This is a genomic window from uncultured Nocardioides sp. (assembly GCF_947488025.1).
Lineage (GTDB): Bacteria > Actinomycetota > Actinomycetes > Propionibacteriales > Nocardioidaceae > Nocardioides.
The window spans coordinates 55,290-97,901 of record NZ_CANKYS010000014.1 but is presented as its reverse complement, the minus strand read 5'-3'; the positions used below and the strand labels follow the sequence as shown (position 1 = coordinate 97,901).

The 42,612-nt window shown below is 72.1% G+C and carries 46 protein-coding genes (1 of these 46 cut by a window edge); 27 read left to right on the top strand and 19 right to left on the bottom strand.

Features of this window, described 5'->3' with window-relative positions; genetic code table 11:
- Window positions 1-202 precede the first annotated feature (202 nt).
- Both Q1B24_RS19230 and Q1B24_RS19225 read left to right on the top strand, forming a co-directional pair.
- The gene (locus tag Q1B24_RS19230; protein ID WP_299931689.1) at window positions 203-985 is read left to right on the top strand and encodes a nucleotidyltransferase domain-containing protein; all 783 of its coding nucleotides are present in this window, start codon (window positions 203-205) and stop codon (window positions 983-985) included.
- A gap of 59 nt (window positions 986-1,044) precedes the next feature.
- Window positions 1,045-1,974 carry a phosphotransferase gene (locus Q1B24_RS19225; RefSeq protein WP_299931687.1) on the top strand — a complete coding sequence of 310 codons (930 nt, stop codon included), beginning with the start codon at window positions 1,045-1,047 and terminating at the stop codon, window positions 1,972-1,974.
- 16 nt (window positions 1,975-1,990) lie between these two features.
- Here Q1B24_RS19225 and Q1B24_RS19220 read toward each other — a convergent pair whose 3' ends face one another.
- On the bottom strand, window positions 1,991-2,929 hold the full coding sequence (locus Q1B24_RS19220) for a neutral zinc metallopeptidase (protein ID WP_299931685.1): 939 nt from the start codon (window positions 2,927-2,929) through the stop codon (window positions 1,991-1,993).
- Window positions 2,930-3,038: 109 nt separating this feature from the next.
- On the opposite strand from Q1B24_RS19220, the gene Q1B24_RS19215 reads away from it, so the two are divergent.
- From Q1B24_RS19215 to Q1B24_RS19195, 5 genes are all read left to right on the top strand, one after another.
- Window positions 3,039-4,637, top strand: a complete 1,599-nt coding sequence (locus tag Q1B24_RS19215) for an ABC-F family ATP-binding cassette domain-containing protein (RefSeq protein ID WP_299931683.1) — start codon at window positions 3,039-3,041, stop codon at window positions 4,635-4,637.
- Between the two features lie 45 nt (window positions 4,638-4,682).
- The gene (locus Q1B24_RS19210) at window positions 4,683-5,468 is read left to right on the top strand and encodes an enoyl-CoA hydratase/isomerase family protein (RefSeq protein WP_299931681.1); all 786 of its coding nucleotides are present in this window, start codon (window positions 4,683-4,685) and stop codon (window positions 5,466-5,468) included.
- A 17-nt stretch (window positions 5,469-5,485) separates the two neighbouring features.
- A complete protein-coding gene (locus Q1B24_RS19205) occupies window positions 5,486-6,031 on the top strand; it encodes a hypothetical protein (RefSeq protein ID WP_299931679.1) in 546 nt (181 codons plus the stop codon).
- Window positions 6,032-6,104: 73 nt separating this feature from the next.
- Window positions 6,105-7,991 (top strand): ABC transporter ATP-binding protein, encoded by a 1,887-nt coding sequence (locus tag Q1B24_RS19200; RefSeq protein ID WP_299931677.1) that lies wholly within the window; start codon window positions 6,105-6,107, stop codon window positions 7,989-7,991.
- A gap of 9 nt (window positions 7,992-8,000) precedes the next feature.
- Window positions 8,001-8,771, top strand: a complete 771-nt coding sequence (locus Q1B24_RS19195) for an SDR family oxidoreductase (protein ID WP_299931675.1) — start codon at window positions 8,001-8,003, stop codon at window positions 8,769-8,771.
- Here the strand turns inward: Q1B24_RS19195 and Q1B24_RS19190 are convergent.
- Entirely contained in the window at window positions 8,715-9,599 is an 885-nt protein-coding gene (locus tag Q1B24_RS19190) for an SURF1 family protein (protein ID WP_299931673.1), read from the bottom strand. The two genes, Q1B24_RS19195 and Q1B24_RS19190, sit on opposite strands and share 57 nt — an antisense overlap.
- A gap of 69 nt (window positions 9,600-9,668) precedes the next feature.
- Between Q1B24_RS19190 and moaA the strand changes: the two genes are divergently transcribed.
- Window positions 9,669-10,658 (top strand): GTP 3',8-cyclase MoaA, encoded by a 990-nt coding sequence (moaA, locus tag Q1B24_RS19185; protein WP_299931671.1) that lies wholly within the window; start codon window positions 9,669-9,671, stop codon window positions 10,656-10,658.
- Between the two features lie 104 nt (window positions 10,659-10,762).
- On the opposite strand, the gene Q1B24_RS19180 is transcribed toward moaA, so the two are convergent.
- Both Q1B24_RS19180 and Q1B24_RS19175 read right to left on the bottom strand, forming a co-directional pair.
- Window positions 10,763-10,966: an acetone carboxylase gene (locus tag Q1B24_RS19180; RefSeq protein WP_299931670.1), complete on the bottom strand. Its 204-nt coding sequence runs from the start codon at window positions 10,964-10,966 to the stop codon at window positions 10,763-10,765.
- Window positions 10,967-11,161: 195 nt separating this feature from the next.
- Window positions 11,162-11,452, bottom strand: a complete 291-nt coding sequence (locus tag Q1B24_RS19175) for a DUF3099 domain-containing protein (protein ID WP_299931668.1) — start codon at window positions 11,450-11,452, stop codon at window positions 11,162-11,164.
- Window positions 11,453-11,528: 76 nt separating this feature from the next.
- Between Q1B24_RS19175 and Q1B24_RS19170 the strand changes: the two genes are divergently transcribed.
- The 4 genes from Q1B24_RS19170 to Q1B24_RS19155 are packed head-to-tail and all read left to right on the top strand — an operon-like array spanning window position 11,529 to window position 15,084.
- On the top strand, window positions 11,529-11,741 hold the full coding sequence (locus tag Q1B24_RS19170; protein ID WP_129473603.1) for a dodecin: 213 nt from the start codon (window positions 11,529-11,531) through the stop codon (window positions 11,739-11,741).
- Between the two features lie 52 nt (window positions 11,742-11,793).
- On the top strand, window positions 11,794-12,522 hold the full coding sequence (gene fabG / locus Q1B24_RS19165; RefSeq protein ID WP_299931691.1) for a 3-oxoacyl-[acyl-carrier-protein] reductase: 729 nt from the start codon (window positions 11,794-11,796) through the stop codon (window positions 12,520-12,522).
- Window positions 12,523-12,566: 44 nt separating this feature from the next.
- Entirely contained in the window at window positions 12,567-13,337 is a 771-nt protein-coding gene (fabI, locus tag Q1B24_RS19160; RefSeq protein ID WP_299931661.1) for an enoyl-ACP reductase FabI, read from the top strand.
- Window positions 13,338-13,368: 31 nt separating this feature from the next.
- Window positions 13,369-15,084, top strand: a complete 1,716-nt coding sequence (locus Q1B24_RS19155; protein WP_299931658.1) for a Mur ligase family protein — start codon at window positions 13,369-13,371, stop codon at window positions 15,082-15,084.
- Between the two features lie 191 nt (window positions 15,085-15,275).
- Here Q1B24_RS19155 and Q1B24_RS19150 read toward each other — a convergent pair whose 3' ends face one another.
- The 3 genes from Q1B24_RS19150 to Q1B24_RS19140 are packed head-to-tail and all read right to left on the bottom strand — an operon-like array spanning window position 15,276 to window position 19,389.
- Complete coding sequence (locus tag Q1B24_RS19150) at window positions 15,276-15,641, bottom strand: cupin domain-containing protein (protein WP_299931656.1); 366 nt, start codon at window positions 15,639-15,641, stop codon at window positions 15,276-15,278.
- Window positions 15,638-18,412, bottom strand: a complete 2,775-nt coding sequence (gene cphA / locus Q1B24_RS19145; protein ID WP_299931654.1) for a cyanophycin synthetase — start codon at window positions 18,410-18,412, stop codon at window positions 15,638-15,640. Before cphA ends, Q1B24_RS19150 begins: the two co-directional genes overlap by 4 nt.
- Complete coding sequence (locus Q1B24_RS19140) at window positions 18,412-19,389, bottom strand: cyanophycinase (protein ID WP_299931652.1); 978 nt, start codon at window positions 19,387-19,389, stop codon at window positions 18,412-18,414. Before Q1B24_RS19140 ends, cphA begins: the two co-directional genes overlap by 1 nt.
- A gap of 87 nt (window positions 19,390-19,476) precedes the next feature.
- Here Q1B24_RS19140 and Q1B24_RS19135 point away from each other — a divergent pair, with 87 nt between their 5' ends.
- Both Q1B24_RS19135 and Q1B24_RS19130 read left to right on the top strand, forming a co-directional pair.
- Window positions 19,477-19,968 carry a histidine phosphatase family protein gene (locus tag Q1B24_RS19135; protein ID WP_299931650.1) on the top strand — a complete coding sequence of 164 codons (492 nt, stop codon included), beginning with the start codon at window positions 19,477-19,479 and terminating at the stop codon, window positions 19,966-19,968.
- Window positions 19,965-20,735 carry a putative protein N(5)-glutamine methyltransferase gene (locus tag Q1B24_RS19130; protein WP_299931648.1) on the top strand — a complete coding sequence of 257 codons (771 nt, stop codon included), beginning with the start codon at window positions 19,965-19,967 and terminating at the stop codon, window positions 20,733-20,735. The genes Q1B24_RS19135 and Q1B24_RS19130 overlap by 4 nt, the downstream gene beginning before the upstream one ends.
- Here Q1B24_RS19130 and serB read toward each other — a convergent pair.
- Window positions 20,725-21,942 (bottom strand): phosphoserine phosphatase SerB, encoded by a 1,218-nt coding sequence (gene serB, locus Q1B24_RS19125; RefSeq protein ID WP_299931646.1) that lies wholly within the window; start codon window positions 21,940-21,942, stop codon window positions 20,725-20,727. The two genes, Q1B24_RS19130 and serB, sit on opposite strands and share 11 nt — an antisense overlap.
- Before the next feature lie 163 nt (window positions 21,943-22,105).
- Here serB and Q1B24_RS19120 point away from each other — a divergent pair, with 163 nt between their 5' ends.
- Window positions 22,106-22,534, top strand: a complete 429-nt coding sequence (locus tag Q1B24_RS19120) for a DUF805 domain-containing protein (protein ID WP_299931644.1) — start codon at window positions 22,106-22,108, stop codon at window positions 22,532-22,534.
- Window positions 22,535-22,537: 3 nt separating this feature from the next.
- Here the strand turns inward: Q1B24_RS19120 and Q1B24_RS19115 are convergent, their stop codons facing one another.
- Window positions 22,538-23,248: a hypothetical protein gene (locus Q1B24_RS19115; protein ID WP_299931642.1), complete on the bottom strand. Its 711-nt coding sequence runs from the start codon at window positions 23,246-23,248 to the stop codon at window positions 22,538-22,540.
- Between the two features lie 76 nt (window positions 23,249-23,324).
- On the opposite strand from Q1B24_RS19115, the gene Q1B24_RS19110 reads away from it, so the two are divergent.
- The 4 genes from Q1B24_RS19110 to Q1B24_RS19095 all read left to right on the top strand — a co-directional run bounded on the left by Q1B24_RS19110 (window position 23,325) and on the right by Q1B24_RS19095 (window position 26,564).
- Window positions 23,325-24,131 carry an ABC transporter ATP-binding protein gene (locus Q1B24_RS19110; protein ID WP_299931640.1) on the top strand — a complete coding sequence of 269 codons (807 nt, stop codon included), beginning with the start codon at window positions 23,325-23,327 and terminating at the stop codon, window positions 24,129-24,131.
- Window positions 24,132-24,160: 29 nt separating this feature from the next.
- Window positions 24,161-24,622, top strand: a complete 462-nt coding sequence (locus Q1B24_RS19105; RefSeq protein ID WP_299931638.1) for an NfeD family protein — start codon at window positions 24,161-24,163, stop codon at window positions 24,620-24,622.
- A 71-nt stretch (window positions 24,623-24,693) separates the two neighbouring features.
- Window positions 24,694-25,806 (top strand): SPFH domain-containing protein, encoded by a 1,113-nt coding sequence (locus Q1B24_RS19100; protein WP_299931636.1) that lies wholly within the window; start codon window positions 24,694-24,696, stop codon window positions 25,804-25,806.
- Window positions 25,803-26,564, top strand: coding sequence for a sulfite exporter TauE/SafE family protein (locus Q1B24_RS19095; RefSeq protein ID WP_299931633.1), 762 nt, complete (start codon window positions 25,803-25,805; stop codon window positions 26,562-26,564). Before Q1B24_RS19100 ends, Q1B24_RS19095 begins: the two co-directional genes overlap by 4 nt.
- A gap of 15 nt (window positions 26,565-26,579) precedes the next feature.
- Here Q1B24_RS19095 and Q1B24_RS19090 read toward each other — a convergent pair whose 3' ends face one another.
- On the bottom strand, window positions 26,580-27,221 hold the full coding sequence (locus Q1B24_RS19090; RefSeq protein WP_299931629.1) for a methyltransferase domain-containing protein: 642 nt from the start codon (window positions 27,219-27,221) through the stop codon (window positions 26,580-26,582).
- Between the two features lie 130 nt (window positions 27,222-27,351).
- Here Q1B24_RS19090 and Q1B24_RS19085 point away from each other — a divergent pair, with 130 nt between their 5' ends.
- Genes Q1B24_RS19085 through Q1B24_RS19070 form a run of 4 tightly spaced genes read left to right on the top strand, consistent with a single transcriptional unit; the run spans window position 27,352 to window position 30,982 of the window.
- Window positions 27,352-28,710 (top strand): MBL fold metallo-hydrolase, encoded by a 1,359-nt coding sequence (locus Q1B24_RS19085; RefSeq protein WP_299931627.1) that lies wholly within the window; start codon window positions 27,352-27,354, stop codon window positions 28,708-28,710.
- Window positions 28,707-30,020, top strand: coding sequence for an MFS transporter (locus Q1B24_RS19080; RefSeq protein WP_299931625.1), 1,314 nt, complete (start codon window positions 28,707-28,709; stop codon window positions 30,018-30,020). The genes Q1B24_RS19085 and Q1B24_RS19080 overlap by 4 nt, the downstream gene beginning before the upstream one ends.
- Complete coding sequence (locus tag Q1B24_RS19075) at window positions 30,013-30,678, top strand: metalloregulator ArsR/SmtB family transcription factor (RefSeq protein WP_299931623.1); 666 nt, start codon at window positions 30,013-30,015, stop codon at window positions 30,676-30,678. The genes Q1B24_RS19080 and Q1B24_RS19075 overlap by 8 nt, the downstream gene beginning before the upstream one ends.
- A gap of 25 nt (window positions 30,679-30,703) precedes the next feature.
- Window positions 30,704-30,982, top strand: coding sequence for a DsrE family protein (locus tag Q1B24_RS19070; RefSeq protein ID WP_299931621.1), 279 nt, complete (start codon window positions 30,704-30,706; stop codon window positions 30,980-30,982).
- 7 nt (window positions 30,983-30,989) lie between these two features.
- Here Q1B24_RS19070 and Q1B24_RS19065 read toward each other — a convergent pair whose 3' ends face one another.
- Complete coding sequence (locus Q1B24_RS19065; RefSeq protein WP_299931619.1) at window positions 30,990-31,970, bottom strand: alpha/beta hydrolase; 981 nt, start codon at window positions 31,968-31,970, stop codon at window positions 30,990-30,992.
- A gap of 79 nt (window positions 31,971-32,049) precedes the next feature.
- On the opposite strand from Q1B24_RS19065, the gene Q1B24_RS19060 reads away from it, so the two are divergent.
- The gene (locus Q1B24_RS19060) at window positions 32,050-33,201 is read left to right on the top strand and encodes a PP2C family protein-serine/threonine phosphatase (protein ID WP_299931617.1); all 1,152 of its coding nucleotides are present in this window, start codon (window positions 32,050-32,052) and stop codon (window positions 33,199-33,201) included.
- Here Q1B24_RS19060 and Q1B24_RS19055 read toward each other — a convergent pair.
- The 5 genes from Q1B24_RS19055 to Q1B24_RS19035 all read right to left on the bottom strand — a co-directional run bounded on the left by Q1B24_RS19055 (window position 33,198) and on the right by Q1B24_RS19035 (window position 37,247).
- A complete protein-coding gene (locus Q1B24_RS19055; RefSeq protein WP_299931615.1) occupies window positions 33,198-34,184 on the bottom strand; it encodes an ATP-binding cassette domain-containing protein in 987 nt (328 codons plus the stop codon). The genes Q1B24_RS19060 and Q1B24_RS19055 overlap by 4 nt on opposite strands.
- 2 nt (window positions 34,185-34,186) lie before the next feature.
- The gene (locus Q1B24_RS19050) at window positions 34,187-34,999 is read right to left on the bottom strand and encodes an ABC-2 family transporter protein (protein ID WP_299931613.1); all 813 of its coding nucleotides are present in this window, start codon (window positions 34,997-34,999) and stop codon (window positions 34,187-34,189) included.
- Window positions 34,992-35,804, bottom strand: a complete 813-nt coding sequence (locus Q1B24_RS19045) for an ABC-2 family transporter protein (protein ID WP_299931612.1) — start codon at window positions 35,802-35,804, stop codon at window positions 34,992-34,994. Before Q1B24_RS19045 ends, Q1B24_RS19050 begins: the two co-directional genes overlap by 8 nt.
- A 70-nt stretch (window positions 35,805-35,874) precedes the next feature.
- Window positions 35,875-36,390 carry a CAP domain-containing protein gene (locus tag Q1B24_RS19040; protein ID WP_299931611.1) on the bottom strand — a complete coding sequence of 172 codons (516 nt, stop codon included), beginning with the start codon at window positions 36,388-36,390 and terminating at the stop codon, window positions 35,875-35,877.
- A 335-nt stretch (window positions 36,391-36,725) separates the two neighbouring features.
- Entirely contained in the window at window positions 36,726-37,247 is a 522-nt protein-coding gene (locus Q1B24_RS19035) for a YbhB/YbcL family Raf kinase inhibitor-like protein (RefSeq protein WP_299931610.1), read from the bottom strand.
- A 49-nt stretch (window positions 37,248-37,296) separates the two neighbouring features.
- Here Q1B24_RS19035 and cobA point away from each other — a divergent pair, with 49 nt between their 5' ends.
- Both cobA and Q1B24_RS19025 read left to right on the top strand, forming a co-directional pair.
- A complete protein-coding gene (gene cobA / locus Q1B24_RS19030; RefSeq protein WP_299931609.1) occupies window positions 37,297-38,532 on the top strand; it encodes a uroporphyrinogen-III C-methyltransferase in 1,236 nt (411 codons plus the stop codon).
- Window positions 38,525-39,328 carry an RNA methyltransferase gene (locus tag Q1B24_RS19025; protein WP_299931607.1) on the top strand — a complete coding sequence of 268 codons (804 nt, stop codon included), beginning with the start codon at window positions 38,525-38,527 and terminating at the stop codon, window positions 39,326-39,328. The genes cobA and Q1B24_RS19025 overlap by 8 nt, the downstream gene beginning before the upstream one ends.
- An 8-nt stretch (window positions 39,329-39,336) precedes the next feature.
- Here Q1B24_RS19025 and Q1B24_RS19020 read toward each other — a convergent pair whose 3' ends face one another.
- From Q1B24_RS19020 to def, 3 genes are read right to left on the bottom strand one after another with little or no spacing between them, the layout of a single operon-like run.
- A complete protein-coding gene (locus Q1B24_RS19020; RefSeq protein ID WP_299931604.1) occupies window positions 39,337-39,942 on the bottom strand; it encodes a DedA family protein in 606 nt (201 codons plus the stop codon).
- A gap of 16 nt (window positions 39,943-39,958) precedes the next feature.
- Window positions 39,959-40,753, bottom strand: a complete 795-nt coding sequence (locus tag Q1B24_RS19015) for a TrmH family RNA methyltransferase (RefSeq protein WP_299931602.1) — start codon at window positions 40,751-40,753, stop codon at window positions 39,959-39,961.
- Window positions 40,750-41,382 carry a peptide deformylase gene (gene def, locus Q1B24_RS19010; RefSeq protein WP_299931600.1) on the bottom strand — a complete coding sequence of 211 codons (633 nt, stop codon included), beginning with the start codon at window positions 41,380-41,382 and terminating at the stop codon, window positions 40,750-40,752. The genes Q1B24_RS19015 and def overlap by 4 nt, the downstream gene beginning before the upstream one ends.
- Window positions 41,383-41,468: 86 nt before the next feature.
- Here def and Q1B24_RS19005 point away from each other — a divergent pair, with 86 nt between their 5' ends.
- Window positions 41,469-42,612 carry the 5' portion of an acyl-CoA dehydrogenase family protein gene (locus Q1B24_RS19005; protein ID WP_299931598.1) on the top strand. Its footprint extends 230 nt past the window's final position, so only the first 1,144 of its 1,374 coding nucleotides appear in the window; it begins with the start codon at window positions 41,469-41,471; its stop codon lies beyond the right edge, outside the window.

The window sequence follows — 42,612 nt, the reverse complement described above, 5'->3', positions numbered from 1 at the left end:
ACCTCTTCAACCAGCTCCTCACCGGCCTCACGGAAGGCGAAGCATCATGAGCGACCGCCCCGACCCTGTGCATAATGCAGATGACAGGACGAGAGGCGAAGACCCGAGGATGGGAGGATCCACGTCATGGCCGTCACTGTGTGGGGACACCGGTCGATCCAGAGCGATCTGCACGTCGCGGGACCTACGGGAGTCGTACGTCGTGGGTGACCTCTACGAAGGCGTGTCACCGGACGGAACCATCCGGACAGGCGTACGTCGCGACCTCGTGCCCGACATGTTCGAGCAGATCATCGCCGACGCAGTGAGGCTGCTCGACGACAGCGGAGCATCGCTCTACGTCTACGGATCGGTTGCCACGGGCAAGGCGCGTCCGGAGTCGTCTGATGTCGATCTGCTCTCCATCGACCTGCAAGGCGCGGCATCGATCGGTGGACGACTTTCCGTCGCCTACGCCGACAGGTGTCGAGGCGTCGAGATCGCCGACACGGCTGCAACAGACTACGAAGCTGACACAGACGCGGCGTACGGAAACCGGGTCTTTCTCCGCCACTACTGCGTCCACCTCGCCGGGCCAGATCCCTCCACCGCGCTCCCGCCGTTCCCTGCGGACGCGCGTGCGGCCCGCGGCTTCAACGGCGACCTCGACCGGCACCTGGCGCGATGGCGACACGAGCTCACAGCGGGGACCACGGCGACGCCAGAACTCGCTGTCCGCACCGCACGCAAGACCCTCCTCGCCACTGCCGGGCTGGTCAGCGTCCATGACCACACCTGGACGACCGACCGAGCGCGGGCCTGCCAGCGGTGGGGCGAGATCGACCCCCGCCTTGCCGTTCCCCTCGCACTGCTGCAGTCGTGGTCGGACGGGAAGCAAACGCCCGCGCGTGGAGAACTGGAGCGGGCCCTGGGTCCCGACGGAGTCGTCACGGCGGTGGTCGCGCGCTTCGCCGACATCGTCGGGCTCTGGACCGAAGAGCGCTGAGCGCCCCCGCGACGACGAGGTCGTCAACGCTCGACGCCGGGTGCGCTAGGTTCGCGCGCATGGACGGGTCCACCGCGGCGGGCTGGCAGCCGGAGCCGGGCTGGCAACGGCTGCCGGGGTCCGGTCCCGCGACCGTGGGCCTCTGGTCCGCCACCCACCAGGGACGCGACGTGGTCGTCAAGCGGCTGCAGGCGCCCGATCCGCATGATGCGCCCGGGCTGCGGGCGCCGCGCGACGTGAACTACTGGCGGCGGGCCGCCGACGTCGCCCTGAGCGGGGTGGTGGCGGACGCGCCGGGTCTGCGGGAGGCGCCCGTCGTCCGCGTGGACGAGGACGACGAGGGCATCACCCTGGTCCACGAGCGGGTGGAGGCCCACGACCAGCCCGGCCTGTGGCTGGCGGCCTGCCTCGGCCGCTTCGCCGCCGCCGACCTGGGCGAGCACCCGTGGTTGGCGCGCGACCAGCTGCGGAGCAGGCTGCGCCTCGTCGAGCGCCGAGGCGGCTGGCGCACCCTGGCCCGCACACCGGTCGCCGACATCGCCGACCACCTCTGGTCACGCCGCGAGCCGTGGCTCGACCGCTGCGACGCACTCCCGCAGGTCGCACAGCACGGTGACCCGTCGGCGGCCAACATTCCCGGCCGGCACGGTGACGGGGGCGTGGCGATCGACTGGGCGCACCTCGGTCGGGGGCCGGTCGGCGCCGACCTCGGCTACCTGTCGCTGGCGACCCGCGAGGACGTCGAACCCCTCGTGGAGGCGTACGTCGCCGCGCTGCCCGCAGGCCTCGCGGATCCCGCCGACGTGGTGACCGGCGCCCGCGTCATGGCCGTCTACACCGCCCTGACCCGCCTGGACTGGGCGCTGGCCCGGGTCGCTGACGGCGAGGGCGCGCTCGCCGGGAAGTTCCGTCACCCCAGCGTCGCGCCGTACATCCGCGCGATGCAGCGCCAGGTCAGACAGATCGAGGCGCTGCTCGGCGACGGCTGACCCTGTTTGGGACGGCTCAGAGCGACGAGGCGGAGAAGGTGTCGCAGGCCTCGAGGGTGCCTTCCTCGTAGCCGCGGGTGAACCACGCCATCCGCTGCTCCGACGAGCCGTGGGTCCAGCCCTCGGGGTCGACGCCCTGCCCGGACTTCTGCTGGATCCGGTCGTCCCCCACGGCCTTGGCCGAGTCGAGGGCCTCGGCGATGTCGCCCTGGTCGAGGTCGGCCAGGATGCCGTCGCCGTCGCTGGCGTCGCGGGTCCACATGCCGGCGTAGCAGTCGGCCTGCAGCTCGAGGCGTACGGCGTCGGAGTCCGCGCCCTTCTGCGTGCGGACCTGGCCCATGGTGCCCATCAGGTTCTGGATGTGGTGGCCGTACTCGTGGCCGAGGACGTAGGGCTCGACGAAGTCGCCGCCCTGGCCGCCGAGCTGGCCCTGGAGGACGTCGGCGAAGAAGGTGGTGTCGAGGTAGATCTGCTGGTCGGGCGGGCAGTAGAAGGGCCCCACCTGGGACGACGCCTGGCCGCACCCGGTCGACACGGCGCCGGCGAAGGTGTTGATGGTCGCCGGGGTGAACTCGGTGCCGGCCTGCTCCGGCAGCGTCGCCGCCCAGTACTGCTCGAGCGAGAGCGCCACGGCCACTCGGGCGCAGTCGGCGTCCTCGTTGGCGTCGGCACCGGTCTTGCAGTTGGCGTAGCGCTCGTCGCCGGTGTCGACGCCCTCGGGCTGGCTCTGGCCCTGCGAGCTCGTGCCGCCGCCACCGCTGCCGCCCGGCAGGCCGCCGCCCATGCACTGGGTGAGGACCACGAACAGGATGATGATGATGAGGCCGCCGATGCCGCCGCCTGCCCGCGTGCCGCCCGGCAGCGGGATCCGCATGCCGCCGCCGCCACCGCCGCCTCCGCGGCCTGCGTCGTTGACCCGGCCCCCGCTGATGTCGGCCTTCGGGTTGAAGCGCATGGGTGTTGCCTTTCCGCAGGTCGTGACGGTCGGAGCGACCTCGTGCGCAGGTTAGCGCGTGCGTCGCCGATGGGGCTCTCGCCTCCACCCCTTCGTAGGATGTCGTCCGATGATCACCGCCCAGAAGCTCGAGGTCAGAGCCGGCGCGCGGCTCCTCATGGAGGACGTCACCTTCCGCATCGCCGCGGGCGACAAGGTGGGCCTCGTGGGGCGCAACGGAGCCGGCAAGACGACCCTCACCCGCATCCTCGCCGGCGAGGGCCAGCCCGCCTCCGGACAGGTCCTGCGCAGCGGCGAGGTGGGCTACCTCCCGCAGGACCCCCGGGTCGGTGACCCCGAGGTCATCGCCCGCGACCGGATCCTGTCCGCCCGCGGCCTCGACGACGTCGTACGACGCCTGCGCGAGGCCGAGGTCGACATGGCGAGCGAGGACCCGAAGGTCCACGAGCGCGGCATGAAGCGGTGGACCCGCGCCGACGCCGAGCTGCACGCCGGGGGCGGGTACGCCGCCGAGTCCGAGGCGGCCCAGATGGCGGCCGCCCTCGGGATCGAGGAGCGGCTCCTCGCCCAGCCGATCGGCACGCTGTCCGGTGGCCAGCGGCGCCGCGTCGAGCTGGCGCGCATCCTGTTCTCGGGCGCCGAGATCATGCTGCTCGACGAGCCGACCAACCACCTCGACGCCGACTCGATCGTCTGGCTGCGCGACTTCCTCAAGGCCCACCGCGGCGGCTTCGTGGTCATCAGCCACGACAACGCGCTGCTCGAGGCGACGGTCAACAAGGTGTTCCACCTCGACGCCAACCGCGCGGTCATCGACGTCTACAACATGGGCTGGCACAACTACCTGACCCAGCGCGAGGACGACGAGAAGCGCCGCAAACGCGAGCGCCAGAACGCCGAGAACAAGGCCAAGGTGCTCACCGACCAGGCCAACAAGATGCGCGCCAAGGCCACCAAGGCACAGGCCGCGCAGTCGATGCTCAAGCGCGCCGAGAAGATGATGGCCGGCATCGAGACCGAGCGGCAGGCCGACAAGGTGGCGCGCATCGCGTTCCCCGAGCCCGCCCCGTGCGGCAAGACGCCGCTCATGGGCACCGAGCTGTCCAAGTCGTACGGCTCGCTCGAGGTCTTCACCGCCGTCGACCTCGCGATCGACCGGGGGAGTCGCGTGGTCATCCTCGGGCTCAACGGTGCCGGCAAGACCACGATGCTGCGGATCCTCGCCGGCGTCGACCAGCCCGACACCGGCAAGGTCGTGCCGGGCTACGGGCTCAAGATGGGCTACTACGCCCAGGAGCACGAGACGCTCGACGTCAACCGCACCGTGCTGGAGAACATGCACTCAGCGGCGCCCGAGCTCACCGACACCCAGGCCCGCTCCGTGCTCGGCTCGTTCCTCTTCTCCGGCGACGACGCCCACAAGCCCGCCGGCGTGCTGTCCGGCGGGGAGAAGACCCGGCTCGCGCTCGCAATCCTGGTCGTCTCCAGCGCCAACGTGCTGCTGCTCGACGAGCCCACCAACAACCTCGACCCGGCCTCCCGCGAGGAGGTGCTCCACGCGATCCGGAGCTACACCGGGGCGATCATCCTCGTCACGCACGACGAGGGTGCGGTGCGTGCCCTCGACCCCGACCGCGTGCTGCTGCTGCCCGACGGCGACGAGGACCTGTGGACCGACGACTACGCCGACCTCGTCTCGCTCGCCTGAGGGCGTTGCCTCCCGTGGTTACCCGCGAGTAGTAACCTGCTCGGCATGACTCCCGAAGAGCTCGCCGCGGTCGGCCTCCGCCTCGACGTCGAGGGGGCGATCGCCACGATCACCCTCGACCGTCCCGAGGTGCGCAACGCCCAGACGCCGGCCATGTGGCTGGCGCTCGCCGAGCTGGGTGCCGCCCTGCCCGACGACGTACGCGTGGTGGTGGTGACGGGGGAGGGCGACACCTTCTCCGCGGGCCTCGACCGCGCGATGCTCGACCCGGCCAACGCCGGGGAGGGCACGGTGCTGGGCCTGCTGGCGCTGAGCGACGAGGAGGCCTCGGCCCGGATCGAGGAGTTCCAGCGCGGCTTCACCTGGCTGCGCGACCCGCGCTTCGTCTCGATCGCCAAGGTGCGGGGGCACGCGATCGGCGCCGGCTTCCAGCTCGCGCTGTCGTGCGACCTGCGTGTCGTGGCCGACGACGTGAAGTTCTCGATGAAGGAGTCCGCGCTCGGCCTCGTGCCCGACCTCACCGGCACCAAGCCGCTGGTCGAGCACGTCGGCTACGCACGGGCGCTGGAGATCTGCGCGACGGCGCGCGTCGTGCCCGGTGAGGAGGCCGTCCGCATCGGCCTAGCCACCGCCTGTGTGCCCGCAGTCGAGCTCGACGCAGCGGTCGCCGACCTCGCGGCGGCCCTGTGCGCGCCGATGGCGGGCGTCGTACCGGAGACCAAGACCCTGCTCCAGGGTGCTGCCGACCGTGATCTCGACGAGCAGCGGCGTCTCGAGCGGGAGGCGCAGGTACGCCGGTTCCGCGCGTTGGCGGCCGCCTTCGCCGGCTGACCCCCACACTGGACCGCGTGATGGCGCTGGTGCGGGTCCTCGGTGTGGCGGCGCTCTGGTCGGTCGGGGTCGCGAGTGCGCTCGTCCCGGTGCCGTTCGGCGGCACCTACGTCGCGCTGGCACTCTCCGTCGCGCTCTGGCTCGCGCTGGCCGCCGGCTCCCGCGCCCTGCTGCGACCGCTCGGCGACCGCGCGGGGACCGTCGTCGGTGTGCTCACCCTCGTGCTGGCGCTGCCGCTGCTCAACTGGGTGTCCGTGGCTCCCCAGCTGTGGTTCCAGGCGCACCGTCCGGCGTACGACGCAGCGCTGGAGGTGTCACCGGGCGCCGGGGACGGCTACTACGGCACCGACCTCCCGCCCGAGTGGCGCTGGCTCTCCGTGGACGGTCGCATCGTCGAGAAGGACGGGATGCTGTTCTTCCCGCAGTGGTACGGCATCCCCGACGACGGTGGCGGCTACTTCCACTCGCGGACCGGTTCGCCCGCCGGCACCGACATGGCGGGGATGCTCTGCCGGGCCCCGGTCAACCTCGGTGACGGTTGGTGGATGTGCGGGATGGGCTGAACGCCGGCACCCGGGAGGAGGAACAATCACCCGCTGGTGACGGTTGTGGCCGGTGAGCAACGAAGGAGTGGGCATGTCGATGGGACCGGGCGCAGGTGGCCCGCCGTGGCGGCACCTGCGCAGTGACCGGAGCGTCGTCGACAACAAGATCGAGCGACGCACGCTGCGCCGGGTGCTCGGCTTCGCGCGCCCGCACCGACGGCTGATCACCGCCTTCCTGGGGGTCACGGTGGTCGACGCGGCGCTCGTCGTGGTGCCGCCGCTCCTGCTCAAGGCGATCATCGACGACGGCGTGCAGAACGGTGACACCTCGCTCGTCATCTGGCTCGCCGTCCTGGTGGCGCTGGTGGCCGTGCTCAGTGCCGGCTTCGGCCTGATCACCGGCTGGCTGTCGAGCCGGATCGGTGAGGGGCTGATCTACGATCTCCGCACCCGCGTCTTCGCCCACGTGCAGCGGCAGTCGCTCGCCTTCTTCACCCGCACCCAGACCGGCGCGCTCGTCAGCCGCCTCAACAACGACGTGATCGGCGCGCAGCGGGCGTTCACCTCGACGCTCCAGGGCACGGTCTCCAACATCATCGCGGCCGTCGTGGTGGGCGTGACGATGCTGTTCCTTAGCTGGCCGGTGACCGTGCTGTGCCTGGCGCTCTTCCCGATCCTGCTGATCGCCTCGCGCCTCGTGGGCAACCGCCTCGCCGACCTCTCGCGGCAGCAGATGGACGGCAACGCCGACCTCGGCAACGCCATGACCGAGCGCTTCAACGTCGGCGGCGCCATGCTGCTCAAGCTCTTCGGTCGCCGGGAGGCCGAGGACGTCGCCTACGCCGAGAAGGCCGCGGTCGTGCGCGACCTCGGCGTGCGGATCTCGTTGCTCACCCGCATCTTCTTCGCCGCGATGACGCTCGTGCCGTCGTTGGCGACCGCGCTCGTCTACGGCATCGGCGGCTGGCTGGCCATCCGCGGCGACCTCTCGGTCGGCACCATCGTCGCGCTCGGCGTGCTGCTGACCCGCCTGCTCGGCCCGCTGCAGGGCCTGTCCAACGTGCGCATCGACGTGATGACCGCGCTGGTCAGCTTCGACCGGGTCTTCGAGGTCCTCGACCTGCCGTCGCTGATCCAGGAGAAGCCCGACGCCCTCGCCCTCGCACCTTCGGCGTCGCGCCTGGAGTTCGACCACGTCGCGTTCACCTACCCGCGCGCCGACGAGATCTCGCTCGCCTCGCTCGAGACCGTCGCCCGCACCGAGTCGCGCGACACCGGGCAGGTGCTCCACGAGGTCACGTTCACCGCCGAGCCCGGCCAGATGGTGGCCCTCGTCGGTCCCTCCGGCGCCGGCAAGACGACGGTCACGCACCTCGTCGCCCGGCTCTACGACGTCGAGTCCGGTGCGGTGCGCGTCGGCGGCCACGACGTCCGCGACGTCACGCTCCAGTCGCTGGAGGACGTGGTCGGCTACGTCACCCAGGACGCCCACATGTTCCACGACACGATCCGCGCCAACCTGCTCTACGCCCGCCCCGCCGCGTCCGAGGCCGACGTCTGGGCCGCGCTCGAGGCCGCGCAGATCGCGTCGCTCGTCCGGTCCCTGCCCGACGGCCTCGACACGGTCGTCGGCGACCGCGGCTACCGGCTCAGCGGGGGAGAGCGCCAGCGCCTCGCGATCGCGCGCCTGCTCCTCAAGGCACCGGCCATCGTGGTCCTCGACGAGGCCACGGCCCACCTCGACAGCGAGTCCGAGGCTGCCGTCCAGCAGGCCCTCGACGCCGCGCTCGAGGGACGCACGTCGCTGGTCATCGCGCACCGGCTCTCCACGGTCCGCAACGCCGACCTGATCCTCGTCCTCGACGACGGTCGCGTCGTGCAGCAGGGCACCCACGGCGAGCTCCTCGCCTCCGGCGGCCTCTACGCCACCCTCCACGCCACGCAGTTCCGGGCGGAGAAGGTGGACGTCCCCGGCTAGGGTCGCGGCATGGACCTGCAGCTGGCCGATCGCGTCTTCATCGTCAGCGGCGGGGCCCGCGGGCTGGGCCGGGCAAGCGCCGACGTGCTGGTTGCCGAGGGCGCACGCGTCGTGCTGTCCGGCCGCTCGCAGGACTCGCTCGACGAGGCGAGCGCCGCGCTCGACGAGCTGGCCGGGCGCCGTGCCGCGGTGGGCGTGGTGGCCGACAACGCCGACCGCGAGACCCCGCGGCGGCTCCTCGCGGCTGCCGGCGAGACGTTCGGCCGCGTCGACGGGGCCCTGATCAGCGTCGGAGGACCGCCGAAGGGGCCGGTCACCGGCATCTCCGACGACCAGTGGACCGCGGCGTTCGAGTCGGTGTTCCTGGGCGCCGTACGCCTGGCGCGCGAGATCGGCGCCGCCCTGCCCGCCGGCGGGTCGCTGGGCCTGGTGCTGTCCTCGAGCGTCCGGGCGCCGCTGCCCGAGATGGCGATCTCCAACGGCCTGCGCCCCGGCCTGGCGATGGTGGCCAAGACGTTGGCCGACGAGCTGGGGCCGCGCGGCGTACGGGTCAACGGCCTCCTGCCCGGCCGCATCGCCACCGAGCGCGTCGCGGAGCTGGACGCCTCGACCGGCGACCCCGAGGGGGCCCGCCGGGCGGCCGAGGCGTCGATCCCGCTCGGTCGCTACGGCGCCCCGGAGGAATTCGGTGCGGTCGCGGCGTTCGTGCTGTCGCCCGCGGCGTCATTCCTGACGGGCGTGATGCTCCCGGTCGACGGCGGCCTGCTCCGCGCCCTCTGAGGGGTCCGGCGGATCCTCGTCCGAGTCGAGCCGCTCGCGCCAGGTACGCCGTCGAGCGCGCGCGGGCTCCGGGGTCGGGGGAGACTCGTTGCCCCACGGGCCGCGGCCGCCGCGCCACTCGTCGTAGATGAGGTAGAAGAAGCCGAAGATCGCCAGGGCGCCGAAGAACCACCACTGCAACCCGTAGAAGAAGTGCGGTCCGTCGTCGAGCTCCGGGAGCTCGACCGGCTCGAGTGGCGTCGCGGGCTCGGGCGACTCCGAGCGGAGGTCGACCCAGCCGCCGAGCACCTCGCGGCCCAGCGCCTCGCCGATGCGCTCGCTGTCGATGGCGCGGGTGGACTGGTCGGCGACCGCGGTGCTGTCGCCCTCCGCGTCACGGCGTACCCAACCGGTGACGTCGACCTCGCCCTCGGGCGGCGCGGGCACGTCGGCGGTCGACGCACCTCGGTTGTCGGTGGCGAACCAGCCGCGGTCGACCAGCAGGCTCGTGCCGTCGTCGAGCTCGAGGGGGACGACAGCGTCGACGCCGGCCTCGCCCTCGCGGGTGCGGTAGCGCACGATGACCGTGTCCTCGACGGCGTAGGTCCCGGTGGCCTCGACGATGCGCCACTCGTCGACCGCGTCGACCGGCCGGCCGGGTGCCAGGACGTCGGTGACCGGGTCTGCACCGGCCTTCTCGTTGCGCTGGATGATGTCGTTGCGCTCCTGGCGGTCGGTGAGGCGGTTGAACTGCCACTCGCCGAGCCGCCACGCGACCCATGCCAGGAAGACGACCACGAGGGCGAAGGCGATCCAGCGGCGCGAGACGAGGAACCGCAGCTTGTGCACCCCGTGAGGTTATCCGCCCCTCCTGAGCGCCCGGCGGGTGGTGCGGCCCCCGTCGTTAGACTTGTGACCGTGACGACACCCCTGGCAGATCGCTTCGGCCGCGTGGCCACGGACCTGCGGGTCTCGTTGACCGACCGGTGCAACCTGCGGTGCAACTACTGCATGCCCGCAGAGGGCCTCGACTGGCTGCCCACCGAGCAGACCCTGAGCGACGACGAGGTCGTCCGGCTGATCACGATCGGCGTGGAGCGCCTCGGCATCCGGGAGGTGCGCTTCACGGGAGGCGAGCCGCTGCTGCGCCGCGGGCTCGTCGACATCGTCGGGCGCACGCACGCGCTCGGCGTCGAGACCTCCCTGACCACCAACGCCCTCGGGCTCACGCGCACCGCGCAGGCCCTCGCCGACGCCGGCCTCGACCGGATCAACGCGAGCATCGACACGGTGCGGCCGGAGACCTTCGCGACCATCACGCGTCGTGACCGCCTCACGGACGTCGTCGCCGGCCTCGAGGCAGCCAAGGCCGCGGGGCTCGGGCCGATCAAGCTCAACGCCGTGCTGCTGCGCGGCACCAACGACGACCAGGCCGCCGAGCTCCTCGGCTGGAGCATCGCCCACGGCTACGAGCTCCGGTTCATCGAGCAGATGCCGCTCGACGCCCAGCACGACTGGAGCCGCGCCGCCATGGTCACCGCCGACGAGATCCACGAGGCGCTCGCCGCGGAGTTCACCCTGACGCCCCACGGGGCACCGCGCGGCAGCGCGCCGGCCGAGCTGTTCGACGTCGACGGCGGGCCGGCGACCGTCGGGATCATCGCGTCCGTCACCCGCCCGTTCTGCGGCGACTGCGACCGCGTACGCCTCACCGCCGACGGACAGGTGCGCAACTGCCTGTTCGCGCGCGAGGAGTCCGACCTCCGCACGTCGCTGCGCTCCGGCGCCGACGACGAGGAGATCGCCGAGCGCTGGGTCATCGCGATGCGCGGCAAGCGCGCCGGCCACGGCATCGACGACGAGACCTTCCTTCAGCCCGACCGTCCCATGTCCGCGATCGGTGGATAGCGGAGACGCGCCAGCGGATCCGCTGATGGTGGTCGAGCAAGCCGCGCGACCGAGGAACGAGGTCGCGACCGGCGTGTCGAGACCCGGTCAGCCGACAGGCGACCTCAGCCAGCGGGCGTGTGCGGGACGACGTCCTTCAGGAACCCGCGGGCACCGAGGAAGTCCGAGAGCGAGGCCCGGTGCTCGTCGCAGGCGAGCCAGGACTTGCGCCGCTCGGGCGTGTGGATCTTCGGGTTGTTCCACTGCAGGTTCCATACGGCGTCGGCCTGGCAGCCCTTGGCCGAGCAGATGTCACGGTCGAGGTCCATCGTCGTCCTTCCTGCGGGCCGAGAGGCCGCGCGAGCGAGGCCCGGACATGAGAAGTGCCGGACAGCCACGGGGGGAAGCTGTCCGGCACCTCGGGTGCTGGCGCAGACGGGGGATGCTGCGCTCGCACCGAGAATCATTCCATGGGACTGGGTGAAAACCAAACTTTCGACACACCCGATTCGGGCCGTGTTTCCTCAGTCTTCACCGTCGTGTGCCGTCAGTTCGTAGGCGCTGGGGTTGCTGGGAAGGCTGAATCCGTCGTCGCGCTGGTCGCCGGCGTTGGCCATCACGACTGCGAAGAGCGGCACGAACACTGCGGCGGCCGCAAAGACCCAGCTCCACCAGCTCGGCCAGGCGACGACCGCGGCGATGAAGCACACGAGCCTGATCGACATCGAGATGGCGTAGCGACGCTGACGCGATCGCATGTCGTCGGCGGCGCTGTTGCGCGCCGTGGTGATGCGTACGGCATCGGACTTGGCCATGCCCGGAGTCTACGTCGCTAGGCTCGCAGATCCACGGGCCCCTGTTGGCCCGCACCGCAGTCGAGCAGGAGGAATCATGACCAACCGCACCTACCGCGTCACCGAGATCGTCGGCACCTCGCCCGATGGCATCGACCAGGCCATCCGCAACGGCATCGAGCGTGCCGGCCAGACGCTCCGCCACATCGACTGGTTCGAGGTCACCCAGGTCCGCGGCCAGGCCAAGGACGGTGCCGTCGAGCACTTCCAGGTCGGCATGAAGGTGGGCTTCCGCCTCGAGGACGAGTGATCGGATTGACCGATACCCCCCGGTAATCACTAGCGTCGGGAGCGTGAGCGAGATTTCCGGATCCAGCACCCCGCCCGCACCCCGCTCGGTCCTGGTGACCGGCGGCAACCGCGGCATCGGCCGCGCCATCGCCGAGGCGTTCATCGCCCAGGGCGACAAGGTCGCGGTCACCACCCGCAACGGCGGCGCGCCCGACGGCGCCCTCGACGTGCGGTGCGACATCACCGACACCGCCCAGGTCGAGGCCGCCTTCGCGCAGGTCGAGGAGGCGCACGGCCCGGTCGAGGTCCTGGTCGCCAACGCCGGAATCACCAAGGACACGCTCCTGCTCCGGATGAGCGAGGACGACTGGTCCTCGGTGATCGACACCAACCTCACCGGCACCTTCCGGCTGGCCAAGCGGGCCGCGAAGGGGATGCTCCGACTGCGTCGCGGCCGCATCATCCTCATCTCGTCGGTCGTCGGGCTGCTCGGCTCGGCCGGCCAGGTCAACTACGCGGCGTCGAAGTCCGGGCTGGTCGGCATGGCGCGCTCGCTGGCGCGCGAGCTCGGCAGCCGGTCGATCACGACCAACGTCGTGGCGCCGGGCTTCGTCGAGACCGACATGACCGACGTCCTGACCGACGAGCAGAAGAGCGCCATCAAGACGCAGGTGCCGCTGGGCCGCTACGCCTCGACGGCGGAGGTGGCCTCGGCGGTCACCTGGCTGGCCTCCGACGGCGCGTCCTACGTCACCGGCGCCGTGATCCCGGTCGACGGCGGTCTCGGCATGGGCCACTGATCCTCCCTCGAGCCACGACCACCGACCACGAAAGGTCCAACGACATGGGAATCCTCGACGGCAAGCGCATCCTCGTCGCCGGCGTCACGATGGACAGCTCCATCGGCTTCGCGACCGCCAAGATCGCCCAGGAGCAGGGCGCCACGGTGCTGATCTCCAACTTCGGCCGCGCGCTCGGCATCACGCGGCGCATCGCCAAGCGGCTCCCGCAGGAGCCGCCGGTGCTCGAGCTCGACGTGACCGACGAGAGCCACCTCGCCGGTCTCGCCGACCAGGTGCGCGAGCACGTCGACGGCCTCGACGGCGTCGTGCACTCGATCGCCTACGGCAACCCGGAGACGCTGCTCGGCGGGAAGTTCCTCGACGGCCCGTGGGACGACGTCGCGCAGGCCGTGCAGGTGTCGGCGTACTCCCTCAAGTCGCTCGCGGTCGCCACCCGGCCCCTCCTCTCGCGCGGCTCCTCGATCGTCGGGCTGACCTTCGACGCGACCACCGCGTGGCCGGCGTACGACTGGATGGGTGTCGCGAAGGCGGCCCTGGAGAACACGAGCAGGTACGTCGCCCGCGACCTCGGCCCCGACGGCATCCGCTGCAACCTCGTCGCCGCCGGGCCGCTCAAGACCCTCGCGGCCAAGGCGATCCCGGGGTTCGAGGACCTCGAGTCGGCGTGGAAGGACCGCGCGCCGCTCGGGTGGGACGAGTCCGACCACGCGCCGACCGCGAAGGCCGTCGTCGCGCTGCTGAGCGACTTCTTCCCGGCCACCACCGGTGAGATCGTGCACGTCGACGGCGGCTTCCACGCGATGGGCCTGTAGCGGCTCGACCACGGTCCGCTAGTTTCCCCGGGTGACCTCCCTCGTCGAGCTGCGCGTCCTCGAAGGCCCCAACCTCTACTTCCCGCGTGCCGCGGTGAAGCTGACCCTCGACGTCTCGACGATCACCGAGGCCGGTGACGAGGCGGTGCTGCGGTTCGCCCGCCGGATCGGTCTCCGCACGACGCGCCCGGGCGCGGCCGGGTCGGGCTTCCGTCAGCGCTTCGCACTCCGGGCCGTGGAGCGCCTGGTCCGCGCGATCGCGGCGGAGGCCGGCACGCGGCGCCTCGCGGTCCGCGTGCGCCCCACGTCCGACCCGGACGTGGTCATCGTCGCCTTCCCCTGGCGCAACCGGGGCCGGGCGCGGGCCCTCGGCGGGGCGGTCGCGCACGCCCTCGACGCGCTGCCGACGCCCGACGTCGAGGCGGCCGTCAGCGCCGCCGCCGCAGAGGTGGCCCGTGCGCCGCGCGGTGACCGGCCCGCCACCATCACGCCGACCATCCCCGTCGTCGCGGTGACCGGCACCAACGGCAAGACCACCACCAGCCGGATGGTCGCCCACATCGCGCGCACGAGCGGCCTGGTGGTCGGCTGGTCGAACACCGACGGCATCTACCGCGACGGCGTGCTCGTCGAGGCAGGGGACTACTCCGGGCCCTCCGGCGCCGGGCGCGCGCTCGGGCTGGACGGCGTCCAGCTCGCGGTGACCGAGACCGCGCGCGGCGGCATCCTGCTCAAGGGCATCGGGATCACCCGCAACGACGTGTCGGTGGTGACCAACGTGACGGCCGACCACCTCGGCCTGCAGGGCATCGACACGGTCGACCAGCTCGCCGAGGTGAAGTCCGTCGTCCCACGGATCACCCGCAAGGACGGCTGGTCGGTGCTCAACGGCGACGACCCGCGGGTGCTGGCCATGCGCGCCGTGATCTCGGCGCAGCCGTGGATCTTCAGCCGTGACCCCGACTCGCCGGCCGTGCGCGAGGTGCTCACCGACGGCGGCCGGGCCACGACCGTGATCGACGGCTGGATCACCGTGCTGGCACCGGGCGCCGACCCCGACCCGCTGGTCGAGCTCGTGGACGTCCCGATGACGCTCGCCGGGCTGTCCCGCTTCAACATCGAGAACGCGCTCGCGGCCGCGTCCGCCGCCCTCGCCGTGGGCCTGCCCCGCGACGCCGTGGTTGCCGGCCTCACGTCGTTCCGTCCCGACGCCGAGCACAACCCGGGCCGGATGAACTTCTTCTCCGTGCCTGGTGCGGACGGCCCCGCCGACGACGGCGACAGCATCTCGGTCGTGATGGACCTCGCCCACAACGAGGCCGGCCTCGAGGCGCTCCTGGAGATCATGGCGGGCGTACGACGCCCCGGCGCGCGCCTGCTGCTGGGCCTCGGCGCCGTCGGGGACCGCACCGACGAGCTCATCGACGCGCTCGGTGAGATCGGCGCCAAGGGCAGCGACGTCGTCGCCATCGGCCACAAGGAGTGGTACCTCCGCGGTCGCACGATGAAGGAGATCGACGACCTCCTGCGCGCCGGCGCCGCCCGGGTCGGCGTCACCGACATCGACACCTTCGGCACCGAGGTCGAGTGCCTCGCCGCGCTGGTCGAGCGGGCCCGGCCCGGTGACGTCGTCGGCCTCATGTGCCACGCCGAGCGCCAGGAGGCCTACGACTGGATCGCCGAGCACGGCGGCACGCCCGACTCGCCCGAGACGCTGTCGCAGAAGGTGCGGGCGGCGAGCGCATGAGCGGCGGCTGGGCGCAGGCGTACGACGCCTTCCCGCCGACGTACGGCGACGTTGCGGAGCGGTGAGCAGGACAACTTCCGGAGGCTCAGAACATGTCTCACCCACCGCTGGGTCATCGAGCGACCGGCCAGCGGTGAGCAGGACATCTTCCGGAGGCTCAGAACGTGCCTCACCCACCGAACGACGGACCGTCAGACGTCGCCCGGGTCCACCTGCTCGCCGGGCGCGCCGATGTCGAGGTCGCCCTCGACGATCATCGCGGACATGCCCGTCGGCGAGCGGGTCTCGTGCAGCTCGCCGGGCTCCCAGACCGCGGCCTGGCCCGGCACGATCCGGTGCACCTCGCCCTCGGCGCCGGCGACCTCGCCCTCACCGTGGAGTACGACGAGCAGCTGGCGTCCGACGGCCGGGTGACGACCGATCACGCCGCCGGGAGCGAGCGTGACGGCCACCAGGTGGGTGTCGGCGCCGAGTCCGAAGGCGCCGATCGAGAAGCCACGGCTCCCGTGGGCGTCGATCGGTCGGTGGGGCAGCGCCGCGAGGTCGAGGATCCTCACGCGTCGGTGGCCGGCGGCACGTAGTCGGGGTCCGCCGACGGCGCGTCGGGGTTGGCGACGGACCCGGCCTGGGCGACGTCGGACCAGTTCTCCAGCTCGGCCATCACCTCGGCATGCTTGTCGACGCACACGACCACGAGGTCGCCACGGTTGGCGCGGCTCATCGCGTGGCGCACGGCCTCGATCTCCTCCAGCACCAGCTCGGCCTGCTTGCAGCGGGCGCCGTCAGCCATCGCGGCGCGTACGCCGTCGAGGACGAGCTGGGCGGTCGCGCCGCGGTCGCGGCCGCGGAGGGCCACGTCCTCCCGCACGATGCACACGTCGAAGTGTTGGGCCGCGATCTGCCCGAGCTCGCGCATGTCCTGGTCGCGGCGGTCGCCGGCGGTGGCGATGATGCCGATCCGCGAGGGGCGGGCGAGGTCGTGGGAGGACTCGAGCGACTCGCCGATCCGGTCCACGAAGTCACCGAGCATCTTCATGCCCGGCGCGTTGTGGCAGTAGTCGACGATCACGTTGACGCCGTTGACCTCGACCTCGTTGAGGCGGCCGGGGGAGAGGTAGTAGTTGGTCGAGAAGGTCCGCAGGCCCTGACGGATGTCGTGGAGCGGGGCACCGGCGGCGAACGCGGCGGCTGCTGCGGCGAGGGCGTTCTGCACGTTCATCCGGGCCCGGCCGCTGAACGTCGCGGGCAGCAGGTGGGTCCACGCCAGCTGCATCTCGCGGCGGCCGTGCAGCACCACCATCATCTCGCCGCGGTCGCTCGGGTTGAGCACGATGGCCTTGCCGCCGCGACGGCAGTGCGCGTCGATCATGTCGCGCACCTCGCTGCCGGGCTCCTCCATCGAGAACCACACGACCTGGCCCGAGCACTTGCGGCGCATCTCGCGCACCAGCGGGTCGTCGGCGTTGAGCACGGCGTGGCCGTCGCGCGGCACGGCCTCGACGATCACCGCCTTGACGTCGGCGAGCTGCTCGACGGTGTCGATGCCGCGCAGGCCGAGGTGGTCGGGCTGCACGTTGAGGACGACGGCGACGTCGTTGCGCTCGTAGCCGAGACCCTCGCGCAGGATGCCGCCGCGGGCGACCTCGAAGACCGCGAAGTCGACGCGGGGGTTCTGCAGCACCATCCGCGCGGACCGGGGGCCGGAGGCGTCGGCGCGGATCAGCAGCCGCTCGTCGATGACGACGCCGTCGGTCGAGGTCATGCCGACCTTGCGGCCCATCCCCTTGAAGATGTGGCTGATCATCCGGCTGGTGGTCGTCTTGCCGTTGGTGCCGGTCACCGCGACGATCGGGATCCGCGACGTCGCGCCGGGCGGGAAGAGCATGTCGACCACGGGCTTGGCGATGAACTGCGGCTCACCGATCGTCGGGTGCGTGTGCATCCGGAAGCCCGGCGCGGCGTTGACCTCGCAGATCGCGCCGCCGGCCTCGCGGACCGGCTCGGTGATGTCGGGGCAGATGAAGTCGATGCCGGCGATGTCGAGACCGACCATCCGGGCGGCCTCCTCGGCGATCTCGACGTTCTCCGGGTGGGCCTCGAAGGTGCGGTCGATGGAGATGCCGCCGGTGGACATGTTGCCGGTGAGCGCGAGCTTGACCATCTCGCCCTCGGCGGGCACCGAGTCGAGCGTGTGGCCCTGGTCGGCGAGCACCTCGATGGCTGCCTCGTCGACCTTGATCCGGGTCAGGACCTTCTCGTGGCCGACCCCGCGGCGTGGGTCGGCGTTGGTGAGGTCGACCAGCGCCTGCACCGTCGACGTACCGTCACCGGTCACGGACGCCGGCACGCGCTCGGCGATCGCCACCATCCGCCCGTCGATGATGAGGCAGCGGTAGTCCTTGCCGGTCACGAAGGACTCGACGATGACGTTGCCGCGCCGCGACTGGTCGTGCGCCACCGGGAACGCGGCGCGTACGTCGTCCTCGTCCTGCATGTCGAGGCACACCCCGCGTCCGTGGTTGCCGTCGAGCGGCTTGAGCACGACGGGGTAGCCGATGCGGCGCGCGGCCGCGACGGCGCCCTCCTCGGTGCGGACCGACTCCTGCTTGGGCACGGGCAGCCCGGCGGCACCGAGCAGCTTGGTGGTGAGGTCCTTGTCGGAGGCGATGTCGACGGCGATGGACGACGTCTCGGACGTCATCGTGGCCCGGATGCGCTTGGCGTGGACGCCCTGCCCGAGCTGGACGAGGGAGTACTGGTTGAGCCGGATCCACGGGATGTCGCGCGACACCGCCTCGTCCACGATCGCCTGCGTCGACGGCCCGAACGCCGTGCGCTCGGCGCGCCGGATGAAGTCGTCGCGCTCGGTCTCCCAGTCGAAGTCGGGATCGCCCTCGACCAGGTGGTTGACGAGCCGGACGGCGAGGCGGCCGGCGGTGAGGCCGACGTTCTCCTCGATGTAGCCGTAGATGATGTTGTAGCGACCGGGCTGGCCCTTGACCTGCCGGGTCTTGCCGCGCCGGATGTCGTGGCCGACGAGCTGCTGCAGGGCCAGCGCGACGTGCTCGGCGACGTGGCCCAGCCAGGTGCCCTCGTTGAGGCGCTCGAGGAAGCCGCCACGGCGGCCGCGCGAGCAGGAGTGCTCCCGGAGACCGGGCAGCATCGCGACCAGGTCGTCGGTGAACCCGGGGATCGTGTTGCTGGGAAACTGCTCGAGCGAGCCCAGGTCGACCACGAGGTGGATCGACTTGTCGTAGGACCAGACGTTGGCACCGCGGTAGACGCGCGTCTCGACGATCTCCAGGTCCGGGGTGGGGCGCTCGCTCATCAATCGTCTCCCTGGGTCGGGTCGGGGGTCTGGGGGGTCGAGCCGCGGCGCAGCTTGAGGCGGCGGCGGATCGCTGCGGGGGTCGCGTCGGCGGCGGCGATGTCGCGGACCATCTGGCGCAGGTCACGGGTCGCCTCGGCGACCTCGTCGGCGTCCTCCGGATCGACGACCGGCTCCTGCGGCACCAGCGCCCGGGTGGAGAGGTTGAAGACCGTGCCCTCGGGAAGCGTGTGGAACAGCACGCCGCTGGCCAGGAGGGGGGAGGAGCGGGTGGCCTCGTAGGCGTTGGAGACCATGCGGGAGCCGTCGAAGATCGTCACGGCCCCCTTGCCGAGCACCCGCATGACCAGGTCGCCGTCGATGTCCTCGACGAGCCCGCAGGTGTCCTCGTCCACGCCGATGCCGAGCAGCTGCGGGCTCTGCGCGACGATCATCAGCAGGCGCCCGTAGCGATTGCGCTGGTCGAAGTGCTGGTCGATCACGGCCGTGTCCACGAGGCCGAGGCCTGCGGCCACCTGGGTCATCCGCTGCTTGGGGGTCGACCCGCCGACGCCGAAGGCGACCATGTGGGACGACTGGATGCTTGCGCCCGCCGACGTGCCGGCGACGACCGCACCACGCTCGTGGGCGCGCATGATCGCCTCGCCCACCGGGGTGCCGCACACGATGGACGACAGCTTGAGCTGGTTGCCGCCGGTCATGAAGATGCCGGTGGCCTCGTCGAGGGCCTTCACCAGCACCGGGTCGTGCGCCTGCTCGCGTGACTCCGGACGTACGGCGTCGACGCTGGCCGCACCGAACTTCGTGAAGAGCGCGTCGTAGACGTCCACCACCTCGCGTCCGAGCGAGGAGGCGGTCGGGATCACGGCGATGCGCGCGTCCTCGCCGCCGCTCAGGGCGACGAAGTGCTTGAGGATGGTGGGCTTGCGCACCTTGTCCTCGGCACCCCCGATGATCATGAGTGGTCCCCTGGGCATGACAGGCAGGCTAGCGGCTGGAAGGCTGGACCAATGCAGGAGTCAGTGAGGGAGGCGTCCGGCGCGGGTCGGCGCAGGCTCGTCGTCATGCGCCACGCCAAGGCCGAGCACAGTGCGAGCACCGACCACGCGCGCGCCTTGGCCGACCGCGGCCTGGGCGACGCGGAGGCCGCCGGACGCTGGATGAGCGACCACGGCATCGACCCCGACGTCGCCCTCGTCTCCGACGCCCTCCGCACGCAGCAGACGTGGGAGCGGGTCGCCGCCGGCGCCGGGTGGGACGAGGACCTCGCCGTCCTCTCCGACGCCCTCTACGCCGCCGGCACCGACTCGGCGTTCGACCTCGTCCGCGAGACCGCGCCCGACGTCCGGACCCTGGTGGTCATCGGCCACAACCCGACCGTGGGCTCGCTCGCCGAGCTCGTCGACGACGGCGAGGGCGACGCGGAGGCGACGACCACCATGCTGACGCGTGGCTTCCCCACCTCGGCCGTCGCGGTGTTCGCCGTCGACGTCGACTGGGCCGACCTCGGGCCCGGCGCGGCCCGCCTCGAGGCGTTCCACGTCGGGGCTGCGTGAGCGATCCGCAGGTCGCGGCGCGGCTCCGCGCAGCCGGCTGTGTGTGGGCCGAGGACGAGGCTGCGCTCCTCGAGGACGCGGCCGACTCCGTCGCAAAGCTCGAGCGCCTCCTCGCGCGCCGGGTCGCGGGAGAGCCGCTGGAGACCGTGCTCGGCTGGGTCGAGTTCCTCGGCAGGCGGCTGGTGGTCGCCCCGGGCGTCTTCGTGCCCCGACGCAGGACGGAGCTGCTGGCCCGGCTGGCCAGGGACGGGGCCGACGCCGCCCCAGCGGGTGGGCGCTCCGTCGTGGTCGAGATGTGCTGCGGGGTCGCGCCGGTCGCCGCCACCCTGGAGGGCACGGACGCCGAGGTGCACGCGTGCGACGTGAGCGCGACGGCGCTCTCCTGCGCGCGGTCCAACTCCCCGTCCGCCGCGCTCCACCGCGGTGACCTGTACGACGCGCTGCCGGGCCACCTCGTCGGCCGGGTCGCGGTGCTGGCGGCCAACGCCCCCTACGTGCCCACGGCCCGGGTCGCCGACATGCCGCCCGAGGCGCGTGACCACGAGCCCCGGGTCGCGCTCGACGGTGGCGCCGACGGTGTGGACCTGCACCGGCGCCTCGCGGCGGACGCCGTCCGCTGGCTGGCGCCCGGCGGTGCGCTGCTCGTCGAGACCAGTCCCGCCCAGGCGGGGCTGACGACGGGCGCGATGGCAGCGGCTGGGCTGGCGACGTACGTCGAGACCGACGACGAGGTCGGGGGGTGCGTCGCGATCGGCGTCAGCCGGTGAGCGGTGGCGCGGGCGTCGTGATGCCGACGGCCGCGTCGGCCTCCTCGATCTGCTCGCGCGAGATGCCGAGCAGGTAGAGGATCGCGTCGAGGTAGGGAACGTTGACGGCCGTGTCGGCCGCGTCGCGGACCATCGGCTTGGCGTTGTAGGCGATGCCCAGCCCGGCGGCGTTGAGCATGTCGAGGTCGTTCGCCCCGTCGCCGATGGCGATCACCGCGTCCAGTGGTACGCCGACCTCCGCGGCGAACTCGCGCAGCGCCACCGCCTTGCCCGCCCGGTCGACGACGTCGCCGACGATGCGTCCGGTGAGCCGGCCGTCGACGACCTCGAGCTCGTTGGCCCGGGCGAAGTGGATGCCGAGGTCGGCCGCGAGGCGGTCGGTGATCTGGGTGAAGCCCCCGGAGACGATCGCGAAGCGGTAGCCCAGCCGGCGCAGCGTGCGCACCATCGTGCGGGCGCCGGGCGCGAGCTCGATCGAGTCGTAGACCTCGTCGAGCGCCGACTCCGGCACGCCCTCCAGCAGGGCGACCCGCTCGCGCAGGGACGCCTCGAAGTCGAGATCCCCACGCATCGCCGCCTCGGTCACCCGGGCGACCTCGGCCTCCTGGCCCGCGTGCGCGGCCAGCATCTCGATGACCTCGCCCTGGATCAGGGTGGAGTCGACGTCCATCACGATCAGCCGGATGCCGCGGCGGTGCAGGGAGTCGCGCTGGACGGCGAGGTCGATGCCCTGCTTGACGGCCTCGACCGCGAGGAGCGGGCGCAGCGTGTCGGCCGGCGCGCCGGAGACGTGCAGCTCGATCGCGGTGACCGGGTAGCGCGCCATCCGCTCGATCTTGTCGATGTTGGCGCCCGAGTCCGCGATGCGGCCGGCGATCGCGGACATCGCCGAGGCCTTGAGCGGACTGCCGATGATCGTGATGTGCGAGCGCTCGCCGCGGCGGCTGCGGTTGTCGCCGGCCCCGCGCTCCACCTCGACCACCATGTCGAGGTCGGTGGCGGTGCGCTCGATGACGTCGCGCAGCTTCTTCCAGTCCCGCGGCGCCGTGACGAGGATGCCCAGCACCAGCCGACGACGCAGCACGATCTGCTCGATGTCGACGACCTCGACGCCGGCGGCCGCCAGTGCGGCGAAGATCGCTGAGGTGACGCCAGGCCGGTCCTTGCCCGTGAGGGTGACCAGGAGTGTCTTCGGCTCGTCTTCCATCGTGACGAAAGGCTAGCCGCGTGGAGCCTGCGCGCGCTGCCGGGTCCGCTCCTCGGGTGGTCCAGCGGTGCTGGCGGGCGGCGGTCCGGATGCCCTACGTTGGTGGCGCCGGCGGTCCGGAGCCACGCGATCGCCCTCATCCAGGGGGTTTCCGATGGACTTCATGACGGCAGTGCGGACGTGCTTGTCCAAGTACGTCGACTTCTCGGGCCGCGCACGGCGATCCGAGTACTGGTACTTCGCGCTCTTCTCATTCCTGGTGAGCCTCGCGGCCAGCATCGTCGACGCCGTGATCGGCACCGACTACGACGGCGCCGCCAGCGGTGGCCTGATCCAGACCGTCGCGAGCCTCGCGCTGTTCCTGCCCAGCCTCGCCGTCGGCATCCGCCGGCTCCACGACACCGACCGCAGCGGCTGGTGGATCCTCATCGGCCTCATCCCGATCATCGGCTGGATCCTGCTCATCGTGTGGTTCTGCACCGACTCCAAGCCCGACAACGCCTACGGCCCCAACCCCAAGACGGGTCCGTCCGGTGTCGCCGGTGACTACCCGCCGCCGCCGCCCTACGGCAACGGCTCCTACGGCGGCTGACCGCTAGCCTTCCGGCCACACCTCGGGGGAGCAGGCCGCGACGATCGCGCGCCGGGCCGCCCGCCCGAGCGGCTGGAGCAGGTCGCGGCGCCGCTCCACCTCGTACGACGACAGCGCCCCGCCGTCGTCGACCAGCGCGAGGTCGACGATGGCCCACGCCTGCAGCCCACGCGCGGCCAGGTCGACGCACCGCGGCGGGGTGCCGAGCGGGGCGTCCACCGAAGGACGGTGGTGCAGGTTCATCAGCGCGTCGGCGGCCTCGGGTCGCCACCGGGCGACGTCGAGGTCGGCCAGGTCGCCGGCCGCGCCGAGGAGGGCGGCGCGCAGGGTGCGGTCGGCCTCCCCGACGTCCGGGAGCTGGCGGCGCGAGGCCTCGTGGGGCCGCCACTGCACCGTCTCGCCCTGCTCCTCCGGCACCAGCCCGAGGTCGCCCACCACCACGGCCTGCCCGGCCTCCAGCGCCGCGGTGTTGAAGTCGCGCGGGCCGCCCAGGCCGAGTGGGTCGCCGTCCACCGGCAGGGCCAGTCCGGCGTACGACGCCCCGGTGCCTCGCGCGCGCACCAGCAGGTCGAGGGCCGAGCCACCCTCCAGCAGGTGGGTGTCGTCGGCCAGCACGTCGAGGACGTGGTCGGTCTGCTCGTGACCGCGCAACCACGCGGTGAGCCACCAGGCGAGGGTCGCGGAGTGGGGGAGGGCGAGGGGCGTGCGCGACATCGCGGCGAGGTTACCCGCCATCCCCACCGGCCGTGTCAGGGCCGGAGGGGCCCGAGGTGCTGGATAGGGTGACGCCATGGTCGCCGTCATCGAGCTCGCAGGGGTCACGGTGCGCCGGGGCCGGTCGCTGCTGCTCGACGACGTCAACTGGCTCGTCGAGGACGACGAGCGCTGGGTGGTCCTCGGCCCCAACGGCGCCGGCAAGACGACGCTGCTGCAGGTCGCGGCCGCGCAGCTGCACCCGACCTCGGGTGTCGCCGGCATCCTCGACGAGGTGCTCGGCACCACCGACGTCTTCGAGCTGCGCCCGCGCATCGGCCTCACCAGTGCGGCGCTCGCCGACCGCATCCCGCGGTCCGAGCTGGTCAAGGACGTCGTCGTCTCCGCCTCCTACGGCGTGCTGGGCCGCTGGCGGGAGGAGTACGCCGACCTCGACCACGACCGGGCCGCCGCGCTGCTCGCGGAGGTCGGGGCCGACCACCTGGCCGAGCGCACCTTCGGCACCCTGAGCGAGGGCGAGCGCAAGCGGGTCCAGGTCGCCCGGGCGCTGATGACCGACCCCGAGCTGCTGCTGCTCGACGAGCCGGCCGCGGGTCTGGACCTCGGTGGCCGCGAGGACCTCGTCGCGACGCTGTCCCAGGTGGCCCTCGACCCCGACTCGCCCGCGACGGTCCTGGTGTCCCACCACGTCGAGGAGATCCCTCCCGGCTTCACCCACGCCCTGCTGCTGCGCGAGGGCCGGGTGGTCGACTCCGGGCCCGTCGAGGACGTCGTGACGGCCGAGTCGCTCTCCGAGACGTTCGGGATGCCGCTGGTGCTGACGCGCGCCGACGACCGCTTCGCGGCGCGCCGACGCCCGGCGGAGCGCGTCGTTCACGCCTGACGTCACGCCCGACTGGATAGGGTCGGACCATGGACTGGATCCGCGACCACCTCTGGGAGACCTGGCTCGGTCTCTCGATCGTGCTCGGTGTCGCAGAGATGTTCAGCCTCGACCTGATCCTCGCGATGCTCGCCGCGGGCGCCGTGGTCGGCATGGTCGCCGCCATCATCGGCCTGCCGGTCTTCGTGCAGATCCTGGCGGCACTGGCCGCGTCCACCGCCATGCTCGCCTTCGTCCGTCCGGCCTTCGTCAAGCGGCTCCACGGCGGTCCCGAGCTCGCGCTCGGCCACGGCAAGCTGGTCGGCACCCGCGCGCTCGTCACCGAGGAGATCACTGGCCTGGCGCCGGGTCGCATCAAGGTGGCCGGCGAGGTCTGGTCGGCGCTGCCCTACGACGAGCACCTCAGGATCGCACCGGGCGAGACCGTCGAGATCTTCCAGATCAAGGGCGCGACCGCCTACGTCCACCCGGTGGGCACGCTCGAGCCCTGACCCGGCGGTCGTACGCCGCCTCACCACCGCTCCACGCCAGCCACAGCAACTCACAAGATCGGGGGGAACCCATGGGGACTGCTCTACTGGTCCTGCTCCTGCTCGTCGTCCTGTTCGTCGTCGTCATGCTCGCCAAGACGGTCCGCATCGTGCCCCAGGCACGCGCGGGCATCGTCGAGCGCTTCGGCAAGTACAAGGGGACGCTGCCGGCAGGACTCAACATCGTCATCCCGTTCATCGACCGGTTGCGCTACCTCATCGACCTGCGCGAGCAGGTCGTGTCCTTCCCGCCGCAGCCCGTGATCACCGAGGACAACCTCGTCGTCTCGATCGACACGGTCATCTACTTCCAGGTCACCGACCCGGTCGCCGCGACCTACGAGATCGCCAACTACATCCAGGCGATCGAGCAGCTCACCATGACCACGCTGCGCAACATCGTCGGTGGCATGGACCTCGAGGAGACGCTCACCAGCCGTGACTCGATCAACTCCGGCCTGCGTGGCGTCCTCGACGAGGCCACCGGCAAGTGGGGCATCCGGGTCAACCGCGTCGAGCTCAAGGGCATCGACCCGCCGCCGTCGATCAAGGACTCGATGGAGAAGCAGATGCGCGCCGACCGCGAGAAGCGTGCCGTGATCCTCACCGCCGAGGGCCAGCGCCAGGCCGCGATCCTCACCGCAGAGGGTTCCAAGCAGTCGCAGATCCTCAACGCCGAGGGTGATCGCGAGTCGCAGATCCTGCGTGCCCAGGCCGACCGGGAGGCGCAGATCCTGCGTGCCCAGGGTGAGGGACAGGCGATCCAGACGGTCTTCCAGGCCATCCACGACGGCCAGCCCGACCAGTCCCTGCTGGCCTACCAGTACCTCCAGATGATGCCGAAGATCGCCGAGGGCAGCGCCAACAAGGTGTGGGTCATCCCGTCGGAGATCACCAAGGCGATGGAGGGTCTCGGCTCGTCGATCCACGAGATCGCCGGCATCCCGAAGGACGCCACGCCGCGCAACCGGGTCGACATGGGCTCCTCCGAGCCCCTGCTGCCGCGCTCGTCGGACGACCCGGAGACCCGGGCGACCAACGAGGCCGTGCAGCAGGCGATCGCCGAGGCCGAGAGTGCCGCCAACCCGGGCAAGAGCGCCCGGTCGATCGATCCCCCTGAGCCGGGAGCGCCTGCCGGCCAGTGAGTCCCCTGGAAGCTGTGCTGATCGCCCTCGCAGGAGTGGCGGCCGGCACCATCAACACCGTGGTGGGGTCGGGAACGTTGATCACGTTCCCGACCCTCCTCGCGTTCGGCGTACCTCCGGTGACCGCGAACGTCAGCAACACCGTCGGCCTCGTGCCGGGCAGCATGTCGGGGGTCTTCGGCTACCGCCGCGAGCTCGCCGGGCAGGGTGCCCGCGTCCTGCGCCTGGGGTCGGCGTCGCTCCTCGGCGGGGTCGTCGGTGCGCTGCTCCTGCTGTGGCTGCCGTCGGCCGCCTTCGACGCGATCGTCCCCGTGCTCATCGCGCTCGGTGTGGTGCTGGTCCTCCTCGGTCCTCGCATCCAGCGCTCGGTCGCGACACGCGCCGCGTCGCGCGGCGGCATCCCCGACCACGGTGTGTGGTGGGTGTGGCCCGCGGTCGCCGCCACGGGTGTCTACGGCGGCTACTTCGGGGCCGCCCAGGGCGTGCTGCTCATGGCCGTCCTCGGCATCGGCGTCGCCGACTCCATGCAGCGACACACGGCCACCAAGAACGTCCTCGCCCTCATCGTCAACGCCGTCGCTGCGCTCGTCTTCATCGCCGTCGCCGACATCGACTGGGTCGTCGCCGGGCTGATCGCGCTCGGCTCGGTCGTGGGCGGGCAGATCGGCGCCGGCGTCGGCCGCCGCCTGCCGCCCGTCCTGCTCCGCACGGTCATCGCCACCGTCGGCGTCGTCGCGCTCGCGGTGCTCCTCCTCTGACCTGCGCTGACGACGTCAGCGCTCGAACCCGGCGACGTCCCAGGCGGTGCTGTGGTGGTGGAAGCGGGGGGTCAGGCCCTGATCCCGCAGCACCGCGACCATGGCTTGCGGTGGATGGACGTACCCCCGGAAGTCGTTGCGGCGCAGGCGCTGCGCCAGGGTCTCCACCCCGAGCGCGAGGCGGGTGACCAGGTTGCGGGGCGGGTACGAGAAGACCAGCAGCTGTCGGGCATGGCTGCCCGCAGCGGCGAGAAGTCGTTCGTAGTCCGGATAGCAGCAGACGACGCGGTGCAGCACCACCACGTCGGCGTCCTCCACGTCGTCGGGAGCGGTGGCGATGTCGAGCATCCGTCGGGTCGCCCGGCCTTCCAGTCCGGCCTCGTCGAGGAGGCGACGGGCCTCCTCCTCGTAGTGGGTGGAGATCTCGAGGTTGGTGGCGGACGCCGCGCCGCGCCGCATCAGCTCGATCTGGAGCTCACCGACGCCTCCGCCGATCTCCAGGATCGTGGCGCCGTCCAGGCCCCGCTCAGTGAGGAACCCGAGCATCCGCTGCTGCGTGCGGTCGAGCCCCCGCTTGCGGTACCGCCGGGCCATCCGTCGGGCAAATCGTTCCCCGAACGTGGCCTGGTAGGCGGCCGGGTCGCAGCAGCTGCTCACCACCCGATTGTCGCCCTGCCGACCGACGAAGCCAAGGACGTCCTGCGCCTCGCGTTCCACGTCATTCCATTGTTCTGTGGAATGACGTAGCATCTACGGTGCTCGTTCGACGTGCCCCGGAGGTGCCCCCATGGGCGACATCAGCGTCATCCCGCTCATCGACGAGGGGTTGGGCAACTCCGCCTACCTGCTCGACCTCGACGACGGTCGCGCGCTGGCAGTGGACGTCAGTCGTGATCTCCGCACCGTGTACGACGCCGCGCAGCGCCGTGGGTTGACGGTGGCCTTCGCCGCCGACACGCACCTGCACGCGGACTTCCTGACCGGTGCGGTGCAGCTCGGACGCGCGTTCGGGGCGCAGGTGCTGGCCTCGGCGTCAGGGAACCGGGAGTACCCGCACACGGGTCTCGCCGACGGCGACGAGGTGGACCTGGGAGGTCTGCGTCTGCGCGCCCTGGCGACCCCCGGGCACACGCACGAGCACATGGCCTACGAGCTGCTCGACGGCTCGCGGACACTCGGGGTGTTCACCGGCGGCTCCCTCATCGTAGGCTCCGCGGCCCGCACCGACCTGGTGTCGCCGGACCGCACCGAGGAGCTGGCTCGGGCGCAGTACCGGTCCCTGCAGCGGCTGGCGAGGCTCGACGACGACGTCTCGGTGTGGCCCACCCACGGTGCCGGCTCCTTCTGCTCCGCTCCGCCGGGTGCGGAGCGGACGTCGACGATCGGGACGGAGCGCGCCACGAACACCCTGCTGCGTGCCGAGTCGGAGGACGCGTTCGTCGCGCAGCTGCTCGACTCGCTGGGCACGTTCCCGCCGTACTTCCTGCGACTGGGTGAGATCAACCGTCGGGGTCCCGCCGCGGTCGAGGGGGACACCCTCTCCGCCCTCACGGCGGCCGAGGTGGCCCGCCTCGTCACGGCCGGGGCGCAGGTCGTCGACGTGCGCCCGTTGGCGGACTTCGGTGCCGGCCACGTCCCCGGGTCGGTGTCGATCCCGCTGCGGCCGGTGTTCGCCACGTGGCTCGGCTGGCTCATCGACGCCGACGAGCCGATCGTGGTCGTCCGGAACCCGGACCAGGACCCGGCCGAGATCATCTGGCAGGCCCGCAAGGTCGGCTACGACCAGCTCGCCGGGGAGCTCGACGGGGGCCTCGACGCCTGGACGGCCGCCGACCGGCCGACGGGCTCGATCCCGGTGGCAGGCCCGGAGGTGCTCGACGGAGCCCGGGTCCTCGACATCCGACAGGGTGGCGAGTACCAGGCGGGGCACGTCCCCGGCGCGGACAGCATCGAGCTCGGGGCACTGACCGCCCACGCCATCGATCTGCCGGACGAACCGCTGGTCGTGATGTGCGGGCACGGGGAACGCGCCATGGGTGCCGCCAGCCTGCTCGCCCGCGCCGGCCACCAGCACGTCACTGTCCTTGCAGGCGGCCCCGACGACTGGGCCGACACGACCGGCGCTCCTCTGGAGACCGGCCGGTGAGCTCCGCCACCCGATCCCCGGGAAGCGGACGCCAGCTCGAGCTGGGGCTGCGCCAGAACGCCGCCCAGTTCACCCTGCTGGTCGTCGTCAACGCCCTGGTCGGGGGCATGCTGGGCCAGGAGCGGACCGTGCTCCCGCTCCTGGGTCGCGAGGAGTTCGGCCTCACCGCCTACACGGCCGGCCTCAGCTTCATCCTGGCCTTCGGCATCGCCAAGGCCGTGACCAACTACTTCGCCGGCACCTGGTCGGACCGCTTCGGACGCAAGCCGGTCCTGGTGGCTGGTTGGCTCGTCGCGGTGCCGGTGCCCCTCATGCTCATCTGGGCGCCGTCGTGGGCCTGGGTCATCGTCGCCAACGTGCTGCTGGGCATCAGCCAGGGCCTGACCTGGTCGACGACCGTGGTGATGAAGATCGACCTGGTGGGACCTGCGCGACGCGGACTGGCGATGGGCCTGAACGAGGCCGCGGGCTACGCCGCGGTCGCGGCCACCGCGCTGGCCACCGGCTACGTCGCGGAGTCCTACGGCCTGCGCCCGGAGCCGTTCTTCCTCGGCATCGCCTTCGCCGCCCTCGGACTCGGGCTCTCGACCCTGGCCGTGCGCGAGACCCGCGACCATGCCCGCCTCGAGGCCGCCGGCCACGTCGCCCGAGCCGACGGCAGGCACGACCACCTGCACGGCGAGCTGAGCGACCGCCAGGTGTTCGTGCAGACCAGCTTCAAGGAGCCCGCCCTGTCGTCGGCCAGCCAGGCGGGCCTGGTCAACAACCTCAACGACGGGCTCGCCTGGGGCCTCTTCCCGATCCTGTTCGCCGGCGCCGGGCTCTCGGTCGGCAGGATCGGCATTCTCGCCGCGCTCTACCCGGCCGTGTGGGGCGTCGGGCAGCTGCTCACCGGAGCCTTGTCGGACCGGTGGGGCAGGAAGTGGCTCATCGTCGCCGGCATGTGGCTCCAGGCCGCTGCGCTCGCCCTGATCGCCCTCGCCGACTCGTTCGCGGCCTGGGCCGTCGCCGCCGCACTCCTCGGCGCCGGCACCGCGATGGTCTACCCGACGCTCCTCGCCTCGATCGGCGACGTGGCGCACCCCGCCTGGCGCGCCCGCTCGGTCGGTGTCTACCGGCTCTGGCGCGACGGCGGCTTCGCCGTCGGAGCAGTGCTGGCAGGCGTCGTCGCCGACGCCCTCGGCGTCGAGGCCGCCGTGTGGACCGTCGCCGCGCTCACCGCCGCGTCCGGGCTCGTCGTCGCGCTGCGCATGTACGAGACCCACCACCGACCGGACAGGTCGACCACGGAGGTGATCGGGAATGGGTGACCGAGCCAGGAAGGACGCGTTGTTCGCGGAGTTCGCAGCCGTCGGCAAGGTGCTCGGCAACGCCACGCGGCTCGAGCTGCTCGACCTCCTCGGCCAGGGCCCGCGCAGCGTCGAGAGCCTCGCCGACGCCGCCGACCTCGGCATGAGCACCTGCTCCGCGCACCTGCAGACGCTGCGGGAGGCCGGACTGGTCGAGTCCCGGCGCGACGGCAAGCGGGTCTACTACTCGTTGACCGGCACCGACGTCGCGGGGCTCTGGGACCACCTCCGACGTGTCGCGCAGGCCCATCGTCCCCACACCGAGCTCGCACGGCGCGCCTACCTGGGGCCGGAGGACACCGCAGCGATCGACACGGACGAGCTGCTGCGACGACTCGCCAGGGGTGACGTGGTCATCCTCGACGTACGACCCGCGACCGAGTTTGCCGCGGGCCACCTCCCCGGCGCGGTCCACATCCCGCTCGAGGAGCTGGCCGAGCGGATCGGCGAGCTGCCCCGCGACCACGAGGTCGTCGCCTACTGCCGCGGCCAGTACTGCGTGCTGGCCCACGACGCCGTACGACTGCTCACCGCCGAGGGACTCGACGCCCGCCGAGCCACCGACGGAGTCCTCGAGTGGCGACTCGCGGGTGTACCCATCGAGGCCGGGGCGGCCTGATCGTCCCCGACGAGGGACGTGTCGGGTGACTCCCGGCTCTTCGGTGCGAGCTGCCGTACGGGTGTTCCTCATGGGGGACGCGGTGACGTGCGCCGTCGCCGGCCAGAAGACCCCTGACGGCTACGACGCCCTCGACAGGATGCTCACCGGCTTCGTCCGTCACGGCGGCCAGGTCGCCTGCTGCGGCACCTGCCTGGACGCCCGCGGTCTCACCGAGGACAACCTCATCGACGTCGCCCCACGCTCCACGATGGATGCCCTCGCACAATGGACCGTCGAGGCCGACGACGTGCTGACGTTCTGAGGGCAGCTCACCCCGTCGGCTGTCCCCGCTCGTCCACCCATGCCTCGAGCCACCGGCCGAGGACGTCGTACGCCTGCGTGCGGACGGGCGGGCGCGACAGGACGACGTCGTGGATGGCGCCCTCGATGGCGATCGAGGTGACGTGGCGCCCGACGGACGACGCCCAGCGCCGGATCTGCTCCACGTCGAGCACGATGTCGTGCGTGGCGGCGGTCTCCTCGGTCTGCTCGCCGAAGAAGGACCGTGCCGAGGACAGGACGAGCGTGGGGGAGTCGATGTCGAGGCCGGCGTGCAGCAGCGCGTGCCCGCGTCGTACGGCGCGCAGCCACCCGACGTAGACGGGGCGCGACTCGAGCGGCTTCCAGGTCAGGTCGTAGTCCCACTCGCCACCGTGCTCGCGGTGCAGCGACCGGCCGTAGACGTCACTGATCCGGCGGGGGATCTCCTGCATCGGTCGGCTGGTGCCGAGGCGTTCGATCGCCAGGCGCGTCGCCGGGCTGCGCAGCCACGCGGCCCCCTGCATGTCGAACCAGGGGGAGTTGAGCACCATCGCGCGCAGCTCGGCCGGCCGGCGCTCCTGCACCCACAGCGGGACCGTGAGGCCGCCGGTCGAGTGACCCGAGGCGATCACCTCGCGGTGCCCGTCGCGCTGGGTGATCCGCCACCACGTGAGGTCGATCTCGGCGAAGTACTCGGCCAGGTCCGCGACGTAGTGCGGGGTCTGGTGGTCGCGGAGCGAGCGGCCGTACTTGCGGAGGTCGAGGGCGTAGAACGCATAGCCGCGGTCCGCCCACCACCGGGCGTACTCGGTGTGGAAGAAGTAGTCGGCGAAGCCGTGCACGTGCAGCACGGCGCGGCCGTTGGGTCGCTCGGGCTCCAGCGTCACGAGCGTCGCGACGACGGGACCCTCGGGATCAGGTGGGAGCGAGATCGTCTCCACCCGGAAGTCAGGACCGAGGACGTCGGCCTGCAGCGGGACGAGAGGCATGCGGCGAGCCTATCGAGCGGCGGCGCCGACTTTCCCGGTTCCACCTCGGGGAAGCTCTGTCGAGCCCTACCCTTTGGCGGTGTCGAACGCGCTGGGGTCCGTGGCGCGCGGCATCACGTCGTACGTCCAGCAGCGTGTTGAGGGCTGGCGCACCGGATCGCGCGCGAGCCAGGCGTTCCTCCTGCTGGTGCTCGTCCTCCTCGTCGGGGTGGCCGTGGGCATCGGCGCCCTGGCCCAGGTCGTCGTCCCGGTCTCGCTGTGGTTCCTCTTCCTCATGCTCGGCCTGATGCTGCTGCGCTTCGTGCCCCTCCTGCTGCTGACGGTGGTGCTGGGGGTCGCCGCCTTCTGGACGTCTGTCGAGACCGGCTTCAGCACCCCGAGCCGGGAGGCGGCCCTGGCCATCCTCGCGGTGGGTGTGCTGCTGGCGATCTACCAGGGCAGCCGTCAGCGCTCCGGCCTGCCGATGGCGCTGAGCGAGGCCGTGCTGACCCAGCTGCGTGACCGGCTGCAGCGCCAGGGCGTCGTCCCGCCGCTGCCCAACGGCTGGCGATCCGAGTCCGCCACGATCACCGCCAACGGCCCCAGCTACGCCGGTGACTTCCTGGTCGCCGACCTGCGCGAGGGGCGGTGGCTGGAGATGGCCCTGGTCGACGTGTGCGGCAAGGGCACCTCGGTCGGCCCGCAGGCGCTGCAGTTCGCCGGTGCCCTCGGCGGCCTGATCGGGGCCCTGCCCCCGGCCGAGCTGATGGCCGCGGCCAACCACTTCCTGCTCCGGCAGGAGTCCGACGAGTCGTTGGCGACGGCCGTGCACATCAAGGTCGACCTGGTCACCGGCGACTACACGATCACCAGCGCCGGCCACCCGCCGGCCCTCCACTGGCACCTGGGCCAGCGGGGCTGGGCGGTCGACAACGCGCGCGGCATGGCGTTGGGCGTCATCGACGACGCCGAGTTCACCCCGAGCAGGGGACGCCTCCACCCCGGCGAGGCGCTGATGTTCTACACCGACGGTGTCATCGAGTCCGCCGACCGCGACCTCGACGAGGGCATCGACTGGCTGCGGGACCAGGCGCTGCGCGCCGTCGACGCCCGCGGCTTCACCGGCATGCCGAAGCGGGTGCTCAAGAAGGTGCCGCGCGGCGACGACGACCGGGCGCTCCTCGTGCTGGAGCGGCAGCCGCTCACGTCACCCGATCGTGACGTCGAGCGGTCGCGCAGCCTCGCCGGCTAGCGTCGGTCGAGGGGCTCGGGGCCGCGCGAGTAGAGCTCGCGGATGACGTCCTCGATGTCGGGCTCCTGGATCGACAGGTCCGCCACGTCGTACGACGCCGCGACCGCGGCCACGATCGGCGCCGCGCTCGCGTCGGCCGGGAACGACAACCACTGCCGCGGCCCCTCGACCCGGCGCACGGTCGCCCCGGGCACGACGACCGGCGGCGCCTCGTCGACGAGGTCGACGACGAGGGTGCGCGACGAGCCGCCCTGCGCGTGCAGCCCCGCCAGCGGACCGTCGTACACCGAGGTCCCGTGGTCGATCACGATGACGCGGTCGCAGAGCGCCTCGATGTCCTGCAGGTCGTGGGTCGTCAGCACCAAGGTGGTGCCGCGCTCGTCGTTGAGCGCGCGGAGGAACTCGCGCAGCCGGCCCTTGCTGACGACGTCGAGGCCGATCGTCGGCTCGTCGAGGTAGAGCACCTCCGGGTCGTGCAGGAGTGCCGCGGTGATGTCGCCGCGCATCCGCTGGCCGAGGCTGAGCTGGCGCACCGGGGTGTCGAGCTGGTCGCCGAGGTCGAGCAGGTCGACGAAGCGATCGAGGTTGTCGCGGTAGCGGGCGCGGGAGATCCGGTACATCTTCTGCAGCAGCTCGAACGAGTCGCGCAGCGGCAGGTCCCACCACAGGGTCGAGCGCTGGCCGAAGACCACGCCGATCCGCCGCGCCAGCTCGACCCGGTCGCGGTTGGGGTCGAGGCCGGCGACCCGCACCTGTCCGCCCGTGGGCACCAGGATCCCGGTGAGCATCTTGATGGTCGTCGACTTCCCGGCGCCGTTCGGCCCGATGTAACCCACCATCTCGCCGGCCGCTACGGCGAAGGTCAGGTCGTGGACTGCTAGCACCGAGTCGCGGACCCGGCGGCGTCGGCCGTCCACCCGACGGCGTACGGCGAAGGTGCGCTCGAGGTCGCGCACGTCGATGAGTGGGCCGGTGGCAGACATCGTCAGCTCCCCGTGGAGGTGTAGTGGCGGACGCCGGAGCGCCACACGAGCAGGGCGGCGGCCATGGTCAGCACGCCCGCCACCGGTGAGGCGAACTGGAACGCCTCGGGCATCCCCGCGGGGTCGGTGCGGCCGAGCAGGTAGAGGCAGGGGTACCAGTTGACGAAGGCGACCGGGATCACGAACGTCAGCCCCACGATCACCTCGCGCGGGAAGATGTTGAGCGGGTACTGCGTGACCGTCGCGCCGCCGTAGGTGAAGGCGTTGGCGAACTCCGTCGCGTCGGTGGTCCAGAACTGGACGCAGGAGAAGCCGACGAAGAGCCCGAAGAACACCAGCCCCCCGCTGAGCAGCATCGACACGGCCACCAGCACGCGCGTCGGGGTCCAGTCGACGTAGGTGCACGCCCACCCGAACACGATCGCAGCCTGCGTCAGCCGCCCGAGGCGCCGCAGCGTGAACTGGTCGGCGCACACCTGCACGAGCAGCGGCACCGGCTTGGTCATCATCTGGTCGAGCCGACCGGTGCGGATGTAGGTACCGATCCGCTCGACGCTGCCGATCGCGGTGTCGGCGATCGCGAGCGCGAGGGAGGCGCTGCCGTAGAGCAGTGCCACCTCGTGGAGGGTGAACCCGGCCAGGTCGTCGAGATGGGCGAACATGATCCAGAGCCCCACGAAGTCGAGGCCGGTGATCAGCCCGTTGCCCACCGCGAGCAGCACGAACGACGTCGGGTACTGCCAGGCCGCGCGGATCCACAGCCACGCGATCTGGAGGTAGGTGCGCAGGTGGAGCACGGCTCGCGGTTCAGCCACCCTGGACCACCACCTTGCGGGTGGCCAGGCGCAGCACGCCCTGGCAGGCGGCCAGCAGCACCACGGCCCACATCACCTGGAAGCCGAGCGCGGCGAGGAGGTCGAGGCCCGTGTGCTTGCCGAGCCACACGTCGGCGGGGACCTGGACGTACGACGCCCACGGCAGCGCGCGGGCGAGCGTCCCGAGCCAGCCGGGGAAGAGCACCAGCGGCAGCATCATCCCGCTGAAGAAGATCGCGAACGCCCCGCTCATCACCTTCACGCCGGACTGGTCGAGCAGCCAGAAGGCGGTGCTCGCGACGAGGAAGCGGATCGCGAAGCTCACCACGACCGCGAGCACCAGCGACACCGCGAAGGCGAGCGCGTTCAGGGGCGAGGAGGGGAGCGAGATGTCGAAGACGAGGAAGCCGATGAGCGTGGGGCCGACCCCGCGGGTGAGGAGGTGGTACGCCGCCCGGCCGAGGTCGCTGGCGAGGTACCACCCGACGAGCCCGACGGGCCGGTAGAGGTCGATCGCCACGTCACCGGTGCGGATGCGCTCGGCGAGGTCGTCGGTGGTGCCGCCGCCCCACAGTGCGATCGTCATCAGCAGCGCCTGGCCGAGCCAGACGTAGGTCACCGCGTCCTGGGCGTCGTACCCGCCCGCGGTGGGGTTGGCCCTCCACACCGCGAGGTAGGCGAAGGAGTAGATGATCCCGAACACCGAGTTGGTGAAGATCCCGGCGAGGGTTGCGGCCCGGTAGGTGGAGTAGCGGCGGAACGCGCGGGTCGCGATGGCGACGTGCAGCACCTGCTTCCCCCTCACGCGACGACGGTCCCCGGTCCACCCACGAGGGGGCCGGGGATCGTCTCACACCGGAGCGGTGCCGTGCACCTCAGCCGTGGCGGACGAGGTTGACCACACCGATGGTGCGGCCCTGGGCGTCGCGCGTGATCGCGACGCCGGCGCGCTTGGCGCGGCGGCTCAGCAGGATCTCCCGGTGGCCGGGGGAGTCGAGCCACAGCTCGACCATCGTCTCCGGGCTCAGGCCGGTGCCCCGGACGAGCGTCTCCCCGGCCCAGGAGTTGTCGCACTTGCGGATGACCTGGCGCTGGTCGCGGTGCTCGAGCACCCCGGTGCGGGCGATCCGGGCGCCCCACCGCTCAGCCAGCTGGTCGGTGCACACGTCGAAGTTCCTGATCTTGCGCAGACCGTGCGCGGCGCGCGCCTGGTTGATCCGGACCATCAGGGCGTCCTCGAGCTGTTCGCTGCTCGCGCTCGCGTCGACCACGGAGGCGCTGCGGGGGACGGACCAGGTCGCCGCCTCGGCGGCGGCTGCCGGGACGCCGGTCAGGACGGCGGCGGCGAGCGCCGTGGCGGCCAGGCGGGAGAGGCGACGGGGATGGTGCACGGGGTTCCTCCGGGAGAGATCCGCACGTCGGGGGTGCGGCAGATCTTGATGGAATCTTTCGGAAACAGGGATTGACCCTAGGTTCGCGCCGTGCGTCTGTCGAGTCCGGACGACATCTCGGAGGTTCATGCGCGGTGTTTCATCAATTGTTGGCACTCTAATCGCCGATTTCGTCCAGGCCTGATGAAAGCGCCTTGATGGTTTCTATGGGCGAGAACGCAAAAAACGAGACCCGTGGTCTGGACCTGTCGGTCCGGATCACGGGTCTCGTGAGGTGGGTGGGGCAGGTGACGGGTGGTACGGGACAGCGGCAGCGCCGCCCCGGCCCCGCTGGGTCAGTGCTGGTACGTGCCGTGCAGGATCGCGCGACCGAGCGTCTTGAAGGCGAGGTTGAAGGAGACGACGGCGGCCGAGGCGTCGGCGTCGACGCCCAGGCTGGCGTCCTTCACCGCGTGCACCACGAAGAAGTAGCGGTGCGGGTGGTCGCCCTCGGGCGGGGCCGCTCCCATGAACCCGGCCTCGCCGCCGTCGTTGCGGATGTGGAACGCGTGGCCGGGCAGGTCTCCCGATGCCGCGCCGGTGTCCAGGGAGGTGACGTCGGCGGGGACGTCGACCAGGCACCAGTGCCAGAACCCGCTCGGGGTCGGCGCATCGGGGTCGAAGCAGGTCACCACGAAGGACTGCGTGCCCTCCGGGGCTCCTGACCAGCTCAGCTGCGGCGAGGTGTTGCCGAGGGCCGCCACCTGGTCGTCCTTCAGGGGTGCGCCGTCGGTCACGTCCGTGCTGGTGACGGTGAAGGACTCGGTCGCGGGCAGGTAGTCGTAGGGATTGGGGGCCACGGGCCGCTCGATGCTCATCCCTCGAACGTAGCCACCTGCCCGTGAGCCCGAAAGGGACAATCGGGGCATGACCCAGCGCGGTGCCGACCCCCATCCCTACCTGGCGGGGCTGGTGCTCACCGGTCGCAAGGTCGTGGTCATCGGCGGCGGGCACGTCGCCCAGCGACGCGTGTCGGGGCTGCTCGGCGCCGGTGCCGACGTGACCGTCGTGAGCCTCGAGGTGACGCCGGCGCTCGAGGGGCTGGCAGGCGAGCTGACGCTGGTGCTGCGGGAGTTCACCGAGTCCGACCTCGACGGCGCCTGGTACGTCGTCGCAGCGACCGACGACCCGGCCGTCAACGCCCGCGTCGTCGCGGCCGCCGACGCCCGCCACACGTTCTGCGTCCGCGCCGACGACGCCCTCGGCGGCACCGCCTGGACCCCGGCGGTCGGCCACCACGGCAGCGTGAGCGTCGGCGTGCTCGGCAACCGCGAGCCGCGGAAGTCCGCGGCCCTGCGCGACGACATCGTCACCGCGCTGCGGGACGGGCACCTGACGGCCTCCGATGCCCACGACCGCAGCCCGGGCGTCGTCCTCGTGGGTGGGGGGCCGGGCGAGCCGGAGCTCGTGACCGTGGCCGCCCGCCACGCCCTCGCCACCGCCGACGTCGTCGTGGCCGACCGGCTCGCTCCCCGGGAGCTCCTCGACGAGCTCGGTCCCGACGTCGAGCTCATCGACGTCGCCAAGCTGCCCCGTGGCCGATCGGCGTCGCAGCAGACGATCAACGAGGTGATCGTCGACCGGGCGCGGGCCGGCAAGCGCGTCGTCCGCTTCAAGGGCGGCGACAACTTCGTCTTCGGCCGCGGCTTCGAGGAGCTGCTCGCCTGCGCGGCCGCCGACGTGCCCGTCACCGTCGTACCCGGTCTCAGCTCGGCCATCGCCGTGCCCGCCCGGGTCGGCATCCCGGTCACCCACCGCGGGATCGCCCACGAGTTCACCGTCATCTCCGGTCACCTCCCGCCCGGGCACCCGGAGTCCCTGGTCGTGTGGGACGCGGTCGCCGGGCTCCGGGGCACGCTCGTCCTGCTGATGGCGGTCGACAACGCGCCGGCGATCGCGGACGCCCTGCTCGACGGTGGACGCGACGCGGCGACGCCGGTGGCGGTGATCGTCGACGGCACGATGCCGACCGAGCGCACCGTCCTCAGCACCCTCGGTGCGCTCGCCGACGACCTGGTCGCCCACCGGGTCGCCCCGCCCGCGATCATCGTGGTGGGCGAGGTCGTCGCCGTGGCCCGTCCGGCACACTACGACCGTGCCTGACCTCGTCGAGATCTCCGACCCCGACGACCCGCGCCTGGCCGACTACCGGGACCTGCGCGACGTCGAGCTGCGCAAGAGCCTCGAGGCCGAGCACGGTCTCTTCCTCGCGGAGGGGGAGAAGGTGGTCCGCCGGGCCGTGGAGGCCGGCCACGAGGCACGATCGTTCCTGATGGCGCCGCGCTGGCTCGACGGCCTCGACGACGTGCTCGCCCGCAGTGCCGCTCCCTGCTACGTCCTGTCCGAGGCGGCCATCGAGCAGGTCACCGGCTTCCACGTGCACCGCGGGGCGCTCGCGTCCCTGCGCCGGCGGCCGCTGCCGTCCGTGGACGACGTGCTCGACGGCGCACGCTCGGTCCTGGTGCTCGAGGACCTCGTCGACCACACCAACGTGGGGGCGGTCTTCCGCTCCGGCGCCGCGCTGGGCTTCGACGCCGTGCTCCTGTCGCCACGGTGTGCCGATCCGCTCTACCGTCGCTCGATCAAGGTCGGCATGGGAGCAGTGTTCTCGACGCCGTGGACCCGGCTGCCCGACTGGTACGACGCCCTCCCGGAGCTCGCCCGGCGCGGCTGGACGACGGTCGCGCTGACCCTCGGTCCCGACTCGGTCCCGATCGAGGAGGCCGTTGCCGGCGTCGACCGCCTCGCCCTGGTGCTGGGGTCGGAGGGGCACGGTCTGTCCTCGCGCTGGGAGACCGCGGCCGATCGCCGTGCCGTGATCCCGATGGCGGCCGGGATCGACTCCCTCAACGTCGCGGCTGCCAGCGCCGTGGCCTGCTACGCCGCGGCCCGTCGCTGACCCGGCACTCAGGTCAGACGGTGCCGCAGCCGCCGGGCCGCCACGACGACCACGGCGACGCCGATGAGCAGGTAGACGACGTTACTCGCCGGGCCGACGTACCCCTCGACGACGTGCCACCGCTCACCGAGCTCGTATCCGGCCAGGATCAGCGCGGCGTTCCACACGAGGCTCCCGGCGGTCGTGAAGAGGCAGAAGCGCGCGAGCGGCATCCGGTCGATGCCGGCGGGGATCGAGATCAGGCTGCGGACCCCGGGCACCAGCCGGCCGACGAAGACCGCGGTGCGTCCGTGCCGGCCGAACCAGGCCACGGCCCGACGGACGTCGTGGGCGTGCATCAGCGGGATCCGGTCGGCCAGCGCGCAGATGCGCTCCAGCCCCCAGGCCGCCCCGAGCCAGTAGAGGACCAGCGCCCCCACCAGCGAGCCGGCCGTCGCCCAGGCGATGGCCGCGAAGACGCTGTAGTAGCCCTGGCTGGCGGTGTAGCCCGCCAGGGGCAGCACCAGCTCGCTCGGGACGGGCGGGAACACCGTCTCGAGGGCGGTGGCGAGACCGACGCCGGGGGAGCCGACCGTGCGCATGACGAGCACGACCCAGTCGAGCACTGCTTCCATGTCGTACGACGCCCCGTCAGCCGCGCTGGCGCAGCGAGTCGTGCAGCACGATCGACCCGGCCACGGCGGCGTTGAGGGACGAGGCGGTGCCGACCATCGAGATGGCGACGACCTCGTCGCACGCGGCGCGCCACCCCGAGGACAGGCCGTGGGTCTCGTTGCCCACGACGACCACGAGGCGCCCGCCGAGGTCGACGTCCGCGAGGGCCCTGCCGTCCTCGTCGGTGCCGACGATGCGGTAGCCGTGGGCGTGGGCGTGCTCGACCACCGGGCCGGGGCCGGGCACCCGGAGCACTGTCAGGGCGAAGAGCGAGCCGGTGCTGGCCCGCACCGCCTGCGGGTCGTAGGGGTCGGCCGCGTGGCCGGTGACCACGAGCGCGGACGCACCGAAGGCGTCCGCCGAGCGGGCGAGCGTGCCGATGTTGCCCGGGCTCGTCGGGCGGTCGAAGACGACGACCGGGCCGTGCGGGCGCCGCGAGTCCTCGAGGCGGGCGACGCCGTCCTCGGGCATCTCGACGACCGCGACGAGCTCGGCGCCCTCCTCGCGACCGCTGAGCCGGGCGTGCAGATCGGGGGACAGCAGTACCCGCTCGGCGTCGGTCGTCGACCACAGGTCGTCGGACCAGGTGGAGGTGGCGCCGTCGGCGCGCAGCAGGGCGCGCACCGTCCAGCCCTCCTCGACGGCCCGGGTGATGGGCCGGACGCCCTGCACCAGGAACTCCCGGTTGCGGTGCCGCTTGGAGCGGTTGGTCAGCAACGCCTCCCACTGCTGGAAGCGCGCGTTCTCCCTGGTGATCCTCAGGTCGTTCATCCGGCCGGCCAGGTGAGCGGGTAGTCCTCGGCGGCCGCGTCGTGCTTCTTGGACAGCCGCTTGCGCGCCTTCGCGGAGAGGCGGTCGCCGAAGACGGTGCCGAGCGTGTGGTCGGTCTCGTGCTGCAGGCAGCGGGCGAGCAGGCCGTCGCCCTCGAACGAGACCGGCCGGCCGTCGAGACCCTGGCCCTCGACGCGTGCCCAGTCAGGGCGGGGGCAGGGCTCGAAGGACCCGGGGAAGGACAGGCAGCCCTCGTCGTCGTCCTCGAGCCGACGGTCCTTGCCCTCGGGGAGGGTGACGACGGGGTTGCAGACGACGCCGACGGTGCGCACGCCCTCGTCGTCGGGGCAGTCGAAGACGAACATCGCCACGTCCTCGCCGACCTGGCAGGCGGCCAGGCCGACCCCCTCGGCGGCGTACATCGTGGCGACCATGTCGGCGGCCAGCGCGGCGAGTGAGTCGTCGTACGACGTCACCGCGGCCTGGGGACGGTGCATGACCGGCGTGCCCCAGCGGGTGATCGGACGGACCGAGCCGCCGTCGGGGAGGGGGCCGTGGGGCGCCCGCACCCCGGCGTCGGTGCCGGTCTCGGTGCCGGTCTGGGATTCGGTCGGCTGCTCGTCGGGCATGCGGGGATCCTAGCCAGCCGGGGGTGCGGCACCCGCGGGGCGGCTGGGTGCTGGCCATGGATGTAACTCGGAGTTACATTTGAGCCATGTCCTTCATCAGCAGCCTGCGGCCCGGTGGCCGCCACGGGTTGTCGTCCCGGGAGTCACGCGACGCGATCGGGCTCGCCGTCGCCGCGGTGAACCGGCTGGCACAGAGCGAGCTCCTCGACCGCGTGGGCCTGCGCAAGCAGGCCGAGCAGGCGGTCTACACGACGACGCGCAACGGGTTCCGGGTGGCGACCGCCGCCGGTCGCACGTTCGCCCGGGCCGGCGGCCGGACGGCCGGGGCCCGTCCGGCGAGCGTCGCGTCACGCGGGGTCTTCGACCTCACGCCCACCGAGGACGAGGAGATGCTGCTGGAGGTCGTGCGCGAGCTCGCGGCCGAGGTGCTCCGACCCGCCGCCTCCGCGGCCGACGACGCGTGCGCGCCCCCGCCGGAGGTCCTGGCCGCCGCCGAGGAGGTGGGGGTGCCCGTCCTGGGCGTCCCCGAGCAGCTCGGCGGCATCATGGAGGAGCGGTCGGCCATGGCCGGGGCGCTCGTCGCCGAGGCGTTGGCGCACGGCGACATGGGGCTCGCCGTCGCGACCCTCGCGCCCGGGGCCGTCGCCACCGCGATCGCCCTGTGGGGCACCGATGCGCAGCAGCAGACCTACCTGCCCGCGTTCACCGGTGGCACCACCGGATCGGGGGTCCCGGTCGCGGCGCTCGCCGTCGCGGAGCCTCGGGTGCTCTTCGACCCCTTCGACCTGGCGACCACGGCCCGGCGCGACGGGGACGGCTTCGTGCTCGACGGCGTGAAGTCCGGGGTCGTCCGCGGTGCCGATGCCGAGCTGTTCGTCGTGTCCGCGGTGCTCGACGGCACTCCGGCGCTGTTCCTCGTCGAGTCCGGCGCCGACGGGCTCGAGGTGGAGGCCGACCCGTCGATGGGGGTGCGCGCTGCCGGGCTGTCGCGCCTGCACCTCGGCGGCGTACGGGTGGGCGCCGACGCGTTGCTCGGTGACACGGTCGGTGTTGCCCACGCCGAGTGCGTACGCCTCTCCCGCCTGGCGTGGTGCGCGCTCGCGGTCGGCACCGGCCAGGCGGTGCTCGACTACGTGAAGCCCTACGTCAACGAGCGCGAGGCCTTCGGGGAGCCGATCAGTCACCGCCAGTCGGTGGCCTTCATGGTCGCCGACATGGCGATCGAGGTGC

Bases quoted from the DNA above. Each gene is read 5' to 3' on its own strand.
- Q1B24_RS19195 (WP_299931675.1), top strand. From the start codon at position 8,001: ATGGACCTGCAGCTGGCCGATCGCGTCTTCATCGTCAGCGGCGGGGCC.
- Q1B24_RS19210 (WP_299931681.1), top strand. From the start codon at position 4,683: ATGACTCCCGAAGAGCTCGCCGCGGTCGGCCTCCGCCTCGACGTCGAG.
- Q1B24_RS19215 (WP_299931683.1), top strand. From the start codon at position 3,039: ATGATCACCGCCCAGAAGCTCGAGGTCAGAGCCGGCGCGCGGCTCCTC.
- Q1B24_RS19100 (WP_299931636.1), top strand. From the start codon at position 24,694: ATGGGGACTGCTCTACTGGTCCTGCTCCTGCTCGTCGTCCTGTTCGTC.
- Q1B24_RS19065 (WP_299931619.1), bottom strand. From the start codon at position 31,970: ATGCCTCTCGTCCCGCTGCAGGCCGACGTCCTCGGTCCTGACTTCCGG.
- Q1B24_RS19135 (WP_299931650.1), top strand. From the start codon at position 19,477: ATGCGCCACGCCAAGGCCGAGCACAGTGCGAGCACCGACCACGCGCGC.
- serB (WP_299931646.1), bottom strand. From the start codon at position 21,942: ATGGAAGACGAGCCGAAGACACTCCTGGTCACCCTCACGGGCAAGGAC.
- Q1B24_RS19075 (WP_299931623.1), top strand. From the start codon at position 30,013: ATGGGTGACCGAGCCAGGAAGGACGCGTTGTTCGCGGAGTTCGCAGCC.
- Q1B24_RS19170 (WP_129473603.1), top strand. From the start codon at position 11,529: ATGACCAACCGCACCTACCGCGTCACCGAGATCGTCGGCACCTCGCCC.
- Q1B24_RS19085 (WP_299931627.1), top strand. From the start codon at position 27,352: ATGGGCGACATCAGCGTCATCCCGCTCATCGACGAGGGGTTGGGCAAC.
- Q1B24_RS19115 (WP_299931642.1), bottom strand. From the start codon at position 23,248: ATGTCGCGCACGCCCCTCGCCCTCCCCCACTCCGCGACCCTCGCCTGG.
- Q1B24_RS19180 (WP_299931670.1), bottom strand. From the start codon at position 10,966: ATGGACCTCGACCGTGACATCTGCTCGGCCAAGGGCTGCCAGGCCGAC.
- Q1B24_RS19055 (WP_299931615.1), bottom strand. From the start codon at position 34,184: ATGTCTGCCACCGGCCCACTCATCGACGTGCGCGACCTCGAGCGCACC.
- Q1B24_RS19140 (WP_299931652.1), bottom strand. From the start codon at position 19,389: ATGCCCAGGGGACCACTCATGATCATCGGGGGTGCCGAGGACAAGGTG.
- Q1B24_RS19015 (WP_299931602.1), bottom strand. From the start codon at position 40,753: ATGAACGACCTGAGGATCACCAGGGAGAACGCGCGCTTCCAGCAGTGG.
- Q1B24_RS19120 (WP_299931644.1), top strand. From the start codon at position 22,106: ATGACGGCAGTGCGGACGTGCTTGTCCAAGTACGTCGACTTCTCGGGC.
- Q1B24_RS19110 (WP_299931640.1), top strand. From the start codon at position 23,325: ATGGTCGCCGTCATCGAGCTCGCAGGGGTCACGGTGCGCCGGGGCCGG.
- cobA (WP_299931609.1), top strand. From the start codon at position 37,297: ATGACCCAGCGCGGTGCCGACCCCCATCCCTACCTGGCGGGGCTGGTG.
- Q1B24_RS19020 (WP_299931604.1), bottom strand. From the start codon at position 39,942: ATGGAAGCAGTGCTCGACTGGGTCGTGCTCGTCATGCGCACGGTCGGC.
- def (WP_299931600.1), bottom strand. From the start codon at position 41,382: ATGCCCGACGAGCAGCCGACCGAATCCCAGACCGGCACCGAGACCGGC.
- Q1B24_RS19105 (WP_299931638.1), top strand. From the start codon at position 24,161: ATGGACTGGATCCGCGACCACCTCTGGGAGACCTGGCTCGGTCTCTCG.
- Q1B24_RS19220 (WP_299931685.1), bottom strand. From the start codon at position 2,929: ATGCGCTTCAACCCGAAGGCCGACATCAGCGGGGGCCGGGTCAACGAC.
- Q1B24_RS19225 (WP_299931687.1), top strand. From the start codon at position 1,045: ATGGACGGGTCCACCGCGGCGGGCTGGCAGCCGGAGCCGGGCTGGCAA.
- Q1B24_RS19035 (WP_299931610.1), bottom strand. From the start codon at position 37,247: ATGAGCATCGAGCGGCCCGTGGCCCCCAATCCCTACGACTACCTGCCC.
- fabI (WP_299931661.1), top strand. From the start codon at position 12,567: ATGGGAATCCTCGACGGCAAGCGCATCCTCGTCGCCGGCGTCACGATG.
- cphA (WP_299931654.1), bottom strand. From the start codon at position 18,412: ATGAGCGAGCGCCCCACCCCGGACCTGGAGATCGTCGAGACGCGCGTC.
- Q1B24_RS19175 (WP_299931668.1), bottom strand. From the start codon at position 11,452: ATGGCCAAGTCCGATGCCGTACGCATCACCACGGCGCGCAACAGCGCC.
- Q1B24_RS19200 (WP_299931677.1), top strand. From the start codon at position 6,105: ATGTCGATGGGACCGGGCGCAGGTGGCCCGCCGTGGCGGCACCTGCGC.